General features: G+C 68.4%; 49 protein-coding genes (1 of these 49 running past the window's edge). 25 read left to right on the forward strand and 24 right to left on the reverse strand.

The window, feature by feature from the left end:
* Window positions 1–123 precede the first annotated feature (123 nt).
* Window positions 124–810 (reverse strand): TetR/AcrR family transcriptional regulator, encoded by a 687-nt coding sequence (locus tag ABZX37_RS16850; protein ID WP_354740371.1) that lies wholly within the window; start codon window positions 808–810, stop codon window positions 124–126.
* 71 nt (window positions 811–881) lie between these two features.
* Here ABZX37_RS16850 and ABZX37_RS16855 point away from each other — a divergent pair, with 71 nt between their 5' ends.
* Together ABZX37_RS16855 and ABZX37_RS16860 are read left to right on the forward strand one after the other, a co-directional pair.
* Complete coding sequence (locus tag ABZX37_RS16855) at window positions 882–1,637, forward strand: SDR family oxidoreductase (RefSeq protein ID WP_354740373.1); 756 nt, start codon at window positions 882–884, stop codon at window positions 1,635–1,637.
* Window positions 1,638–1,666: 29 nt separating this feature from the next.
* Window positions 1,667–1,996 carry a nuclear transport factor 2 family protein gene (locus tag ABZX37_RS16860; RefSeq protein ID WP_354740375.1) on the forward strand — a complete coding sequence of 110 codons (330 nt, stop codon included), beginning with the start codon at window positions 1,667–1,669 and terminating at the stop codon, window positions 1,994–1,996.
* A 46-nt stretch (window positions 1,997–2,042) separates the two neighbouring features.
* Here the strand turns inward: ABZX37_RS16860 and ABZX37_RS16865 are convergent, their stop codons facing one another.
* From ABZX37_RS16865 to ABZX37_RS16920, 12 genes are all read right to left on the reverse strand, one after another.
* Window positions 2,043–2,738: an ATP-binding cassette domain-containing protein gene (locus tag ABZX37_RS16865; protein WP_344286151.1), complete on the reverse strand. Its 696-nt coding sequence runs from the start codon at window positions 2,736–2,738 to the stop codon at window positions 2,043–2,045.
* Window positions 2,735–4,453 carry an ATP-binding cassette domain-containing protein gene (locus ABZX37_RS16870; RefSeq protein ID WP_354740377.1) on the reverse strand — a complete coding sequence of 573 codons (1,719 nt, stop codon included), beginning with the start codon at window positions 4,451–4,453 and terminating at the stop codon, window positions 2,735–2,737. Before ABZX37_RS16870 ends, ABZX37_RS16865 begins: the two co-directional genes overlap by 4 nt.
* Window positions 4,440–5,300, reverse strand: a complete 861-nt coding sequence (locus ABZX37_RS16875) for a branched-chain amino acid ABC transporter permease (RefSeq protein WP_354740379.1) — start codon at window positions 5,298–5,300, stop codon at window positions 4,440–4,442. Before ABZX37_RS16875 ends, ABZX37_RS16870 begins: the two co-directional genes overlap by 14 nt.
* A gap of 30 nt (window positions 5,301–5,330) precedes the next feature.
* A complete protein-coding gene (locus ABZX37_RS16880; RefSeq protein WP_354740381.1) occupies window positions 5,331–6,509 on the reverse strand; it encodes an ABC transporter substrate-binding protein in 1,179 nt (392 codons plus the stop codon).
* A gap of 91 nt (window positions 6,510–6,600) precedes the next feature.
* Entirely contained in the window at window positions 6,601–6,987 is a 387-nt protein-coding gene (locus tag ABZX37_RS16885) for a nuclear transport factor 2 family protein (protein ID WP_354740383.1), read from the reverse strand.
* A gap of 11 nt (window positions 6,988–6,998) precedes the next feature.
* Window positions 6,999–7,766 (reverse strand): MoaF C-terminal domain-containing protein, encoded by a 768-nt coding sequence (locus ABZX37_RS16890; protein WP_354740385.1) that lies wholly within the window; start codon window positions 7,764–7,766, stop codon window positions 6,999–7,001.
* A gap of 402 nt (window positions 7,767–8,168) precedes the next feature.
* Window positions 8,169–9,113 (reverse strand): helix-turn-helix domain-containing protein, encoded by a 945-nt coding sequence (locus ABZX37_RS16895; protein WP_344286156.1) that lies wholly within the window; start codon window positions 9,111–9,113, stop codon window positions 8,169–8,171.
* Window positions 9,114–9,216: 103 nt separating this feature from the next.
* The gene (gene hpaD / locus ABZX37_RS16900) at window positions 9,217–10,269 is read right to left on the reverse strand and encodes a 3,4-dihydroxyphenylacetate 2,3-dioxygenase (protein ID WP_354740387.1); all 1,053 of its coding nucleotides are present in this window, start codon (window positions 10,267–10,269) and stop codon (window positions 9,217–9,219) included.
* Window positions 10,266–11,774 (reverse strand): 5-carboxymethyl-2-hydroxymuconate semialdehyde dehydrogenase, encoded by a 1,509-nt coding sequence (hpaE, locus tag ABZX37_RS16905; RefSeq protein ID WP_354740389.1) that lies wholly within the window; start codon window positions 11,772–11,774, stop codon window positions 10,266–10,268. Before hpaE ends, hpaD begins: the two co-directional genes overlap by 4 nt.
* Before the next feature lie 2 nt (window positions 11,775–11,776).
* On the reverse strand, window positions 11,777–12,721 hold the full coding sequence (gene dapA / locus ABZX37_RS16910; RefSeq protein WP_354740391.1) for a 4-hydroxy-tetrahydrodipicolinate synthase: 945 nt from the start codon (window positions 12,719–12,721) through the stop codon (window positions 11,777–11,779).
* A 15-nt stretch (window positions 12,722–12,736) separates the two neighbouring features.
* The gene (locus ABZX37_RS16915; protein ID WP_354740393.1) at window positions 12,737–13,411 is read right to left on the reverse strand and encodes a GntR family transcriptional regulator; all 675 of its coding nucleotides are present in this window, start codon (window positions 13,409–13,411) and stop codon (window positions 12,737–12,739) included.
* Window positions 13,399–14,844 carry a fumarylacetoacetate hydrolase family protein gene (locus ABZX37_RS16920; protein ID WP_354740395.1) on the reverse strand — a complete coding sequence of 482 codons (1,446 nt, stop codon included), beginning with the start codon at window positions 14,842–14,844 and terminating at the stop codon, window positions 13,399–13,401. The genes ABZX37_RS16915 and ABZX37_RS16920 overlap by 13 nt, the downstream gene beginning before the upstream one ends.
* Before the next feature lie 830 nt (window positions 14,845–15,674).
* Here ABZX37_RS16920 and ABZX37_RS16925 point away from each other — a divergent pair.
* Complete coding sequence (locus tag ABZX37_RS16925; protein ID WP_354740397.1) at window positions 15,675–16,157, forward strand: hypothetical protein; 483 nt, start codon at window positions 15,675–15,677, stop codon at window positions 16,155–16,157.
* A gap of 231 nt (window positions 16,158–16,388) precedes the next feature.
* Here ABZX37_RS16925 and ABZX37_RS16930 read toward each other — a convergent pair whose 3' ends face one another.
* Both ABZX37_RS16930 and ABZX37_RS16935 read right to left on the reverse strand, forming a co-directional pair.
* Window positions 16,389–17,462 (reverse strand): P1 family peptidase, encoded by a 1,074-nt coding sequence (locus ABZX37_RS16930; protein WP_354740399.1) that lies wholly within the window; start codon window positions 17,460–17,462, stop codon window positions 16,389–16,391.
* Window positions 17,459–18,070 carry a TetR/AcrR family transcriptional regulator gene (locus ABZX37_RS16935; RefSeq protein WP_354740401.1) on the reverse strand — a complete coding sequence of 204 codons (612 nt, stop codon included), beginning with the start codon at window positions 18,068–18,070 and terminating at the stop codon, window positions 17,459–17,461. The genes ABZX37_RS16930 and ABZX37_RS16935 overlap by 4 nt, the downstream gene beginning before the upstream one ends.
* Window positions 18,071–18,233: 163 nt before the next feature.
* Here ABZX37_RS16935 and ABZX37_RS16940 point away from each other — a divergent pair, with 163 nt between their 5' ends.
* From ABZX37_RS16940 to ABZX37_RS16960, 5 genes are all read left to right on the forward strand, one after another.
* Window positions 18,234–19,628, forward strand: a complete 1,395-nt coding sequence (locus ABZX37_RS16940) for an APC family permease (RefSeq protein ID WP_354740403.1) — start codon at window positions 18,234–18,236, stop codon at window positions 19,626–19,628.
* 75 nt (window positions 19,629–19,703) lie between these two features.
* Window positions 19,704–20,657, forward strand: coding sequence for an MsnO8 family LLM class oxidoreductase (locus ABZX37_RS16945; RefSeq protein ID WP_354740405.1), 954 nt, complete (start codon window positions 19,704–19,706; stop codon window positions 20,655–20,657).
* 131 nt (window positions 20,658–20,788) lie between these two features.
* Window positions 20,789–21,718, forward strand: a complete 930-nt coding sequence (locus ABZX37_RS16950; protein ID WP_354740407.1) for an ABC transporter ATP-binding protein — start codon at window positions 20,789–20,791, stop codon at window positions 21,716–21,718.
* Window positions 21,715–23,067, forward strand: coding sequence for an ABC transporter permease (locus ABZX37_RS16955; RefSeq protein WP_354740409.1), 1,353 nt, complete (start codon window positions 21,715–21,717; stop codon window positions 23,065–23,067). Before ABZX37_RS16950 ends, ABZX37_RS16955 begins: the two co-directional genes overlap by 4 nt.
* A 4-nt stretch (window positions 23,068–23,071) precedes the next feature.
* Window positions 23,072–25,810 (forward strand): bifunctional YncE family protein/alkaline phosphatase family protein, encoded by a 2,739-nt coding sequence (locus ABZX37_RS16960; RefSeq protein ID WP_354740411.1) that lies wholly within the window; start codon window positions 23,072–23,074, stop codon window positions 25,808–25,810.
* Between the two features lie 492 nt (window positions 25,811–26,302).
* Here the strand turns inward: ABZX37_RS16960 and ABZX37_RS16965 are convergent, their stop codons facing one another.
* The gene (locus ABZX37_RS16965; RefSeq protein WP_354740413.1) at window positions 26,303–27,610 is read right to left on the reverse strand and encodes a lipase family protein; all 1,308 of its coding nucleotides are present in this window, start codon (window positions 27,608–27,610) and stop codon (window positions 26,303–26,305) included.
* Between the two features lie 119 nt (window positions 27,611–27,729).
* Window positions 27,730–28,704, reverse strand: coding sequence for a WYL domain-containing protein (locus tag ABZX37_RS16970; protein WP_354740415.1), 975 nt, complete (start codon window positions 28,702–28,704; stop codon window positions 27,730–27,732).
* 92 nt (window positions 28,705–28,796) lie between these two features.
* Here ABZX37_RS16970 and ABZX37_RS16975 point away from each other — a divergent pair, with 92 nt between their 5' ends.
* From ABZX37_RS16975 to ABZX37_RS16990, 4 genes are all read left to right on the forward strand, one after another.
* Window positions 28,797–29,198: a RidA family protein gene (locus ABZX37_RS16975; RefSeq protein ID WP_354740417.1), complete on the forward strand. Its 402-nt coding sequence runs from the start codon at window positions 28,797–28,799 to the stop codon at window positions 29,196–29,198.
* 50 nt (window positions 29,199–29,248) lie between these two features.
* Window positions 29,249–29,593: a PadR family transcriptional regulator gene (locus ABZX37_RS16980; protein WP_354740419.1), complete on the forward strand. Its 345-nt coding sequence runs from the start codon at window positions 29,249–29,251 to the stop codon at window positions 29,591–29,593.
* A gap of 79 nt (window positions 29,594–29,672) precedes the next feature.
* Window positions 29,673–30,644, forward strand: coding sequence for a hypothetical protein (locus ABZX37_RS16985; protein WP_354740421.1), 972 nt, complete (start codon window positions 29,673–29,675; stop codon window positions 30,642–30,644).
* A 13-nt stretch (window positions 30,645–30,657) separates the two neighbouring features.
* On the forward strand, window positions 30,658–32,385 hold the full coding sequence (locus ABZX37_RS16990) for a hypothetical protein (protein WP_354740423.1): 1,728 nt from the start codon (window positions 30,658–30,660) through the stop codon (window positions 32,383–32,385).
* A 201-nt stretch (window positions 32,386–32,586) separates the two neighbouring features.
* On the opposite strand, the gene ABZX37_RS16995 is transcribed toward ABZX37_RS16990, so the two are convergent.
* Complete coding sequence (locus ABZX37_RS16995; RefSeq protein WP_354740425.1) at window positions 32,587–33,066, reverse strand: carboxymuconolactone decarboxylase family protein; 480 nt, start codon at window positions 33,064–33,066, stop codon at window positions 32,587–32,589.
* Between the two features lie 266 nt (window positions 33,067–33,332).
* On the opposite strand from ABZX37_RS16995, the gene ABZX37_RS17000 reads away from it, so the two are divergent.
* Complete coding sequence (locus ABZX37_RS17000; RefSeq protein WP_354740427.1) at window positions 33,333–34,286, forward strand: EamA family transporter; 954 nt, start codon at window positions 33,333–33,335, stop codon at window positions 34,284–34,286.
* Here the strand turns inward: ABZX37_RS17000 and ABZX37_RS17005 are convergent.
* Together ABZX37_RS17005 and ABZX37_RS17010 are read right to left on the reverse strand one after the other, a co-directional pair.
* On the reverse strand, window positions 34,261–34,737 hold the full coding sequence (locus ABZX37_RS17005) for a (2Fe-2S)-binding protein (RefSeq protein ID WP_037817840.1): 477 nt from the start codon (window positions 34,735–34,737) through the stop codon (window positions 34,261–34,263). The two genes, ABZX37_RS17000 and ABZX37_RS17005, sit on opposite strands and share 26 nt — an antisense overlap.
* An 8-nt stretch (window positions 34,738–34,745) precedes the next feature.
* On the reverse strand, window positions 34,746–37,082 hold the full coding sequence (locus ABZX37_RS17010) for a molybdopterin cofactor-binding domain-containing protein (protein WP_354740430.1): 2,337 nt from the start codon (window positions 37,080–37,082) through the stop codon (window positions 34,746–34,748).
* A gap of 184 nt (window positions 37,083–37,266) precedes the next feature.
* Here ABZX37_RS17010 and ABZX37_RS17015 point away from each other — a divergent pair, with 184 nt between their 5' ends.
* Window positions 37,267–38,874 carry a helix-turn-helix domain-containing protein gene (locus tag ABZX37_RS17015; protein WP_354740640.1) on the forward strand — a complete coding sequence of 536 codons (1,608 nt, stop codon included), beginning with the start codon at window positions 37,267–37,269 and terminating at the stop codon, window positions 38,872–38,874.
* Window positions 38,875–38,925: 51 nt separating this feature from the next.
* On the opposite strand, the gene ABZX37_RS17020 is transcribed toward ABZX37_RS17015, so the two are convergent.
* The 3 genes from ABZX37_RS17020 to ABZX37_RS17030 form a co-directional block, all read right to left on the reverse strand.
* A complete protein-coding gene (locus ABZX37_RS17020) occupies window positions 38,926–39,885 on the reverse strand; it encodes an AraC family transcriptional regulator ligand-binding domain-containing protein (protein WP_354740432.1) in 960 nt (319 codons plus the stop codon).
* A gap of 45 nt (window positions 39,886–39,930) precedes the next feature.
* Window positions 39,931–40,818 (reverse strand): SDR family NAD(P)-dependent oxidoreductase, encoded by an 888-nt coding sequence (locus ABZX37_RS17025; RefSeq protein ID WP_354740434.1) that lies wholly within the window; start codon window positions 40,816–40,818, stop codon window positions 39,931–39,933.
* 75 nt (window positions 40,819–40,893) lie between these two features.
* On the reverse strand, window positions 40,894–42,300 hold the full coding sequence (locus ABZX37_RS17030) for a pyridoxal-dependent decarboxylase (RefSeq protein ID WP_354740436.1): 1,407 nt from the start codon (window positions 42,298–42,300) through the stop codon (window positions 40,894–40,896).
* Window positions 42,301–42,404: 104 nt separating this feature from the next.
* On the opposite strand from ABZX37_RS17030, the gene ABZX37_RS17035 reads away from it, so the two are divergent.
* From ABZX37_RS17035 to ABZX37_RS17085, 11 genes are all read left to right on the forward strand, one after another.
* A complete protein-coding gene (locus tag ABZX37_RS17035; RefSeq protein WP_354740438.1) occupies window positions 42,405–42,857 on the forward strand; it encodes an Lrp/AsnC family transcriptional regulator in 453 nt (150 codons plus the stop codon).
* Window positions 42,858–42,876: 19 nt separating this feature from the next.
* On the forward strand, window positions 42,877–43,704 hold the full coding sequence (locus ABZX37_RS17040) for a class I SAM-dependent methyltransferase (RefSeq protein ID WP_354740440.1): 828 nt from the start codon (window positions 42,877–42,879) through the stop codon (window positions 43,702–43,704).
* A gap of 284 nt (window positions 43,705–43,988) precedes the next feature.
* A complete protein-coding gene (locus ABZX37_RS17045) occupies window positions 43,989–45,422 on the forward strand; it encodes an FG-GAP-like repeat-containing protein (RefSeq protein ID WP_354740442.1) in 1,434 nt (477 codons plus the stop codon).
* A gap of 27 nt (window positions 45,423–45,449) precedes the next feature.
* Window positions 45,450–48,035 carry a lectin gene (locus ABZX37_RS17050; protein WP_354740444.1) on the forward strand — a complete coding sequence of 862 codons (2,586 nt, stop codon included), beginning with the start codon at window positions 45,450–45,452 and terminating at the stop codon, window positions 48,033–48,035.
* A 183-nt stretch (window positions 48,036–48,218) separates the two neighbouring features.
* Window positions 48,219–49,562, forward strand: a complete 1,344-nt coding sequence (locus ABZX37_RS17055; RefSeq protein ID WP_354740446.1) for a serine hydrolase domain-containing protein — start codon at window positions 48,219–48,221, stop codon at window positions 49,560–49,562.
* Between the two features lie 10 nt (window positions 49,563–49,572).
* Window positions 49,573–51,225: a peptide ABC transporter substrate-binding protein gene (locus ABZX37_RS17060; RefSeq protein WP_354740448.1), complete on the forward strand. Its 1,653-nt coding sequence runs from the start codon at window positions 49,573–49,575 to the stop codon at window positions 51,223–51,225.
* Between the two features lie 4 nt (window positions 51,226–51,229).
* Entirely contained in the window at window positions 51,230–52,195 is a 966-nt protein-coding gene (locus ABZX37_RS17065; protein ID WP_354740450.1) for an ABC transporter permease, read from the forward strand.
* Window positions 52,192–53,121, forward strand: coding sequence for an ABC transporter permease (locus ABZX37_RS17070; protein ID WP_354740452.1), 930 nt, complete (start codon window positions 52,192–52,194; stop codon window positions 53,119–53,121). Before ABZX37_RS17065 ends, ABZX37_RS17070 begins: the two co-directional genes overlap by 4 nt.
* The gene (locus ABZX37_RS17075) at window positions 53,118–54,083 is read left to right on the forward strand and encodes an ABC transporter ATP-binding protein (protein ID WP_354740454.1); all 966 of its coding nucleotides are present in this window, start codon (window positions 53,118–53,120) and stop codon (window positions 54,081–54,083) included. The genes ABZX37_RS17070 and ABZX37_RS17075 overlap by 4 nt, the downstream gene beginning before the upstream one ends.
* A complete protein-coding gene (locus tag ABZX37_RS17080) occupies window positions 54,080–55,063 on the forward strand; it encodes an ABC transporter ATP-binding protein (protein WP_354740456.1) in 984 nt (327 codons plus the stop codon). The genes ABZX37_RS17075 and ABZX37_RS17080 overlap by 4 nt, the downstream gene beginning before the upstream one ends.
* Window positions 55,064–55,095: 32 nt before the next feature.
* Window positions 55,096–56,652, forward strand: a complete 1,557-nt coding sequence (locus tag ABZX37_RS17085) for a D-aminoacylase (protein WP_354740458.1) — start codon at window positions 55,096–55,098, stop codon at window positions 56,650–56,652.
* Window positions 56,653–56,674: 22 nt separating this feature from the next.
* Here ABZX37_RS17085 and ABZX37_RS17090 read toward each other — a convergent pair whose 3' ends face one another.
* On the reverse strand, window positions 56,675–57,671 hold the 3' portion of the coding sequence (locus ABZX37_RS17090; RefSeq protein WP_354740460.1) for a helix-turn-helix domain-containing protein. The gene runs 572 nt beyond the window's last position; only the last 997 of its 1,569 coding nucleotides appear in the window; its start codon lies beyond the right edge, outside the window — the gene reads right to left on this strand; it ends in the stop codon at window positions 56,675–56,677.

Consider the following 57,671-nt stretch of genomic DNA (forward strand, 5'->3'; position numbering starts at 1 on the left):
CAGACAAAACAGACGTGACCTGCATCACAATGGGAAAGGTACGTGAGGGGCACCCTGAGGGAATCAGATTCCCTCAGGGTGCCCCTCACGGACTTCTGCATTACCCGCCCAGGGCTGGCCGGGTTAGCTTGATTCCGCCAGCGTCCGGAGCCATTTGGTCAGCAGCTGCGTTTCCGCGGCGCCCAGGATTTCCGGGTTCGCGGCGGCGTGCTCCAGCACGCGGTGGATCTCGGAGTGCCGATTGCCGGTCGCCGAGGTGCCGGTGATCGCGGCGATCGCGCCCTCCCGGACAGCCGCCGACAGCGGGCGGTCCTCCTCGGCGAGGATGATCTGGCGCAGCGTGACCCCGATATTCGCCACCAGGATGTGCGCGGCCGCCTGGTCCGGCGGGACCGTCAGGCGTCCCTGGTCGGCGGCGGCCTGGGTCAGGGCGCGGAGCATCGCGCTGGGCCGTTCTTGCGCCGCGGGGGCGTGGCCGGGGTGGACCTGGCCGTACATGAGCGTGTAGAAGCCGGGGTTCGCGATCCCGAAGGCGACGTGGGCGTCCCAGCCGTCGCGCAGGTCCTGGATCGGGTCGCCGGACGGCTCGTGAGCGCCTTTTTCCGCCAGGTACAGGTCGAAACCGCGCTCGACGACCGCGTCCAGCAGGCCCTGTTTGCTGCCGAAGAAGTGATACAGCGTCGGCATTTTCACCCCGGCCTGCGCGCAGATCGCGCGCAGCGAGATGTCCTCGCCCGGCGTCGCGGCGACCTGCTCGGCGGCGGCGTCCAGGAGCCGGGTCCGTGTATCCGCGTTCGCAATCTGTGTCACACCGCTATGGTAGCCACTGTTTCACTGATACATTGACGCATATCAGCGATAAAGAAACGGAGGAGCCACCCATGACCGGCCACACTCTCGAAGGCAAGAACGTCCTGGTCGCCGCCGGGGCGAAGAACCTGGGCGGGCTCATCAGCAGGCAGGCCGCGCAGGCCGGCGCGAACGTCGCGATCCACTACAACTCCGCGTCGACCCGTCCGCAGGCGGAGGAGACTCTCGCCGCGGTCGAGGCGGCCGGCGGCAAGGGCGTCGTCCTGACCGGCGACCTGACCGTCCCGGCGAACGTGGCGAAGCTGTTCGCGGACGCCGAGGCCGCGCTCGGGAAGATCGACGTCGCGGTGAACACGGTGGGCAAGGTGCTGCGCAAGCCGATCACCGAGACCACCGAGGACGAGTACGACTCGATGTTCGACATCAACTCGAAGGCGGCGTACTTCTTCATCAAGGAAGCGGGCAAGAACGTCGCCGACGGCGGCAAGGTCATCACGATCGTGACCAGCCTGCTCGCGGCGTTCACCGACGGGTACTCGACCTACGCGGGCGGCAAGAGCCCGGTGGAGCACTTCACCCGCGCCGCGGCCAAGGAGTTCGCCCCGCGCGGGATCTCGGTCACCGCAGTCGGGCCCGGCCCGATGGACACGCCGTTCTTCTACGGCCAGGAAACCCCGGAGCGGGTGGAATTCCACCAGTCGCAGGCGATGGGCGGGCAGCTGACCAAGATCGAGGACATCGCCCCGATCGTGTCGTTCCTCGCGACGTCCGGCTGGTGGATCACCGGGCAGACTGTCTTCGCCAACGGCGGTTACACCACCCGCTGAGTTTCACCCACGACAGCAAGGGAAACGCAATGTCCGAAGTGGAGATTCCGGAACCGGTGGCGTCGTTCGTCGACGCGGTGAACCGGCACGACGACGCCGCGTTCCTGGACGCGTTCACCGAAAAGGGCGTCGTGGACGACTGGGGCCGGTCGTTCACTGGACGCGCTGAGATCAAGGGCTGGAGCGACGTCGAGTTCATCGGCTCGCGCGGCGTCCTGACCCCGGAGGAGGTCACCGTCGCTGGCGACGTGGTCACCGTCGTCGGGGATTGGCGCAGCAACCACGCCAACGGCCGGTCGAAGTTCGTCTTCGACGTCGACGGCGACCGGCTCGCCAAGATGACCATCCGGGAAGGCTGACCGGCCGGGGCGTGGGCGTCCCACCGCGGAACGCCCACGCTCCGGGTCAGTTGGTGCCCAGGTACGCCTGGTGCAGCGTGTCCGGATTGTCCAGCAGGGGCTGCGATTCCCCGGCGTAGGTGACCTTGCCGGAGGAGACGACCAGGGCCTCTTGCGCGACTTTCAGCGCCAGGTGGGTGAACTGTTCCACCAGGAGGATCGCCGCGCCCGCGTTGGCGAATTCGGTCACCGCCGGGAGAAGCCTGGTGAAGACGGCGGGCGCCAAGCCCAGCGACATCTCGTCGATGAGCAGGAACTTGGGTTTCGCCGCGAAGGCCCGGCCCAGCACCACCATTTGCTGCTCGCCGCCGGACAGCAGCGCGGCGGGCGAGTTCTTGCGTTTCTCCAATTCCGGGAAGAGGGCCAGGACTTCGTCGACCCCGGCGGGGGTTTTGGCGGTCAGGCGCAGGTTTTCCAGCACGGTCAAGCTGGCGAAGACCGCCCGTCCTTGCTCGACGTGCGCCAGTCCGAGCCGCGCTCTGGACACCCGCGAGTGTTTGGTGACGTCCGTGTGTCCGACGTGGATAGTGCCGGACGCCGCGGGGATCACGCCGGACAGCGCTTCCAGCAGGCTGGTCTTGCCCGCGCCGTTGGGGCCGACCAGCGCGGTGATCTTGCCTGGTTCCAGCGTCAGTCCGACGTCGGCGATGACGGGGCCCGCACCGCGGGTGACGGTCAGGTTCTCGATGCGCAGCGTGCTCACAGCATCTCCGTTTCGCCCAGGTATGCCTTCAGAACCGCCGGATCCGCCAGCACTTCCGCCTGCGGGCCGCTCGCGAGCACCTCGCCGAAGTCGAGCACGGTCAGGGTGTCGCAGACCGACCGGACCAGGTCCAGGTCGTGTTCGATGATCAGCACCGAGACGCCGAACCTGGCCGGGACCTGACGCAGGCGTTCGCCGAACGCCACGTGTTCCTCGTGCGGGAGGCCTGCCGCCGGTTCGTCGAGGAGCAGCACTTGCGGCTTCGCCATGAGGTGTCCGACGACCTCGACCAACCGGCGCGCACCCACGTCGACCCGGTCCAGCGGCGTGGCCGCGGGCGGGCAACCGAAGAACTCCAGTGCGGCAGCGACTTCATCCGCGGGCGGGCGTCGGCGGGCCACGAAGCGGACGTATGCCTCGATGGTCAGTCCCGACGGGACCCGGTCCTGCTGGAACGTTCGGCGGAGACCGGAGCGGGCTCGCTGCGTCGGGTTGCCGGTGAGGGGACGGTCGGCGAGTTCGACGGTCCCTTGAGCCTGCGGCAGGAAGCCGCTGATGGCGTCGACCAAAGTGGACTTCCCGGCGCCGTTCGGGCCGATCACGCCCAGCACCCCGCCCTTCGGGACGGCTAAGTCCACTCCGGACAGTGCCTTGACCTGGCCGAAAGTCACGCTCAGTCCCCGGACAACCAGCACCGGTTCGCCAGGCGGCAGGCGCGGAGGTTCTTCGTCGAGGGCGGTGATTTGGACGCCAGCGCTGGCCCTGGAACGGCGACGCCACAGTTCGCGGATCGCGGTGCCCAGGTTGCCGCGTCCGGCCAGCGCCTGGATGCCCAGCAGGCCGAAGATCACGTAACCCCAGTCTTGCGGGACTCCCCAACGCTTCAACAGTTCCGGTACGGCGACCCACAGGACAGCGCCGAACACCGCCATGTCGATCAGGTGCGCGCCGGACATGATGGCGAGGACGTACAACGCCAGCGACTGCAGCGGAGCGAAGCTGGTCGGGAAAGCGAACCCGACCTGTGCGGTGAGCAGACCGCCGCTGATGCCGCCCAGCGTGGCGCTGACGGCGAAGGCCGAGAGCTTCGCGGTACGGACGCTGGCTCCTGCTGCGGCCGTGCCCCGTTCGGAGAACGCCACCGCGGCCCAGCTGCTGCCCCACGGACCGCGCCGGAGGAAGTGCACGACCAACGCGCAGATGATCAGGACGATGACACAGAGCAGGAAGTACGCGTTGTCGTCGGCGACCAAGGACGGCCGGTCCACCGAAACGCCGTCAGTGGTGCCGGGGAACTGGATTTCCACGAGGGTGACGTCGGCGGCCGCGGCCAGTCCGAGGGTCACCACCGCCAGGTTGATCCCGCGCAGACGGAGCGCGGGAAGTCCAATGAGGACACCGACGACGCCCGCCGCGAGACCGCCCAGCAGCAGCCAGAAGAGGAAGCCGCCAGGTGCGTTAGCGACGTTCAGCGCGGAGACGACCCACGCGCCGATCGCGCCGAAAGTCAGCTGGCACAACGAGATCATGCCAGCGCTGCCGGTCACGACGCCTAGGCCGAGCAGGGCGATGGCGGCTACTACGACGCTTACGCCGAGGTAGGCGAAGTAGCCGTTGAGGCCGACGGTCAGGCCGATTCCGACCAGCACCGCGACCACCGCGACGACCAGTGGGGTTCCGAAGCGGGACACTGCGCCCCGGTCAGCGAGCTGCATCCCACACCTCCTTGCGCTGAGACCACACGAGCAGGCCGACGATGGCCAGGAACGGGACGAAATTCCGCACTACCGAAAGTTGGTCGACCTGCGCGAGCGCGCCCTGCAGCATGCCGAGCACCAGGCCGCCGACGACGGCGAGGTCCAGCCGCCGGAACCCGCCGAGCAGGGCCGCCGCCGCGGCGGGCACGACCAGCATGGCCAGCGAGGTGGCGTCGTTCGATTGGGACGGGGCGACGATCACGATGATGACGGTGCTGATCAGGCCAGTGGCGCCCCACACCGCGGCACTGAGCCGTTTCGCCGGGATACCCAGCAGTTCAGCCGTCGTCGGGCGTTCCGACAAAGCGCGCAGTGAGATGCCGACGGGCGTCTTTGTCAGGATCAGCCGCGCGGCGAAGGCGATCACCACCGCCAGCGCGACCGTCACGACGGTCACCTGGCTGATCACCACGCCGCCGACGGTGAAGGCCGGACCGGCCAGCAACGCCTGGAACGGCTGCGGTTTGTTGCCGAACAGGATGAACGACAGCGAAATCAACAGCAGCAGCACCGCGACGGTCACCGCCGAACGGGTGCCGGTGCCTGCCTCGGCCAGCCAGGTCGAGACGACCCAGCCGATCAGCACGCTCAGCAACCCGCCCAGCAGCACGCCGAGCACCACTGCCAGCCATTCCGGCAGTCCACCGTGGACGGACAAGGCCACCCCGACGTAACTGCCGAACATGCCCGTGGCCGCCTGGGCGAAGTTGACGACGCGGACCAGCCTCGACATCAAGGTCAGGCACACCGCCAGCACCGCGTAAAGCCCGCCGGCGGCCAGCCCGGCCAGCGCTCCCTGCACCATTGCAGTCTCCTCTGTCCAGAGTGGATCGGGCTAGCGCCGCGGAATCCGCAGCCAGTCGGTACCGGAGATCTCCCACCGGTTCGTGCCCGTCGCGAGCTTGACCGGCCAGCCCGCGATGTTGTCGTGGTGCGTCTGCCCGGGACCGAACACGTACGGCGTGCCGACCATCGGATCGGTGATCGGCTTCATCTCGCGCAGCGCCTTCGTCACCGATTCCCGCGTGATGTCGCCCTGCATGCCGTTGAGCACCTGCAGGAAGTACTTCGCCGCGAGGTAGCCGCCCTGACTGAACGAGGTCAGCGGAATGTTGTTGCGCGTCATGAGGTCCCGCCACTCCTTGGTGCGCGGGCTCGACGGGTCGGTGAACGGGTAGAACTCGGCGGGGACGTAAACGCCCTTGCCCGCGTCCGAAACCGCCTTCGCGTACTGTTCACTGTAGACACTCGTGAGCAGCAGCCAGGTCACGTCTTTCCAGCCCTGTGCCTGCGCGGCTTTCAGTTGGCCGATCGAGTCCGGCTCGACGGGGTTGACCGTCACCGCTTTGCAGCCGGCCGCACGGGCCTTGACGATGTACGGCGTGTAGTCGGAACCGTTGTACGGCACGGTCGCGTCGACGTACTTCAGTTTTTTGCCGGTGATTTTCGACCATTCGTCGATGGCTGCGCGGTAGTATGGCAACGTGTTCCCGGCGATTTCCAGCAGCGCGCACATGTCCTGCAGGTGCAGCACCTCGGAGCCGTACAGCAGGGTCAGCGTCATGTCGTGGAACGGGCCGACGTTGGCGGGCCCGATGTTCGGGCTGGTGAAGCACGACGGGTCGACGCCGATGCCGGAGATGGAAAGGACTTTCTCCTGCTGGTAGTACTTGGCGTTGATCTGGCATTCGATGAGGCTGGACGAACCGACCAGCGCCACCGCCTGATCGCCGCCCACGATTTCGCGAGCCGCGGCCGCCGCCGCGGCGGGGTCGCCCTTGTCGTCGATGGCGTGGTATTCGATCTTGCGCCCGTGCACGCCGCCCGCCGCGTTCGCCGCGTCGAAGACGGCCTTGGCGGCCTGGGAGGATTCCGGGAAGGTGGCGGGCCCGCTCAGCGCGTTGACCGAGCCGACCACGATCGGTCCGTTCGGATCGGCGGTGCCCGCGCAGCCCGCCGCGACCAGCGTGACGAGCACGGCCGAGGCGAGCGCGGGCAGGAACTTTCTCATCATGGCTCGGCTTTCCGGTCCACAGTGACCAGAGGGGGAGGGGAGAAGGGGGCGGTGCCGGGGGAAGGACCGGCACCGCCGTTTCGCGGGGGACTCAGTCGGTCGCCGCGGCGACCGGGGCGGAATCGACGATCTGCTCGAAGCTCGCGACCTTGTCGCCGTCGAACTTCCACACGTGCGCGACCCGGGCGGTGAAAGCCTTGCCGGAATTGCGATTCGTGCCGGTGTACGTCCCGAGGCCGACAATCGAGTCACCGGCGTCCAGCAGGGCGGACAGCGCGAACTGATAGCCGTCCCAGTCGCGCGCGATCGCCTCGAAGACGTTGCGCTTCACCTCGTCGGGTCCGGTGTAGGTGCCCGCGTAGGGGAATCCGGCGGCCTCGGTCCAGGTGGTCTCGGGGCCGATCGGGGCGAGCATGCCGTCGAGGTCGCCGCGGTCGCTTGCCTCGTAGTGCGCGGTGATCACGTCCAAATTGGACACGGGGAAACTCCTTAGACAGGCTGGACGTCGGGGTAGCTGATCGAGCCGAGCGGGTAGATGTGCCCGCCCGCGCGGGAATGCTCGGACCGGCCGTCGCCGGTGATGCCGAGGAAGACGCCGGTGGTGCGCAGGTCGTAGCCGAGGTCGTGCAGCCACACGCTGGCCACCGCGATCCGGAACTCCCGGAAGCAGAACAGGTACAGGCCGTCGGCGAACTTCCAGACGGTCGACATGTCCACGTCGCCGTGCCCGCGCTGCACGCCCTCGACGCACTGCCAGCAGTAACGTTCGGAGGAGAGGTAGACGTGCTCGTACAGGTGGTTCGGGCTGTAGCGGTAGACGTTGCGCTTGCCGATGAGGTCGCGCGACGGCCCCGGCACGTCGCCGGTCGGCTCGCCGCCGTCGGTGGTGCCGGCGTGGAAGGTCTGCGAAACCCGCGGCGTGCCTTCGACGTCCTCGTCGCCGATCACCGACCGCACGGTCATCGCGCGGTGCGTGGCGGTCGAGTAGACGACGGTGAGGGACTCGCCCTCGACGCTCGTCAGCGGCAGATTCACGAAGAGGACGTCGGGACGCACGGCGACCGCGTCGTAGGGATCCTCGACGCCGTTGAGGGTGAGCCGCTCGCTGTCGAGGAACCGCAGCTCGAGCTTCGCGCCGTCATCGAGCGTGACGGTGAGCTCCCGCCCGGTGAGGTCCGCGTTGGGCAGCCGGTAGGTGTCGATCCCGGCGGCGAACTCGTCGTAGGTGCGCCATTCGTCAGGGGAAGGGTCGGACATGCCCATCATGCTCGCCGCGCCCCGGTCCGGGAGCGAATGTTCGTGCGCTGGCGGGCAACTGCCGGACGCTCGCGGTCAATACCAGGGGGTTCGGGGCGGATCGGGGGTGGAGACGACAAGCGGCGCCCCCGGGGACCGGGAGCGCCGTGCGTGGTTGGGGGCGGGATTGGCCGCGGGGCGCGAAGTTCGCTCGGCGACCACTCGAACGCAGCCCGTGAGACCCGCGAGAAATGTGCCGTGTCGACAGATCCCCATCGGCCCGCGCTTGCCGCGACGCGACGGGCCGTCAGCAACGGACCCGTAGGCCCCGGCGGCAAGTCGCTATCCGCGGCCAGATCCGATGGCTCCGCCACGGAAACGGCGGCCCAAGGTGTCCGGGAGCGCTGTGTGTGGTTGGCGGGTTCAGCCGCGGGCGCGCAACTCACTGGGCGACTGCGCGAACGCCGCCCGAAACACCCGCGAGAAATGCGCCGCGTCCACAAACCCCCACCGAGCCGCGATTGCCGCGACCGGACGCGCCGCCAGCAACGGATCCCGCAGATCCCGGCGGCAATGCTCCAACCGCCGCTGCCGGATCCACCCCGCCACCGTCGTCCCCTGCTCCTGGAACAACCCGTGCAGATGCCGAGTGGAGATGTAATGCTCCGCGGCGATCTGCGCGGGCCCGAGATCAGACCGCGACAGATTGGCGTCGATGTAACTCCGGATCCGCCGCATCAGGTCGTGGTGCGGGTCGGCGGCTGTGCGGTCCAGGTCGAGTTCGGTGGCCAGCATCGTGGTCAGCAGGTCGACCGCGTTGTGCGCCAGCCGTACGCCCACCGGGCTCGTCAGCACGTCCAGATTCCCGCCTAGCTGCGCCAGGAACGGCACCACCACGTTCCCGACCCCGGAGCGTCCGGACATCCGCACCGCGGTGAGCTGACCGACCAGATCCCGCGGCAGGTCGACCTGCTGTTGCGGGAACATCAGCACGAGCGTCCGGAAATTCTCTTCGAACACGAGCGAATACGGCCGGTTCGTGTCGTACAGCGCGACATCGCCGGGACGCAGCACCGCCTCGCGGCCGTCCTGGGTGAGGATTCCGGTGCCGGCCAGCATGACGCTCAGCTTGTAGCAGGGCCGGTCCGCGCGGGCGATCAATTCCGGCGTGCGCTCGACCGCGTGCGGCGACGCGGTGATCTCGGTGAGCGCGATCTCGCCCGCCTCGTGGGTGCGGAGCCTGCCGTGGAACCGGTCGCGGTGCTCGGTGCTCACCTGCAGCGGCACGAACGACCGCAGGACCGCGGACCGGAACTCCGTGAAGTCCTGCGCGACCGTGGTCGGCGTCTGCAAGATTGCCGTCATCATGTCACCTCTCCGTCGAAGTGCCGGTACCGCTGCTGACGGTCCGTGAAGGGCTCCTTGGGGGAATCAGATTCCCGCAAGGAGCCCTTCACGGACGGGACGCACCTTAGACCTGTTCGCCCAGTTTGAAACCCCGGGCGGTGTCGTCGGTGCGGGTGTAGGAGAACCCGTCCGCACCGATGGTCACGTCCATTTCCTTCGTGTCGGTCCGTTCCTCGACGGGCTGGAGCTTCCCGTCGAGGTCGAGCACCCGCGAGGCCTCGGTGTACCAGCTCGGCACCACCGGATTGCCCCACCAGTCACGACGCTGGTTGTCGTGCACGTCCCAGCTGATCACCGGGTTGTCCGGGTCGCCGGTGTAATAGTCGTGGGTGTAGATCTCGATCCGGTGCCCGTCCGGGTCACGCACGTACAAATAGAACGCGTTCGACACGCCGTGGCGGCCCGGGCCGCGCTCGATCTGGTCCGATTTCCGCACCGCGCCGAGGTGGTCGCAGATGTGCAGGATCTGGTGCCGCTCGTGCGTCGCGAACGCGATGTGGTGCAGGCGCGGGCCCGCGCCGCCGGTGAGCGCGACGTCGTGCACGGTCGGTTTGCGGAACATCCACGCCGCGTACACGGTGCCCTCGTCGTCCACGATGTCCTCCGACACCCGGAAGCCGAGGCCCTCGTAGTACTTCCGCGCGGCCGGGACGTCCGGCGTGTTCACGTTGAAGTGGTCCAGCCGCGACAGCGCGCCCGGGCCGTGCACGTCGTAGCGCTGGGTGAAGCGCTCGACGTGCTCGGCCTCGTAGAAGAACTCGATCGGGAAGCCGAGCGGGTCCAGTACGCGCACCGCTTCGCCGATGCCGCGCGTGGTGCCCTTCGGGACGCGGCGGACCTGGACGCCGAGTTCCCGGTAGTACGCCTCGGCGACGTCGAGTTCGGCTTCGCTGCGCACGCGGTACGCGAGCACGGACAGCGCGGGCTCCGCACCCTTGCGGATGATCAGCGAATGGTGCAGGTACTCCTCGAACGCGCGCAGGTAGACCGCTTCGTCGTCTTCGTAGGTCACCACGAGGCCGAGAATGTCCACATAGAACTCTCGCGACGCTTTCAGGTCGCTGACGATGAGTTCCGCGTAGGCGCAGCGGATGACGTCCGGCGGGGTCGTGGTCATGCCTTGTCCTTCCCGGCCCCGAAGCGCGCCGTGTGCACGTCGCCGAGCGTGATGTGCACGGCCTGCTGTTCGGTGTAGAAGTCGATCGAGCGGTAGCCGCCTTCGTGGCCGAGGCCGGACGCCTTGACCCCGCCGAACGGCGTGCGCAGGTCGCGCACGTTGTGCGAGTTCAGCCAGACCATGCCGGCGTCGATGCTCTGCGCGAAGTTGTGCGCGCGGGTGAGGTCGGCGGTCCAGACGTAGGCGGCCAGGCCGTACTTGACGTTGTTGGCCAGCTCGAGCGCTTCCTCGTCGGTGTCGAACGGCGTGATCGCCACGACCGGGCCGAAAATCTCCTCCTGGAAGATCCGCGCGTCCGGTTTCACGTCGGCGAAGACCGTCGGGGCGACGTAGTTCCCGGTTTCCAGACCCTCCGGACGGCCGCCGCCGGCGAGCAGTTTCCCTTCCGTCTTGCCGATTTCGACGTAGCTCATCACCTTGTCGAAGTGCTCCGGGTGCACCAGCGCGCCGACCTCGGTGGCCGGGTCGTGCGGGTCGCCGACCACGATGTTGCGGGCGCGCTCGGCGTACCGGGTGCAGAACTCCTCGTAAATCGGGCGCTCGACAAGGATCCGGCTGCCCGCCGTGCAGCGTTCGCCGTTGAGCGAGAAGACGCCGAACAGGGTGGAGTCCAGCGCCGCTTCGAAGTCCGCGTCGGCGAACACGACGGCCGGGGACTTGCCGCCCAGCTCCATCGACATGCCCTTGAGGCCGGGCGCGCAGTTGCGGAAGATCGTTTCGCCGGTGGTGGTTTCGCCGGTGAACGAGATCAGCCGGACGTCCGGGTGCTTGACCAGCGCGTCGCCCGCTTCCTCGCCGAGGCCGTTGACGAGGTTGAACACCCCGTCCGGCACGCCCGCCTCGCGGAAGATGTCCGCCCACAGGCTCGCCGACAGCGGCGTGAACTCGGCGGGCTTCAGCACCACGGTGCAGCCGGCCGCCAGCGCCGGCGCGAGCTTCCAGCTCTCCAGCATGAACGGCGTGTTCCACGGCGTGATCAGCCCGGCGACGCCGACCGGCTTGCGGTTGACGTAGTTGACCTGCTTGCCGGGCACCTTGTAGGTGTCGTCGGCCTGCGCGACGATCAGGTCGGCGAAGAACCGGAAGTTCTCCGCGGCGCGCTGCGCCTGGCCGAGCGCCTGCTTGATCGGGAGGCCGGTGTCGAAGGTCTCCAGCTCGGCCAGCTGCTTGTCGCGGCTCTCCACCAGATCGGCGATCTTGTTGAGGATCCGGGCGCGCTGGCGCGGCAGCATCTTCGGCCACGGACCGTGGTCGAAGGCTTCCTTCGCCGCCGCGACGGCGAGGTCGATGTCCTCGGCCTTGCCCGCCGAAGCCGTCATGTACGGCTTGTTCGTGACCGGGTCGAGCACCTCGAAGGTGTCGCCCGAGACGCTGTCGGCCGGCGCTCCGCCGATGTAGTGGCGGATGTGCTCCGGCAGGTTCTCCGGAACGTAGTGCGCGGTCATGGTCACTTTCCTTCCACGGTGAAGCCGTCGACGGGCGAGAGGTACTGCTCGCCCTGGCGCATCAGTTCGGTGATCCGGGCGATGCCCGGTTCGGTCGGGGTGATCAGCGGCGGGCGCACGAAGCCCGACTTGATCAGCCCGCGCTGCTCCAGGACCCACTTGCCCGGCGCCGGGTTGGTCTCGACGAACAGCAGGTCGACCAGCGGGTGCAGGCCGTAGTGGATCTCGCGGGCGCGGTCGAAGTCGCCCTCGGTCCACGCGCGGTACATCTCGGCGCTGGCGGCCGGGGCGATGTTGGCGGTGGCGCTCACGAAACCGGTGCCGCCGAGGGAAAGCAGCGGAAGGCACAGCAGCTCGATGCCCGACCAGACGAGCAATTCCTTGCCGCACAGGTGAAGCACGCGGGAGAAGTGCTCGAAGTCCTTGGTGGTCTCCTTGATCCCGACGAAGTTGTCGAAATCGCGGAACAGCCGCGCGACCGTCTCCGGGGCGAGGTCGACCGACGTCCGGCTCGGCACGTTGTAGGCGACGATCGGCAGGTCCGGGAATTCCTTCGCGACCGTGGCGTACCAGCTGTAGAGCGCTTCCTGGGTGGGCCGCGCGTAGTACGGGGTGATGATCAGCGCCGCGTCGATGCCCGCGTCGCGCGCCTCGGAGGTCAGCTCCAGCGTCTCGTCGAGCTTCGCCGAACCGGTGCCGGGCATGAACGGCACCTTGTCGTCCACCGCCTTGGCGACGGTGCGGATCGTCTCCGCGCGCTCGGCCACCGTCATCGCGCCGGGCTCGCCGGTCGAGCCGCCGATCGAGACGCCGTTCGAACCGGACGCGATCTGCCAGTTGACCAGGTTGGCCAGGCTCTCGTGGTCGACCGCGCCGTCGGCGGTGAACGGGGTCATCAGCGGCGCGATCGAGCCGGTGATGGCGTTCGGGGTACTGCGGAACCTCATGGGGTGGGGTCCTTCCTAGGGAGCTTCGGCGGGCGGGGCGGCCCGCCGGTCGAGGTAGGCGTCGAGGGTGGCGGTGCGGTGCCGGCGCGCGGCCAGCTCGAGTTCCAGCGGGTCGGCGTTCTGCTCGATCAGCACCAGCAGCTGTTCGTGTTCCTTGACCGATTCGTGCGCGCGGCCCGGGACGAAGCTGAACGTCGAATCGCGCAGCGAGGCCAGCCGGTGCCAGCCGCGGTGCACGAGGTCGAGCACGTGCGGGTTCGGGCACGGTTCGAAAAGGACTGAATGGAACTCTTGGTTCAGCTCGGTGAACCGGTGCGGCTCGAAGTTTTCCAGCGACAGCCGCAGCTGCTCGTTGACCGCGCGCGCCCGTTCGATGTCCTCGGCGGACAGTTTCGGCGCGGACAGCGAGGTGGCGAAACCTTCCACCAGGGCAAGGGTTTGCATGGTGTGCTCGTACGCGGTCTCGTCGACCATCACCACCTGCGCGCCGACGTTGCGCTCGAACGTGACCAGCCCTTCGGCTTCGAGCAGCCGGATCGCTTCGCGCACGGGGACGACGCTGACGTCCAGTTCCTTGGCGATCTGCCCCAGCACCAAGCGATAGCCGGGACCGAAGGTCCGGTCGGCGATCCGGTCCTTGATCCAGCGGTACGCGCGTTGGGACTTGCTCTCGCCTGCTACGGGCGCCACTGGGCGTACCTGGCCTTCCAGTGTTCGTTCATCGGGTAGAGGCCGTCGACGCTTTCGCCGTTCGCGACCTGCTCCGCGATGAACGTTTCCTGGCGTTCCTGCTCGATGGCCGCGTCCGCGATCTTTTCCACCAGGTGCGGCGGAATCACGAGCACGCCGTCGGAATCGCCCACGATGACGTCGCCCGGCTGAACTGTCGCGCCGCCGCAGGCGATGGTGATGTCGACGTCCCAGGGAACGTGACGGCGGCCGAGCACCGCCGGGTGCGGGCCGGAGTGATAGGTCGGGATGTCCAGCGCGGCCACCGCCGCCAGGTCGCGCACGCCGCCGTCGGTGACGATTCCCGCCGCGCCGCGGACCTGGGCACGGAGGGCGAGGATGTCGCCGATCGTGCCGGTTCCCTTTTCGCCGCGGGCTTCCATGACCAGGACGTCGCCGGGGTTGAGGCTGTCGATGGCGCGTTTCTGGGCGTTGAAGCCGCCGCCGTGGGACTTGAAGAGGTCCTCGCGGAACGGGACGTAGCGGAGCGTCCTCGCGCGGCCGATGAGTTTCGTGTCCGGACGGGTGGAGCCGAGGCCGTCGATGGAGACGTGGTTGTAGCCGTTCTTGCGCAGCTGGGCGGAAAGCGTTGCCGTGCCTACGCTGGTGAGCTTGGTCTTGAGTTCCTCGGTGAGCACGAATTCGGCCGGGAGTCCCGCGGATTCCCTGTCGCCGTAAGCCTGTTCGCGCTGGTTGTCGTCGATTTTGGGCTGCGCGCTGAACTCCGGGAGCGGCGTGGTGCCCTCCGTGACCGGCGTGACCAGCCGCCCGGTGGTCTTCGCGCCGTAGCTGACCTCCACTTCGACCGTGTCGCCCGGCTGCACGACGGACGATCCGGCCGGGGTTCCGGTGAGGATGACGTCGCCGGGTTCGAGGGTGCTCAGCTGGGAGAGATCGGCGACGAGGGTGCCGAAGTCGAAGATGAGGTCCTCGGTGGTGTCGTCCTGGACGAGCTCGCCGTTGACCCAGGTGCGGACGCGGAGTTTCGCGGGATCGACCTCCGCGGCCGGGATCGTCGCCGGGCCGAGCGGCGTGAAGCCGTCGCCGCCCTTGGAACGGAGGTTGGAACCGCCGTCGGCGTGCCGCAGATCGTATACGCCGAAGTCGTTGGCGGCGGTGACGCTCTCGACGTAGCTCCAGCCTTGGCCGGGGGAGACGTGGCGGGCCCGCTTGCCGATGACGAGCGCGATCTCGCCCTCGAAGGCGAGGAGTTCGGTGCCCGCCGGCCGCTCGATGGGGGTGCCGGAGGCGCTGATGGAGGTGCCGGGCTTGACGAAGTACGAGGGCTTCGCCGGGGTCCTTCCGCGCTGCTTGGCACGGGACGGATAGTTCAAATGAAGCGCGATGACCTTGCCCGGCCGCTCCGGCGGGGTGGTGCTCGATACGGGACTCATGGGGGTTGACCTGCCCGGATGTCGTCGGGAGAGGAAGATATCTCAAAAGATATACGATCCTGGCGGGTCGGGGCAAGAGGTGCGTCCGGCCGAAGCCAGGACTAAGGTGACCGATGATTCACGGCCCCTTTTGGGGAGGACCGGAAGCGCTGTCTGACCAAACAGTGCAGGCTGACTTACCACCAGCCGCCGAGTAGCACCCGGACTACGCGGTTCCGGTTACAGAGCGACGTGGGTCATGACAACCGCAGACAACTCGAGCAGCAACACCGGTGCCGGGACCGGTGTACGTCGTTGCGGAGTTGACTTGCTGTTGCTGGTGGTTCCCCTGTGCACCCTGACTGCCTTCGTCGCAGTGCTCGTCCTCGCGGCGTTCATCGTGCACAAGACCGGAGATACCAAGGGGCTCAGAGACCTGGCCGTCCTGATCCGCGCCTTCCGCCCGTCGCGGCGGATACTGCGTCGGTGCCGCCGCTCTTTGCCGGACGTCCACCGGCCGCCCACACCTCCGGATCAGCGGGGAACTGCTTGAGCGCGTACGGGCCTCGTGAGTGCCTAAGCCGGTTCGGGGCTCTAAATAAGCAGGAAGTCACTTCATGACAGACGCATCGACTCCAGAAAGCATGGGCGGAGCAGCCGGTCTTCCTCCGCGGCCGGATTCGCAGACCGGTGAGCCGTTCCCGCCGCACGGTCTGAGCTACTTCGGGGGAGAACAGCAACCGCCGGACGCTGACCCGACACGGGAGAATCTTCTCTCTTGGCGGCCGGAGCCGCCGCCTGGCAAGGGTCCTGTGCTGGCCTGGCACCGGGAGAGCCGAAGCGGGAAGATCATGGGCGCCGTCGTCGGTCTGGCATTGATGCTGGCGTTGGTGGCGGGTGTTTCCCTGGTTCGCGGCCTGGGGCTGAGCGCGTTCAAGTACTGGCAGCTCTGGGTCGTCATCGCGGTGTTCACGTTCCTGACGACCAGTCCGTTCACGTATTTGACCTACGCGGCGGGCGCTGACTGGCTCCTGGTGGAACGCTCGAGGTGGGGAATCAAGAAACGAGTCTGGCTTGACCTGTACCACCTGACCAAGATCGACGCGTCCTACGGCGGGACAACCTTCCACCTCTGGCTTTACGGCAAAGACGGCGGATTTTCCCGCAGCTCGCACGAGTTGCAACTGGATCGGCGAATCTGGGATCTCGTGTACAACGGCATCCTGCACTCGGTCGCGAACGGGGCCCAGGTCAGCAACCAAGCGATCGGTATCTTGCGACTGGGCGCAACGCCAGCTTTGAAGATGCGGGACGCGGAGCACCGTGACCTGTGACGGGTGGGTCAGGTATGGGCCTTGAGCGCCCATCCCGGTTAGAACCGCGCACTCACGAGGCCCTCGGCAGGCTTTCGCGGGTGCCGCGGGTCTCGCGCGTGCCGGGGAGGGGGTCGGCACACGCGAGACCCTTCTTGCGGCGGGGGCGGGGTCTGTGGGGTGGAAGTCCCGGCTCGCCCGGACGCGGCGCGTGGTCAGCCGAAGCGCCCAGGCGAGCCCGCCGCGCCTGCTCTAGGCCCCCTCCTGCCAGCGGGCCAACGGAAGCGCCGGAACCCGGTGCCCTCGATGTCCGACCATCTCGTCATTGGCCACCAGCGCGTTCAGCACCGCTTCCTCGACCGCCTGCACCACCGCCTCGAAGAACGGGTCGATCGCACCCCACGGAACGAACCGCATGCTCTCGTACGGCTCGTCGTCCGGCCGGGGGAAATGGCTGGTCAAAGCACCCGCGTTAGCCGTGCTGAAGGCCAGGAACAGGTCACCGGAGAAGTGCGAGCCGGTGGTCCCGGTCCGAGCCAGCCCGAGCGGCACCCGGCGGGCCAAAGCGGTGCACTGACCAGGCAACAGAGGCGCATCGGTCCCGATCACGACGATCACCGACCCAGCACCGGCGGGAGCGAGCCAGTTCGTGTCGGCCATCGGGTTGTCGTCAAGAAGCTCGGCACCTAGGTGAGATCCAGCGACCGTGAGTTCCGGGCGGCTCCCGAAGTTCGCCTGCACCAGGGCTCCAACGGTGTAGCTGTCCGAGCCATGCGAAACAACCCGCGACGAAGTCCCGGTCCCGCCTTTGAATCCGTAGCAGGTCATCCCGGTCCCGCCGCCCACCGAACCCTCGGCGATGGGGCCGGAGGCAGCCGCATCGATGGCGGCGACGGCGTGGTCGGTCCGGATAGTCGGGGCGTTGACGTCGTTGAGGTACCCGTCCCACGTCTCCGCCACCACCGGCAGCAGCCACTCCGCCGCGGCGTCCGGGCGTTCGCGCACCACCCAATCGATCGTGCCCCGGTGACACTGTCCGACGGAGTGGGTGCTGGTGATCAAGACCGGCAGGGTCAAGGACCCGGTCTCCGCGAGCCAAGCGCGGCCGGTCATTTCTCCGTTGCCGTTCAAGGAAAAGGTGCCCGCCGAACAAGGCACGTCGAACTGGGAGCGGCCGCGCGGCAGGATCGCGGTGACCCCGGTGCGCACCGACGAGCCTTCGATCAAGGTGGTGTATCCGACCTCGACGCCGGGGATGTCAGTGATCGCGTTGTGCGGGCCGGGCTTGCCGCCGAGGGCCAAGCCCAGGTCGCGGGCGCGGGTCATGCGGGGTCCTCCAGGGAGCATCGGGTCGAAACGCGGGCATACGAGAGCACCATCGCCTCGGCGACGGATCGGTCGAGCGGCGGGACGGCTTGGGTCAGGTGCAGGCCGTAACCGTCTTCGAGGGTGACGAGGTTGCGGGCGATGGTGACCGGGTCGTCGGTCAGGTCGAAAATCCCGGTCGCGGCACCGGCTTCCAGGATTCCGACGTATCCGCGGACCTGGCGTTCGTACAGCGCGATGTGCCGCGCGGCGTACGCCGGTTCGCGGCGGGCGATGGTGCCCAGTTCGTAGAGCAGCACGCACAGTTCGTCGTTCTTGCCGTTCGGCAGGCCGCTGCCGATCATCGCGCGCATCCGGGCGCGCGGGTCGGCCTCCCCGGCGACGGCGGCTTCGCGCGCGACGCAGAAGCGTTCGACGGCCTCCTGCTGCACGTCTTCGAGCAGGTCGCTCAGGGAGGGGTAGTAGTACAACAGGGAACCCGGCGACATGCCGGCGTGGTCCGCGACGTCGCGCAGCTTCAGGTTCAGCACGCCGCGTTCGACGACCGTGTGCCGCGCCGCGGCCACCAGTTCCGCCCGCCGCTCGGGGGCCTTGCTCGGTCTTGCCATGCCTTGATTCTTTGAACAAATCTCGAAAAATGCAACCCCTGAACGGATCGAGACCGCTGAAGTCTTGACGTGGCGGGCGTGAGGGCCTTAGCTGAACGCCCGGCTGGTTATTTGAGTTCCATTCAAACAACGTACCTGAGCAACGACTTGATGGAGGCCAGCGTTGTCCACCCCCGTCTTGCGCCGCGGGTTGCGCACCCTCGGCATGCTGCTGATCACGCTTTCCGCGATCAGCCCGGCGTCCTCGGTGTTCGTCATCGCACCGGGCGTCCTCACCGGCGCCGGATCGGGCGCCTTCTACGCCTTCCTCGCCGCCGCTGTCGTCGGCATCTTCATGGCCTTCGTGTACGCCGAACTCGGCTCGGCCTTCCCGAGCGCGGGCGGGGAGTACACGATCGCCGCGCGCACGCTGGGCAAACTGCCCGGATTCATGGTGCTGGGCATCATGATCGTGACGCAGGTGCTGATCGTCGCGGTGATCGCGCTCGGCGTCGGCCAGTACCTGAGCGTGGTGCTGCCCGGCGTGTCCCCGGCGGTCGTGGCGGCGGTGACGTGCGTGCTCGCGGCGATCGTCGCGGTGTTCGACATCAAGCTGAACGCCTGGGTCACCGGCATTTTCCTCGCGGTGGAGCTGCTGGCACTGGCCGTGGTCGCGGTGCTCGGGCTGGCCAAGCCGGCCCGTCCGTTCACCGACCTGATCGCGCATCCGGTCGCCCCGGGCGGCGGTCCGGCGACGATCAGCGCGGTGATGATCGCTACCGCCATCGCGATCTTCGCCTACAACGGCTACGGCTCGGCTGTCTACTTTGGAGAAGAGACCAAGGACGCCGGACGCGGGGTGGCGCGCGCTGTCCTCATGGGACTCGGGGTCACCGTGCTGGCCGAGCTGATCCCGGTCACCGCGGTGCTGATGGGCGCACCGGATCTCGGCACTTTGTTCAGCTCTCCCAACATGTTGTCGTACTTCGTGCAAGCTCGCGGCGGCAGCACGCTCGACACCGTGCTGAGCCTCGCGGTCGCGCTCGCCATCATCAACGCCGTCCTCGCGATCGTGCTGATCAGTTCCCGGCTGGTGTTCAGCAGCGGCCGCGACCGGGCGTGGCCGAAGGCGATGAACCGCGCGCTCTCGGCGGTGCACCCGAAGTTCGGCACCCCGTGGGTCGCGACGCTGGCGACCGGATTCATCGCCGCCGCACTGTGCTTTGTGGACCCGCAGGTCCTGACAGTCGTGACCAGCACGTCGATCGTCGTTGTGTATGCGGCGCTGTGCCTCGGCGCCCTCCTGGGCCGCCGCTCCGGAGCGACGGCGGGGGCCAAGTACCGGATGCCCGGGTTCCCGATCGCGCCGGTCGTGGCGTTGATCGCGCTGGCGTTCGTGCTGTACGTGAACGCGACCGACCCGGTGATCGGACGGCCGAGTCTCATCGTCACCGGCGCGATCGCGTTGCTGGCCTTGGGTTATTACCTCGTGGTGCTGCGTCGCCGGGGCGGCTGGCAGTTGAGCGACGCGGTGGAGGAAGAGGAGACCGCGCCCGCGCCGGTGCGGGAGACCTCGTAAGCCGCGGCCGGACCGTCCACTTGCGACGCGGGCGGTCCGGTTGTCGTCCCGCACCGGGTCCGGGATGATGCCCTGGTGCGGGTTTCAGTGCTGGACACGTCGCCGATCGTCGCGGGATCGACCGCGCGGGAGGCGTTGCGGCGCACGGTCGATCTCGCCGAACTGGCCGACGAGCTGGGATATCACCGCTACTGGCTGCCCGAACACCACAGCATGCGTGGTGTCGCGAGCGCCGCGCCTGCCGTGGCAGTCGCCCGCGTCGCGGACGCCACGAAACGGATCCGCGTCGGAGCGGGCGGCGTCCTGCTGCTCAACCATCCGCCGCTCGTCGTCGCCGAGCAGTTCGGCACGCTCGCCGCGTTCCATCCGGACCGGATCGACCTCGGGCTCGGCCGCGCGCTCGGCGGTCCGCGACGAGTGGCCGCCGCGCTGAACCCCGGCCCGGCGGACAGCTTTCCCGGCCGCATCAAGGAGTTGCTGGCCTACTTCTCCGACGCGGACCAGCCGCTGCGCGCAACTCCGGCGCAAGGGAACGTGCCGGGCATCTGGCTGCTCGGCTCGAGCACCGCCAGCGCACACCTCGCCGCCGAACTAGGCCTGCCGTACGCGTTCGCCTACCACCTTCGCCCCGCCGAAGCCGCCGCCGCGACCCGGATCTACCGCGAGCACTTCCGCCCCGGCCACACTGCTGAACCGTCCATTGTGGTCAGCGTCGCGGTGGTAGCCGCCGCGACCGAGGAACGGGCCGAATGGCTCGCCAGGTCCATTCGGGCTAAAGCGTTGAGCCGTTCGCGCGGCGAGCGGATCTTGTTGCCGCGCCCGGAAGACGCCGTCGTGGACCCGGCCGTCGGCCCCGGCCCGGTACTCGCCGGAGCCCCGGCGGCGCTGCGGAATTCGTTGCGCACAGTCATCGCCGAAACCGGCGCGGGCGAACTGATGATCACCACCCCGATCCACGACCACGCGGAGCGGAAACGGTCCTATGCGCTGGTCCGGGAGATCTCGGACACTTTGCCCGCGCGCGATTGATCCCGTTTTGCCCGATTGGCCGCCAGGAAACCGGCTGCGGCGCACGGGGTTTCCCCAACGTTCAACCTGGCACGGGTTCGCATGTCACTTGTCGTGCCTAAGTTCCTCACGGCTTCGGAAGGTGGGGATTCATGGAAACCAGCGACGCGGTGCGGGCCCGCGCGATCACCAAGTGTTTCGGCGACGTCATCGCGCTCGACGGTGTCGATCTCGACGTCGCTTACGGCGAGATCCACGGCCTCGTCGGCCCGAACGGCGCGGGCAAGACGACGCTGCTCGGCCTGCTGCTCGGACTCGCGGTCGCCGACGAGGGCGAACTCGAGATCCTCGGCCGCCCGGTCGGCCGCGCGCTCGCCACCCCGGACGGCATCTCCGGGTTCGTCGACGGCCCGGGGCTGTACCCCTCGCTCACCGCCCGGCAGAACCTCGCCGCGCTCGCCTCGCTGCGCGGACAGACCGTCGACATCGATGACCTTCTCGCGCAGGTCGGCCTCACCGACGTCGCCGACGACCGGGCGCGCGGGTTCTCGCTCGGCATGCGCCAGCGCCTCGGCCTCGCCGCCGCGCTGCTGACCAAGCCGCGCCTGCTGATCCTCGACGAGCCCGCCAACGGCCTCGACCCGGCGGGCAAGAAACACGTGCACAGCGTGCTCACCCGGCTCGCCGACGAGGGCGCCGCGGTGGTGCTGTCCAGCCATCGGATGGACGACCTCGAAGCGCTCTGTTCGGAGGTCACCATCCTGTCCGCCGGCTGCGTCGTTTTCACCGGCCCGATGGCGAAACTGTCCTCCGACGACCGCGAACTGGCTTACCGCCTGGTCACCTCGGATCAGAAGGCCGCGCGCGAGATCGCCGAGAACGTGCCCGGGTTGCGGATCGACGACACCCAGGCCCCGCGCGGACAGGCCGATGTCCTGGTGGTGAGCGGCCTGGTGCCCGCGCTGGACGACCTCGTCGCACGCGTCGTCGGCCAGGGCATCGGCGTACGGGAACTGGCTCCGGTCGTTTCGCCGCTGGAGGCGGCTTTCCTGGAGCTCACGGAGCAGGGGGACAAGCGATGACCGTCACCGAGGAACGGGCACCGGCGCCGGTCCGCCCGGTCGGACTGGGCCGCGGCTACCGGTTCGAGCTGGTGAAGTTGTTGTCGCAGTGGCGGATCCGGGTGCTGCTGCTCGCCTGCTGGATCGCGCCGGCGGTGTTCGTCGCCGCGGTCAGCCAGCAGAGCGACCTGCCCGTGGACACCCTGTTCGGCCGCCTGATGAACACCACCGGTTGGGCCGGGCCGCTCGTGCTGCTCGGTTTCGCGGGCAGTTACGCGCTTCCGCTGCTGACGTCGCTGGTCGCCGGGGACGTCTTCGCCGCCGAAGACCGGCTCGGCACCTGGCGGCACCTGCTGGTGGCGATGCGGTCGTACCGGCGGATCTTCGTGTCGAAGGCGCTCGCCAGTCTCACCGTGATCTTGTTGCTGGTCCTCGGATTGGCGGTGTCCAGCACGGTCGGCGGTCTCGTCGCGGTCGGCGGACAGCCGCTGATCGGCCTCGACGGGCACCTGCTGTCCTCGGGCGACGCGGCGGTGAAGGTCATTCTCGCCTGGATCTGCGTGCTCGCCCCGACCCTTGCCCTGGCGGGGATCGGCCTGCTCGGCTCTGTCGCATTAGGACGGTCGCCGATGGGCTTGCTGCTGCCCGCGGTGGTCGCGCTCGTGATGGCGGTGGCGCAGTTGCTGCCGCTGCCGGTCGTCGTGCGGCTCGCGCTGCCGACGTACGCGTTCATCTCGTGGAACGGCCTCTTCACCGACCCGGCCCAGCTCGGTCCGCTGCTGATCGGCGTCGGCGTGAGCCTGGTCTGGGCAGTGGTCGCGACTGCGCTGGCCTACCTGCTCTTCGTGCGTCGCGACTTCACTGATCTGACCTATGACGGCGCCGGTCGTCTCGTGCTGACCGCGGGCTTGCTGCCGCTCGCCGCGCTGGTCGGCGTCACGGCGGCAGTCGTCGCGGTCGCAACGCCTGCCTCGGGTTCGGGCATCGACCAGGCCAAGCTGCAGCAGTCGCTGTCCGCCGAATTCGCGCACCTCTACCGGCTCCAGGCCGCGCAGCTGCACCGTCCGGACGTCACGGAGGAGCAGGTAGCGGCCAGCACGGAATGCACCAAGGGCGGCGGTCTCGTCGAGGCCGAAGGCCCCGGCAACGACTGGCGGTGCGTCGTCTCCTGGCATCTCCCCGGCATCTCGGCGACCGGACAGGCGATCTACCAGCTCGATGTCACCTCGGACGGGCGGTATGTCGCCGACGGCGACGGACCGAAGGAAGTGAACGGCTACTTCCAGGTGCGGACCCCGGAAGGGGACCGGCCCAACCCGCTGTGGCAGTTCGACGGCAACGTCGAGCTGCTCTCCTCCACGAAGGGATGAGGACATGCAAGTAACGCGCCGTCGCAGGCGTGGCGGGAAGAAAGAACTCCGCAGATCCCGCAAGCTGCGCTTCGTCACGGCGGGCGCGACCACGGTCGCTCTCGTCGCCACGGGCTCGGGCATCGGCCTCGCCTCCACCAAGCAGTTCGGCACCGACCAGGTCGGCCAGGAAACCGCGAACGGCCTGACGATCTCCAGCGACCAGTACCTCAAGCCGATCGGCGAGCGGCTGGTCGTGCCCAATGGCAAGATCATGTCCTCGACGGTCAGCCCGGACGGCAGCCACCTCGCCGCGCTGACCACCGACGGCGGCATCGCGCTGACCATCGTCGACCTGAAGAGCTGGAAGGTGCAGCAGCTCGTCGGCAAGGACAAGAAGGCCGACCTGCAGCTGCCGGGCAACGACGTCGGCCAGGAAGGCCCGTCGTACTCGCCGGACGGCAAAACGCTGTGGCTGGGCCAGATCGACGGCTACCGCAAGTTCGACGTGAAGCCGGACGGCACCGTCGCCAACCCGACCTGGGTCGCGATCCCGGCCGACGGGGACAAGCATTCCCTTGCCGCGGGCGCGATCTTCTCGCCCGACGGGTCCACTGTGTACTCCGCGGTGAACGGCCAGAACCGGGTTGTCGCGATCGACGCCGCCAGCGGCCAGATCAAGCAGAGCTGGACCGTCGGCAACGCGCCGCGCGGGCTGGTGCGGATCGGCAACCGGGTCTACGTCGGCAACGAGGGTGGCCGCGCGGCGAAGCCGGGCGACACCACGATCAACTCGTACGGCACCGACATCGTCGCCGACCCGAAGACCGGGGCCGCCACCACCGGCACGGTCAGCGTGATCGACCTGGCGAACCCGGCCGCCCCGGTCAAGAGCATCGACGTCGGCCTGCACCCGACCGCGTTGCGCGCCAAGAACAACACCCTGTTCGTGGCGAACACCGGCGGCGACAGCGTTTCGGTGATCGACGCCCAGCGCGACGTCGTGGTGCAGACCATCGCGACGCAGCCGTGGCCGGAGGCGAACGTCGGCTACGAGCCGACCGACCTCGCGCTCACCGACGACGGCCACCTGCTGGTGACCCTCGGCCGGGCGAACGCGGTCGCGGTCTACCGCTACTGGTTCCCGCAGGCCCCCGCCGCCTTCATCGGGCTGCTGCCGACGGACTACTTCCCGTCCGGCATCTCCGCCTCGGGCAAGAACATCCTCGTCGCGAACACCCGCGGCATCGACGCCCGCCGCCCGACCACCGCGGCCGGGCACGCCACGCACGACACCACGTCGAGCCTGCAGCGGTTCACCCTGCCGACGGACTGGCAGACCTGGGCGCAGACGTATCAGGTGTTCAAGCAGAACGGCTGGACACCGGGTTCGGTGCAGAAGGCCAACGGCAACCGCAACGTCAAGCCCGTTCCGGTTCCGCAGCGCCTCGGCGACCCGTCCACGATCAAGCACGTTTTCTTGCTGGTCAAGGAAAATCGGACGTACGACCAGCTCTTCGGCGACATGCAGAAGGGCAACGGCAACCCGGCGCTCGCGCAGTTCGGCCAGGCCGTCACGCCGAACCAGCACGCGCTGGCCGACCAGTTCGGGTTGTACGACAACACCTACGACATCGGCACGAACTCGGCCGAGGGCCACAACTGGCTGATGCAGGCGGACAACCCGGAGTACACCGAGTCGTCGGCAGGCGAGTACAAGCGCAGCTACGACACCGAGGACGACGCGCTGGGCCACCAGCGCAGCGGCTTCCTGTGGAGCGGGGCGCAGGCGGCGGGCAAGTCCGTCCGCGACTTCGGCGAGTTCCACCAGTTCCTGACCAAGCCCGCGGGCGCGAGCTGGCAGAACCTGTACTGCGACTCGAAGAACATGGCCGCGACCGGCGAGCCGACCGCGTACCCGCTGGTCTCGTCGTCGCCGATCCCGTCGCTGAACAGCGTTTCGGTGCCGGGCTTCCCGAAGTTCGACACCGACGTGCCGGACCAGTACCGGTACGAGATCTGGAAGAACGACTTCGAGAAGAACGGCCCGGCCGACCTGAACATGTTCTGGCTGTCGAGCGACCACACCGGCGGGCCGCCGAGCCCGGCCGCGCAGGTCGCCGACAACGACCTGGCCGTCGGCAAGATCGTCGACAAGATCTCGCACAGCCAGTACTGGAAGGACTCCGCGATCTTCGTGGTCGAGGACGACTCCCAGGCCGGGCTGGACCACGTCGACGGACACCGGGCGCCGATCCAGATCATCAGCCCGTACGCCCAGCACGGCGCGACCGACAGCCGGTACTACTCGCAGATCACCATGATCCGCACCATCGAGCAGATCCTCGGGATCCACCCGATGAACCAGAAGGACAGCGCGGCCACCCCGATGGCGACCGCGTTCACGCAGAAGCCGGACACCACGCCGTTCACCGCGGTGCCGAACCAGACGTCGCTGACCGCGGGCCTGAAGACCCCGCCGTCGTGCGGCACGGACAACGTCCCGACGGCGTCGACCGCGGCGGCGTCGGCGGCGGTGCCCGCGGACAAGCAGCAGCTGGCGCAGCAGTGGCAGCAATGGCAGTCGCAGCAGAAGCTGACCGGCCCGAACGCCACGGCGGACTACGCCAACCCCGCGCAGATGGACCACTTCACGTGGTACCAGGTGCACGGGTGGAACCAGCCGTATCCGGGCGAGAGCAAGATTTTCGCGCCGGACCAGGTTCCCGGGGCGTTCATTCCGTCGGCCGAATCCGACGGCTGATTCGTTAGCTGGTAAGGGAAAGCCCCTGTCCGCCGGTGTGCGGGCAGGGGTTTTTCGCACGGGTTGGCGGACGCGCTTGCGGAATTCGCTGGCTGAGCCGGGCTCACGCCGAGGGCGAAAGTGCCTGGCCCTCGAAGTAGTCCGCCAACCGGACCGCGCGCACGGACCGCCAACCCGTTGGCCGCGCGGAATTGTCGCAGGGCTAGCACGCGGCCAGGTTGGTGACCGCTGCCGTCGAAACCCTGCGCGGATCACCCCTCGCAAGACCGAATCCGGTGGCTGCAGGGCGGTTGATGGTAAATACCACTTCGGTGCCAGTGCCCCAATTCGCTGCCGGGCTGACTGTCCGAACGGGACGGAAGCAGTGACGCGCCTGCCCAGGGAAAGGTCCCGAGGCAGGCCGGTCAGGGTGCGGGCGGGCCAGGCGGTTCGGCGACGACGGTGCCGCAGTCGCGGGGATCTCGTCGCCGAACCGTTGCCTGGATCAGCCGGTCAGGACCCGGTGTGCTGCTCCGGTGCCAGCGAGTTCCCCGGCGGGATCTGCCCGCAGCTGGACGGGGCGGTCTTGCCCGCGAACCGGTCGCCGAGCCAGGCGATCGCCGTCGGGGCCCACGCCGGGAGCGCGGTGGCGTGGCTCAGCGCGTCGTACTGCGTGTACTTGATCGAGGTGTTTCCGGTGTCGCAGTACTGATTCGCGAGCGCGCGGACATCGCCGGCCACCATCACGCCGTCGCCGGTGCCGATGCCCGGCTCGTTGCTGACGGTGCCTTCGAGTGCGCCGTTGTTGGCCTGCGCGATGAACCCGGGAATCGACGGCGTCGCGGCCGAGCCGATGTTCACCTTGTTGACCGCGTCGACGAACGGCGGCACCGAATCCGGGTCCGCGTACTCCGGCTTGACCAGCTTCTGCCAGGTCAGCCCGGGGTAGTGGCCGAGCGCCTCGGCGATCGACGCGTGCTCGAGGTCGGCGAGCACCTTCAACCCGTACTCGCTGGCGTACGGCTTGAGGTCGATGCCGTAGCCGCGCGAGACGCCGATCAGCGCCATCGGGATCACACCGGACCAGACCGGGCTTCCGCCGACGTACTTGAGGTTGTGCGCGGGGTCGACGAGCACCCCGCCCTCGGCGAAACCGACCAGGTTCTTCTCGACGTCCGGCGCGTAGCTCGCGGCGATCGCCGACGCCCAGCCGGTCGCGATCGCGCCGCCGGAGTAGCCGATGAGGCCGAACTTGGTGGATTCGTTCATTCCGGTGCCGGACGCGTGCGTCGCGGCGCGGATGGAGTCCAAAGTGGTCTGACCGTATTCGGGACCAGCGGCGAAATCGGCGGACGGGCCTTCGGTGTCCGGGATGACGACGCTGTACCCGAGCGCGAGCGCCGGTGCGATGAGCAGCGATTCGGCGTTCGGCAGCACGCCGCCGAGCCGGACGTCGCCCGCGATCGCCCGGGACGGTGCGTCCTCGGGGTTGAGCGAGTCGTACGCGGACTGGTACGAAACGACCTTTCCGTTGCCGCCCAGGGGATTGCGGACGACCGAGGTGACGTTCGCGGTGGGATTGCCCTGTGCGTCGGCGGTCCGGTAGAGCAGCTGGGTGGCCTGTACCGGCGTCGGGAAGCCGAAGACGTGATAGTTCAACGTCCGCGTCTTCAGCACGGTGCCCGGCGCGTACGACGAAAGCGGCGTGCTGCCGTCGTAACTGTAGAAGGAATCAGCCGAGGCGGCGGCGGGCAGCGCGACGGCGGACGTGATCGCGAGAGCGGCGGCGGCGATCAACGCGCGGACGGGTTTCCGGATCATGACTCCCCTTTGAACCATGAAGTTCGAACCATGATGTGGATCACGACTGGCGGGTAACTTACCAGTGGGTAGGTATCCGCACAACTACGGAATGTGCAGGCAGTGCCGTTGCCAGGGGGTCAGGCGGGCTCTGCGTAGGTGGCGGCGAGCTCGGCGGCGCGGTGGTGCAGCGCGGCACGCAGCGATTGCGGCGCAAGGACTTCCGCGTTCCGGGCGAGCTGCCACAGCGCCCATTCGGCGTGCCGGGAATCCTGGAAAGCCGCCTCCAGCCGAATCCACCCGTCCGAGCTGGGTTCCTCGGCGAGAATGGCGAGTGCGGTGCGGGCCAGTTCTTCCCGCTGCTTCGGGCGAATCCGGACTAGCGCGACGATCTGGTCGCCGCCGGTCCGGAATCGCGTGCTGCGGTCTTGCCAGGCCCGGCCGAGGTCTACTCGATCGGGCCGCTGCGCTGGTTCGTCGAGCTCCTCGGCGGCCAGCACACGCGACAGCCGATACGTCCGGTCCTCGCCTTCGCGGGTAGCCAGCAAATATCCCTGCTCCCGCACGGTGACCAGGCCAATCGGGTGCACTGTGCGCCACTTCGGGGCCTGGTTCACCGCCTGATAGCGGATCCGCACCTGATGCCCGGCGAACACCGCGCGACGGATCTCGGCGATTACGGCGTCCGGCACCTCCTCGGCGACCGCGCGGCGCGAGAGGAGGTCGATCTCCGGGTCGATCAGCAACCGTTCGGCCACGCCCGCGGCCGTGGTCCGATGGCTTTCCGGCAGCGCGTCGACCACTTTGAGCATGGCCGAAGCGAGCGCCGAACCGAGGCCGAACGCCTGCGCGCCACGGCGCGATCCGGCGACCAGCAGCGCGAGCGCTTCGTCGTGGTTCAGCCCGGTGAGTTCGGTCTGAAATCCGGGCAGCAGCGCGAATCCGCCGTTGCGCCCGCGTTCGGCGTAGACCGGGATCCCCGCCGCGGACAGCGCGTCGATGTCCCGCAGCACAGTGCGGGTGGAGACTTCCAGCTCGCGGGCGAGAGTGGCCGCGGACAGCCGGCCGCGCTGGCGCAGCAGCAGGACCAGCGAGACCAACCGGTCGGCGCGCATACCGGAAATTCTACCCAATACGCGACACAGGATGTCGTGTATTGCTTGCCAAGCTCCTCTGCGTACTGCTGAGAGTGTGAATGGAGCAAGTGGTGGAGCGAACGACTGTCAACCCGTGGGCGTGGTCGACGGCGATGGGATACAACCAGGGCGAACTGGTGTCCGGGCCGGTCCGGACCCTGTATTGCTCCGGGCAGACCGCGGTGAACGCCGACGGCGAACCGCAGCACGCCGGGGACATGGCGAAGCAGGTGGCGCTGAGTCTCGACAATCTGGAGGAGGTGCTCGCCGAATCGGGCATGTCGCTGGCGAACCTGGTCCGGCTCAACGTCTACACCACCGACGTCGACGAGCTTTTCCAGCACTACGGCGTCCTCGCCTCCCGGCTGGCCGCGGCCGGGGTCGCCCCGTCGACGACGATGCTCGGCGTGACCCGGCTGGCCATCCCGACCCTGCTGGTCGAACTGGAGGGAACGGCCGTCGCTGAGCAGTAGCCCGTTGTCTCGGCCACCCGCATATATCGCGACGTGATATATATGGACGCGTGACCGAACGAGGCATGTCGGAGCAGGTCTTCCTGATCCTCACCGCGCTCGCCGACGAGCCGAAGCACGGCTACGGCATCGTCCAGGCCGTCGAGAAGCTGTCGGAAAACCGGGTCCGCCTGCGAGTCGGCACGCTGTACGGCGTGCTGGACCGGCTGGTGGCCGACGGATGGGCGGAGCGGGACAAGGAGGAGATCCACCAGGGCCGGCTGCGGCGCTATTACCGGCTGACCGACCTCGGCGGCCGTGTTCTGGCCGAGCAAGCCCGGCGGCTGGCCGCGAATGCCGCCGCGGCGAATTCGGTGCTGCGGGCGAGAGGCTGGGCGCTCGGGGGCGGGGCATGACCGCTCCCGGGCTTCAGCGCTGTTCGGTGGCGCGAGTCTTGCCGCGCTCTTGCCGGTGCGTCGAGCGGTCGGCCGGATCATGACCGCTCCAGAACTCCAGTACCGCCGGATGGTGCGGCTTCTGCCTCGTTGGTATCGCGCCGACCGCGAGGAAGAATTGGTCGGCGCCCTGCTCGACGCGCGAGAGGCCGGTGGCGGTCGGCTCGCGGAAGGGCGCGAACTGCTCTCGATGCTGGGTCTGGGCCTGCGCGCCCGGCTGGCTGCTGGCTCAGCCCCGGCTCGCGTGGTCGCGTTCGGCGACACTGTCCGGCTGGTCGCGCTGCTCGGGCTCCTCTGGGGCGTGCTGAAGGGCGTCCTCTCCCTCGGTCACGATCTCTACGACGCACTCGGCTTTTCTCGGACAAGCCCCCTCTACGCGGCACCCGGATCCCCGGTCGAAGCCGCCATGTCGCTCTACGCCGCGCAGTCTGCCCAGCAAATCTGGCACGACGTCGCAGTGGCCGTCGCGGCCGTCGTGCCTCTCGCGTTCCTCTTCGCCGGGCGCCGCCGGGCCGCGCGCGGAGTCGCCGGCGTGGTGCTGATCGCCGGATTCGCCGCCTTCCTGTATCAGTATTCGTTCAGTTTCAGCCCCGATCTGCTGGGCTATTTCATCCCGCAATGGCTGCCGCTGCTGCTGATGATCGCCGGATTCCATATCGGCGCACCGCTGCCGTCCGCGCGGAAATGGTGGCTTGCCTTGTCCGGGGTTACGGCTTCGGCGCTCTACCTCGGCATCTTCGGCGGATCAGACCTGCGCGGTCTTTCCTGGTTTGTGTGGGTGGCAGTGCTCGTCATCCCAGCCTATTTCGCTTTCCGGCGACGCTCTCCCGCGTGGTCGTTCTCGCTCGCGGCGTGCTGCGCGCTCGTGCTGGCCCAGTCGCTTGTCCTTAAGGCCACCATGGCCGCGGCCGACTTCGAGGCGCTGGAACTGGTGCAGGTGTCACTGGTGAGCGCGGGCATCGTGGCGCTGATCGCGGCGGGAATCGTCGACTCCCGCCGAACGCTCTCGTAGCAAGGATTTTTCCATGGACACAATGCCAAGGGTGCTTCCGCGCGCCGTAAAACAGCCAATTTTCGCACGTAATTACTGGCGAAGAAATAGCTGGATAACCGTCGGCGCCATCCTGCTGATCGCCATTCTCGGCTATTTCACCCGCTGGATCTGCGACGACGCCCTCATCTTCACCAGAATCGTCGAACAGATCCTCGCCGGAAACGGGCCGGTCTACAATCTCGGCGAACGGGCCGAGGCGTCCACGAGCACGCTGTGGCAATGGCTGCTCGCGTTCGCCGGGTTCGTGTTCGGCCAGTCGGACACCTCGACGCTGTCCTGGATGCTTGGTTTGCTCCTCACCGCCGCCGGATTCGGCTTCGCGGTGAGCGCGACGAGTCGCTTGCACGGCGGGCACGTCGCGGCGATGGTGCCGTGCGGGATCCTCGCGCTGCTGGGCGTGCGGCCGGTGTGGCAGTACGCGACGTCCGGGCTGGAGACCGGGCTGAACACGTTCTGGATGGCGCTCTGCTGGTGGCTGCTCGTGCGGCTGCGCGACAACGAATCAGCCAAACACGTTGTCACAGCGGCGTTCGTGATGGGGTTGGGTCCGCTGGTCCGTCCCGAACAAACACTGGTCGCGGCAGTGTTCCTACTAGCACTGTGGTTGGTGGCAAAGCCGACCTGGCGCGTCACCCTCGCCGCGGTGGCCGCAGCCGGAGCGCTGCCGGTCGGGTACGAGATCTTCCGCATGGGCTTCTACGGCATCCTCGTGCCGATGCCCGCGCTCACCAAGAACGCGAGCGAATCCTTCTGGGCACGCGGATTCGCCTACGTCGGCGATTTCGCGAACCCGTACCTGCTGTGGCTGCCGCTGGTGCTCTGCACCGTCCTGCTCGCCGGGGTGCTGCGGAGGCACCGCAGCGATCGGGTCGTCACCCTCACCCCGGTGGTCGCCGGTGTGCTGTCGCTGGCGTACCTGCTGAAGGTCGGCGGCGACTACATGCACGCACGCATGGTGCTGCCGATCTTCTTCCTGCTGATGCTGCCGGTGCTGGTGCTCCCGGCGGCGAAGAAAACGCGCGTGCTCGGCGTAGTCCTGCTGGTGTGGGCGGTTCTCTGCGCCAGCATCGGACAGTTCGTCCCGCAAGACAGCAAGCTCATCGACGACGAACGCGGCTACTACCACGCGTGGACCGGCCAGGCCTATCCCACCGAATCGGCGGATTTCACGCCGAGGATGCGATATCTCAAGGACGCCCTCAGCCCGCGCACGCTGATCTACGAAGACCCGCACGAGCGGATCCTCACGGCACGCCTGCGCGAGGACGTCCCGTCGAAGAGCATGGTCATCGGGGTCTACCTGGGGACGGTCGGGGTCATCTCGCCGGTGGACGTCGGTGTCGTCGACTTCTGGGGCCTCGCCAACCCGATCGGCGCGCGCTTCGAATTCCCGACGGTGAAACCGGGACACTCGAAACCGCTGAGCAACGCGTGGCTGCTGGCGGATTACGCGGACCCGGACGCCCCGGTCCTCAGCCCCGGCAACTTCGCCCTGCGCGCGGACGTCACCGCGGACCAGGTCGCCGCCGCCCGGCACGCGCTGAGCTGCGGAGATCTGGCGGAGATCCAGCGGTCCACGCGCGAGCCGATGTCGCCGGGCCGGTTCTGGGCCAACCTTACCGGGGCCGTGCACCGGACCGGGGTGACCGTGCCGCCGGACCCGTTCGTCGCCGAGCGGAAGTTCTGCGGAAACCCGTGATCCGTCCGGCGGAACCTCCGGTTGCCGAGTCCGGGGGAGCGGCGCAGGCTGGGAAGGCGGAGCTGCCCGGCCTGCACCGGATTCACCGCCCCGGCCTCTTCCGCGCTGAAAGCACGCAGACCTGCCTGCGACCGGCAAGCGCACGGGTCACCGCCGAGCCCCACCGCTGCTCGGCGGCGTCCCGTGTTCCCCCGCCTCGGGTCAGCTGGCGTTCGCGAACTGGCCCGGCTGGTACAGCCCGGCCGGCGTGCGCACGATGACGTTCATCCGGTTCGCCGCGTTGATCAAACCGATCAGCATGACCAGCGCGGCGAGTTGATCGTCGTCGTAGTGTTCGCGCGCCTGCGCCCACGTCGCGTCGGAAACGTCGCCGGCGTCCGCGATCCGGGTGCCCTCCTCCGTCAGCGCGAGCGCGGCCCGCTCGGCGGGGGTGAACACGGTCGCCTCGCGCCAGACGGCCACCAGGTGGAGCCGTTCCGCGGTCTCGCCCGCCGCGGTGGCGTCCTTGGTGTGCATGTCGGTGCAGAAGCCGCAGCCGTTGATCTGGCTGGCCCGCAGCGAAACCAGCTCCTGCGTGGACGTCGGCAGCGACGAGTTGCGCAGCAGCATGCTCAGCCCGGCGAACCGCTTGCCGAGCGACTTGCCGAGGTCGTTGGTCATCATGTCGAAGCGTGCGTTCATCGGATCCTCCAGTGTGGTGAAGCGGATGCCCATGAGATGCCGGCCGGCCGCCGGATGTGACAACTCCGGATGTGACCCGCGTCGCATCCGGAAACCAGTGCACGCCGCGCCCGGCCGGCCAGCCACGCGATGTCCGTTGTCCGTGAGGGGAACCCTGAGGGAATCAGATTCCCTCAGGGTTCCCCTCACGGACTTTCCACGATGCGGCCGCGGCGCACCGGGAAAACCGGTGGCTCGGGCGCGGGGCCGGGACGCAGAATGCGGACGTGGCCGAGCAGGGCGGTACCGCGCGGGCGACCGGGCTGAGCCTGGTCTCCTGGGTGCTGTTCGCGAGCTCCGGCCCGCTCGCCAAAGCGGTGCTGGACGCGGGCTGGAGCCCGGCGGCGGTCACCGCGGTGCGGATCGGGCTCGCCGCGGTTCTGCTGACGCCCGCTGTCGCGCTGCTGCGGCCGCGAGCGTTGCGGTTCCGGCGGGCCGAACTGTGGTTGCCGCTCGGCTACGGAATCCTCGGCGTCGCGGGCGTGCAACTGTTCTTTTTCGTTGCGGTGTCGAGGATTCCGGTCGCGGTGGCGATGGTGCTGGTGAACCTGTCGCCGGTGCTGGTCGCACTGTGGGTGCGCGTCGTCCGGCGAACGCGGCTGCCGGTGGCGGTGTGGCTGGGAATCGCGCTGGCGATCGCCGGGCTGGTGCTGATCGCCGGTCTCGGTCCCGGTGCGCGGCTGGACTTCCTCGGCGTCGCGGCGGGATTGGCGTCGGCGGTCTGCTCCGCCGGATACTTCCTGCTCGGCGAACGCGGTGCGCGGCAGCACGATCCGCTTGGGATGACCGCCGCGGGTCTGACGATCGGGGCGGTGGCGGTGCTCGCCGTCAGTCCACTGTGGACCATGAAGGCCGCCGCGGGGCCGGTGACGATGGGCGACGCGATGATGCCGGTCTGGCTGGCGTTGCCGGTGCTGGCCGTTTTCGGCACCGTGCTGCCGTATCTGGCGGGGCTGCGTGCGCTCGGCGGGCTGCCGGTGGCGCTGGCCGGAGTGCTGGCGCTGGCCGAGCCGGTGGCCGCCGCGCTGCTCGCGTGGCTGTTGCTGGGCCAGGAACTGGTGCTGGCGCAGGTGATCGGGGTGGCGGTGCTGCTGAGCGGCGGGGGTCTCGTGAGTGTTCATCCCGGTTCTGACCGGGATGAACACTCACGACCCCTTACATCTTCGCGGCGCCGGCCTTGATGGCCTCGCGAATCCGCGAATACGTGCCGCAGCGGCAGACGTTGCGGATCTCGTCCAGGTCGGCGTCGTTGATCTCGCGGCCCTTCGCCTTGGCCTCCTTGACCTTCGCGACCGCCGCCATGATCTGGCCGGGCTGGCAGTAGCCGCACTGCGCGACGTCGTTCTCCAGCCAGGCCTCCTGCATCGGGTGCAGGTCGGCCTTCACCGTGTCCGGAAGGCCCTCGATCGTGGTGATCTCGTCGGTCGCCTTGATGTCGGCCACGCGCACCGAACACGGGTTGAACGCCTTGCCGTTGAAGTGCGACGTGCAGGCCTTGCACACGTTGATGCCGCAGCCGTACTTCGGCCCGCGGACGCCGAGGACGTCGCGCAGGACCCACAGCAGCCGGACATTGTCGTCGACGTCGACGGACACCGGCTTCCCGTTGAGGATGAAGGTGTGCTTGCTCATCGTGCTCCTCAGTAGGTGTGGCTCAGGCCGTCGGTCGGCGATTCGGGAACGGGCGGGACAAACGACTTGACCTCGAAGCCGATCGGGTCGTCGTGGTTGATCGGGAACCGCTTCGGGACCTTCCCGGTCGCGCGGGCGTACGCGCACGCGACTGCCGCGACGGAACAAGCCACGCCCGCCTCCCCGCCGCCGCCGGGCTGCTCGCCGTTGGACGGCATCGCGATCGCGGTGAAGTCGTGCGGGATGTTCCACTGCCGGGTGTAGAAGTAGTTGTCCCAGCTGGCTTCCAGGAAGTGCCCGTCCTTCAGGTGGACGCTGCTGGTCAGCGCGAGCGCCAGCCCGTCGGCGAAGCAGCCCATCATCTGCGCTTCGAGGCCGCGCGGGTTGATCACCAGACCGGCGTCGATGGCGATGACCGCCTTCGTCACGCGCGGGCCGCCGACGCCGTCGCGGATCTTGCGGTTCACCGTCTCCGGGCGGCAGTCGATTTCCACCAGGCAGGCGCTGGCGCCCTTGTACTCCTTGTGGATCGCGATGCCCTGCGCGGTGCCCGCGGGCATTTTCCGGCCCCAGCCGCCGACCTCGGCGACCTTGCGCAGCACGCCCTTCACCTTGTCGTTCTTGAGGTATTCCAGCCGGAAGTCCAGCGGGTCCTTGCCCATCGACTTGGCGAGGATGTCCACCATCAGCTCGTTCGCGCAGCCGACGTCGGGCGAGTAGACGTTGCGCATCGACCCGGTGTTGAACCGCTGGTCGGTTTCGGTGAGCGTCTGGTCGACGACGCCGAAGTTGTACGGCATTTCCTGGCTCAGCACGAAAACCGCCTCGGCCACGCCGAGGTTGCCCAGTCCGGTCGGCAGTTTCGTGGCGACCGAGGTGAGCATTTCGCCGAGCCCGTGCCGGAACGACGTCTCGACCGAGGTGTGCCGCTGCTCGAAGGTGAGCACCTGTCCGGCGAGCACGGTGGCGCGCATCCGCGACGTGGACATCGGGTGCAGCCGCCCCTGGCGCGGCTCGTCGGCGCGGTGCCACATCAGCCGCACCGGTTTGCCGAACGCCTTCGACGCCTGTGCCGCTTCGATGGCGTGGTTGCCGAACAGCTTGTGCCCGAAGGAACCGCCGCCGGTGATGACGTGGACCTTCACCTTGCCTTGGGGCAGCCCGATCGCCTGGGCGACCTCGCCCTGGGAGACGATCGGCGACTTCAGCCCGGCCCAGATCTCGGCGCTGCCGTCGCGCACGTCGGCGACCGCGCAGTACGGCTCCAGCGCGGCGCTCGAACGGAACATGAACTCGAAATCCGCCTCGACCGTCTTGGCCAGCACCGGAATCTTCGGCACCGCCAGCGGAAGCTCGGCCCGGCGCAGGTTGGCGAGCACCGATTCGTCGTTCTCGCCCTCGACACTGCCGGGGCCCCAGTCGACCTGCAGCGCGCGCACGCCGTCGATGCACTGGCCGAACGTCTCCGCGCGGACCGCGACCCCGGTCGGGATGATCGCGACGTCGGTGACGCCGGGCAGCTTCAGCACGTCGGCCTTGTTGCGGACGGCCTTCGGCGTGCCGTTGAGCGTCGGCGGACGGCAGATCATCGTCGGCAGCGCGCCGGGGACGTCCAGGTCCATCGCGAACTGCTTCTTGCCGGTCACGATGTCGCGGGCGTCGAGGCGGGTCTGCGGCTTGCCGAGCACCTTGAAGTCGCTGGAGCCCTTGAGCTTGCTCGGGTCCAGCTGCACCTGCTTGGTGGTGCTGGACGCGGCCTTCGTCGCCAGTTCGCCGTACGTCGCGGTCTTGCCGTTCGGCGCGGTGACGACGCCGCCCTTGACGATGAACCGCTCCGCGGTCCCGCCGAGCAGGATGACCGCCGCTTCGAGCAGCTGCTGTTTGGCGATCGCGGCGGCGACGCGGATCGGCGTGTAGGTCGAGACCGTGGTGTTCGACCCGCCGGTGAGCTGGTTGAACAGCAGTTCCGGACGCGCCGGGGCGAGCGCGACGTGCACCTTCTCGACCGGCAGGTCCAGTTCCTCGGCGATGATCATCGCGGTCGAGGTGGTGATGCCCTGGCCGACCTCGGCGCGCGGGATCTCGAACGAGGCGCTGCCGTCCTTGTTGATGGTGACGGTGATCAGCTGCGACGTCGGGAGCCCGGCGTCGGTGAGCGCGTCGTTGAGGTCGTACAGCTCGGGCGGCTGCGGGGCGGAAGGAACGGAGGCCGCCGCCGGGGTGGCGAGCCCGACGTCCGCGGCGACGACGAGGGTCCCGGCCGCGACGACGTAACCGAGGAATCCACGCCGGGAAACGCCCCCGCGCTCCTTCCCGGTGTCCGGCTCGGAGTGACTGAGAGTCACGCTGGTTCCCCTTTCGAGGTAAGGACCGCGTGCCGGAACGCAGCACGTGCACGCGGGTGGTGGTGGGGGACCACCTTGCCGGGTGAATCCGACCTTGAGTGTTCAAGTTCTGTACAGCGGCAGCGGAGAGCGATGGTTATCCTGCTGCGCGTCACCAACGAAGGTGGAGATCCGCGTGAGCTCGATGACGTCCGCGCGCAATGTCGCGCTGCGGGAACCGATCGCCCAGTCCTGGCGCCGTGCTTCGCTCGCCGGGGTGCGCCCCGAAACCGCGCTGCTCGGGCTGCGGTCCGCGGAGGTAGACCCGGCCAGCAAGCTGCTCGCGGCGGCCGCGCCGGTGCTGGAGGATCTCGACGAACGGCTCGCCGGCACCGCGATGTCCACTGTGCTCGTCGACCACGACGGCAGGCTCGTGCACCGGTGGAGCGCCGACCGCGCCGTCGAAGACTGTCTCGACCAGCTGGGCATCGGGGTCGGCACCTGCCTGCTGGAGGACGAGGTCGGGACCACCGGGCCGGGCACCGCGCTGGAAACCCGGTCGAGCATCGTGGTGCACGGGGAAGAGCACTACGCCGAGGCGCTGCGCGGGTTCAGCTGCTACGGGCACCCGATCTTCCACCCGGTCACGCGGCGGCTGGAGGGCGCGCTCGACATCACGCTGCTGGCCGCCGAGGCGAATCCGCTGCTCGCACCGCTGGTCGCGAAGGCCGTCGAGGAGATCGAACGGCAGCTGCTGGAGGGCAGCCGGGTGTCGGAGCGCTCGCTGCTGGCCGCGTTCCAGGCGACGTCGCGCCCGACCCGCCCCGTGGTCGCGATCGGCCCGGACCTGTTGCTGTGCAACCAAGCCGCGGCCGACCTGCTGGAAGGCGCGGACGTCGCGCTGCTGTGGAACCTCGTGGGCGACGCGAGCCGAACGTCCGAAATGGAGACCGAACTGCGCTCCGGCCAGCGCGCGCGAGTCCGGGCCGAACCGGTGGCAGGCGCACGCGGCGGAGTGCTGGTGGAGATCCGCCCGCTGAGTGCCGCCGAGGCCAGGCCGACGCGACGTCGCGCTGCTGTCGTGCCCGGACACGTCCACATCTCGGGCCCGCCCGGAACCGGCCGCACCACCGAGGCGCGGCTGCGGGTGCCCGAGGAACCGTGCACGACGCTGACCGGCTCGGAAGCAGTACTCGGCGGTTCGGCAGCCTGGGCCGAGCAGTTTTCCGCCGCGGTCGAGGCCGGTTCCGGCAGCATCTGCGTCGACGGCGCGGACCTGCTCCCCGCCGAACTGGTCGACCTGGTCGCCACCCACGCGGCCCGCGGTGTCGGCCCGCACCTCCTGCTGACGACCGGCCCGCGCGAGGGACTGGCCGGCCCGGAGCGGGCGCTGATCGCGTCGTGCGCGGAGCATGTCGAGCTGTTGCCGCTGGCGCACCGACCGGACTTTTCCGAGGTGGCGACGCGGATGCTGGCCGAACTCGGGGCCGCGCGGACGCACAACATCACGCCGGGCGCGCTGCGGATCCTCAGCTCGTACGACTGGCCGGGGAACCTGCCTGAACTGCGCGGCGTGCTGAGCCAGGCGATCCGCAAGAGGTCCGTCGGCGCGATCGGGCCGGGGGATCTGCCGCCTGCCCTGGTGGCGGATGCTTCGGGGCACGAGCTGGCGCCGATCGAGCGTGCTGAGCGGAACGCGATCGTGGCGGCGCTGCGGTCGGCTGGCGGGAACAAGGTGCGGGCGGCGAGCACGTTGGGGATTTCGCGGACGACGCTGTACGCGCGGATGCGGGCTTTGCGGGTGCCGGGGTAGTCGGCCTGGTTGTCGGCAGCGGCTTCGGGGCGCTGGTCGGCAGGTGTCGGGTCAGCGGTAGTCGGCCGGTGCTTGCCCGGTCCACCGGCGAAACGCGCGTCGGAATGCGCTGGCTTCGGAAAAACCCAGCCGTTGAGCCAGTTTCTCGATCGATTCGTCACTGCGGCTTAGGCTGGCGATCGCAACGTCCCGGCGAACGCCATCCCGGATCTCGCCGATCGACGTGCCCTCGCCCCGCAGCCGCCGACGCAGGTGCTGGGCGCTGATCCCGAGCCGGTCGGCAATGTCGTCCGGCGCGACAGTGCCCTGCTCGACGATGGCGCGGACCTGGTCCGCGAGAGCTGAACCGTAGTCGCGGGTGGCGAGCCAGGAGTCCGGCTGGTCCTCGAGAAACTCCGCCAGCTCAGCCTCGCTGCGGATTACCGGCGCGGGCAGGAGCTTGCCGTCGAAGGAGAGGACCAGCGCGTCGGCGTCGAACTGCGGATGGCGGCCGAAAACCAGCTCATAGTGCGGCGCGTGGTCCGGTTTCGGCCACGGCAGGCGGAGTTCTCGCAGGTCGATGCGTTGTCCGGTGAGCCAGCCGAGCAGCCGGTGCACGACGATGGCGACCAGTTCGGCCGCGACGTGCTCGGGGTCGTCGAGCTGGCGGACGTCGATCTCGACCTCCGCCAGCGGAGCCACCGCACGGACCGCGACGGCGGGCATGCCGGGCAGGACGTCGGCGGCTTCTTCCAGGCGGTGCAGGGCGGTCCGCAGGTCGGGCGCGGGGGCCACCGATCGGACTACCAGCCGGAATAGTCCGCGCGGGGCTCGCGGGCCGAGGGCGAAGAGTTCGTCGTCGGTCTGGAGCCACAGTTCGCGGGTGAGTCCGGAGACCTGCTGACGGGTGACGCCGGTGCGGTCCGGCGGGATGCCGAGACGGCGAAGCAGCGCGGGGACGTCGAGATTCCGGCGTTCGCCGATCCGCGCCAGTCGCTGGGCCAAGGCGTCCAGAACCGCCGGATCGTCCACGGTTCAAGGCTAGCTGGCGGTTAACGGGCGGCCTCGCGCGGTTTTCTACCCGATCGGGTGACGCGGCTCGGTCGGGATCCGCGCGCCGAGCAGCCGTTCAGTCTCCGTCCAGAGCCACGCGCCCAGCTCCGGATCGCGGCTCGTCGGCACCGGCTGTCGCACTTCGGCGTGGGCGGTCCGATGCGGACCGAGGTACTCGCCGCCGCGCAGTTCCGGCGACGCGACCGCGGCCACGACCGGCCGGGCCGCCTGGTCCTTCCCCCGCACGATCCCCCGGAACAGCGCACGGGCCACCCGCGCCCCGGGCCGCCCGGGCGTGAGTGCGTCGATCGCCCCGCCGGGATGGACGACGATCGACTGGGTCTCCGCGAGCCGCCGGTGCAGTTCGAAACCGAAGATCTCCACCGCGTGCTTGGACATCGCGTACGCGACCCGTGCCCGGTAATGCCTTTCGGACAGCCAATTCTCGCGATCGAACGGAATCTTGCGGGTGAGCATGCTCCCTAGGCTGACCACTCGCCGGACCGTCGGGAGCGCGCGCCGCAGCAGTTCCGCGTGCGCGAGGTGATTGATCCCGACGATCTCCTCCACTCCGAACGCGCCGATCCGCCGCGCCGGGCCGGGGCCGAACGCACCGGCGACGACACCGGCGTTCAGCACCAGCGCGTCCAGCCGCGGCAGCTCGCCGAGCCGGTCGCCGACCTGGGCGATCGACGTCCGGTCGGCGAGGTCCAGCCGGACGAACTCGTGCCGGTCCGGGTTCGGGAGGGCGGAAACCGTTGCGCGGCCCCGGGATTCCGATCGGCCGAGGACGAGCACGCGGGCTCCGAGCTCGGCGAGCTGGGCGGCGGTGAAGGAGCCGATTCCGGAGGTGGCACCGGTGATCGCGACGGTTCGGCCGTCGATGCGCTCGGGTTGCACTTCTTTCGACACGGTGGGGACGTTACGTTCGCCGCGGGGGCCCGCACCAGGACCGGGGTTAGCGGATTTCGGGACCGTTCCGCGCATTCAGCAGTTGGCGAGCGCGGCCAGCCGATCGGCGATGAGGTCGATGTCAGCGTCGGTGGTGCGGTAATTCGCGACGCACGCGCGGATCGCGGTTTGCCCGCGCAGACGTGCCGGACCCAGCAGCGCAGTGCCTTCGTCCACGAGCTGGGCGAGCAACGCCGGATATTCCTCGTCGCGGCGGCCGTCGACGCGCACGCACACGGCGGTCAGCGCTACCGGATTCAGCAGCGTCAATCCCGGTTCCGCGGCGATGCGTTCGGCGAGCCGCGCGGCGAGGCGGAGGCAGCGTTCGGCGGCGGCGCGGAAGGTGTCGACGCCGAAGGTCCGCAGCGCGGCCCATACCTTCAACGCCTTGAAACTGCGCGAAAGCTGCGGGCCGTAGTCCATGAAGTCGAGCATCAGGTCGTCCTCGGCGACGGTCAGATACGACGACGAGAACGCGAAGGCCGCTCGAAGTTTTGCGGCGTCTTTCACCACCAGCGCACCGGCTTCGAGCGGCGTGAACAGCATTTTGTGCGGATCCAACGCGATGGAATCCGCGCGGGACAGCGGGGCGAACGTCTCCCGCGCGGAGTCGGCGAGGACGAACAGCGCACCGTACGCACCGTCGACGTGCAGCCAAAGGTCTTCTCGCGCGCACAGATCGGCGATGGGCCCGATCGGATCGATCGAGCCGCTCGTAACCGTGCCGGCGGTGGCGACGACGCAGAACGGCTCGAGCCCGGCGGCGCGGTCGGCGGCGATGGCGTCGGCGAGGAGGTCGACGCGCAGGCGGAACTCGTCGTCAACCGGGAGGTGCCGGACGTGGTCCAGGCCGATGCCGAGCGTCGCGGCGGCCTTGTCGACGCAGCGGTGGGCCTCCTCGGAGGTGTACAGCACCAGCGGCGGCGCACCGGATTGCAGGCCGCGTTCGCGGAAATCCGGCCGGCGGTCCGCGAGGGCGGTGGTGATCGCGTCCCTGGTCGCGCCGGAACCGCCGTTGGTCAGGATGCCGCCGGAGTCGGGGCCGAGGTCGAAAAGACCGGCCAGCCATTCGACAACCGAGCGTTCCACCACGCTCGCTGCGGGGGAGAGCTGCCAGAAGTTGCAGTTTTGGTTGAGGACAGCGGCGATCGCGTCGGCGTAAGGGGCGATGCCGTTCGGCGGGCCCTGGACATACGCGAGGAACCGCGGGTGCGCGATGGCGGTCGAGTTGGGCACGATGCGGTCCCGGAGATCGGCGAAGAATCCTTCTACCCCAATGCCTTCTTCCGGGAACGGCTCGGCGAGGAGCTTCGTCAGGGTGTCCCGGTCGACGTCCGGGAGGATCGGCCGGGTCGGGAGGGATTCCTCATAACTGTCAACGAAACTGGCCAGCGCGGCGGCGGCTTGGGCGCGTTCCGCTGGGGAGAGGACGAGAGTGTTCACGGTGCTGCCTTCCGGTCGGATGCCGAAATCGACGGTAGTGCGGAAGGCGGGGCAGCCGATGCCGAAGATTGCGCAACTGGCGCTCCTGATTAGCATCGGATGCCATGGACAAGACTGATCACGCAATCGTCCGCCACCTCATGGCCGACGGCCGGCTACCGAACAACGAACTCGCCGACCGGGTCGGGCTGTCGCCGTCGCCGTGCCTGCGCCGGGTCCGCGCCCTCGAAGCAGCCGGCGTGATCACCGGTTACCACGCGTCGGTCGACCCGTCCGCGCTCGGTCGTGGCCTCGGGGTGCTGCTGCACGTGGAGATGGCGGATCAGCGGAGCGAGGTCATCGAGGCGTTCGAGGAGGCAGTGCTGCGACTGGACGAAGTGGTGTCGTGCCGCCGGATGTTCGGCACCCCGGACTATCTGATGCAGATCGCGGTTCCTGATATGGCGGCGTACGAACAGCTGTATATGACTGAGCTGACTCGGATGCCTGGTGTGGCACGGACGAGTTCGCAGTTCGCGATGAAGACGGTTAAAGCGACACCTGGTCATCACTGGTGACTCGCGTAGGATCTGACTTGTGACTACGGGGCGGGTAGATCTCACTGGCGTGCAGTCGACGATGCTCGTGACACTGTTTCTCCGCGCACTGGACGCGCGCGATCCGCAGCCCATTCTCGGCGACCGGCTCGCGGCCGAAGCGGTCGAGCGGATCGACTACAACTGGGCGAAGCTCGACAAGCCGTCCATCGTCCGCGGGCGCGCCGGGGTCGCGTTGCGGGCGCGGCAGTTCGACACCTGGGCGGCGGATTTCCTGCGCGAGCACCCGGAAGCGACGGTTCTGCAGATGGCGTGCGGGATGGACAGCCGCGCCTTTCGGCTCGATCCGCCTGGCGTGCGGTGGTTCGACGTCGACCTGCCGGATGTCATCGCGCTTCGCCGGAAGCTGTACTCGGACAGCGACAGCTACCGGATGATCGCCGCATCGGTGACCGACTCCGCGTGGCTGGAGGAGATTCCGGCCGATCGGCCGGCACTGATCCTCGCCGAGGGATTGCTGATGTATCTGCGGGAGGCGGAGGTATCCCAGTTGCTGCGCCGGCTGACCGGACATTTCCCGTCTGGCGCGCTGATCTTCGACGGGGTGTCCGTTTCGACCGCCCGAGCCACCCAGTTGCTGAAGAAAGTGCTGTCGCCGCGCTGGTATCCCTACCCGGCCTACTGGACAGCGATCCGGGACGAGTCCGATATCCCGCGCTGGAATCCGGATCTGCGGCCGCGCGGGTCCGAAGCGGTCCTGAAGGCCTACGACCAGGTCCCGGATCCCCGGGTGCGTCGCTGCTACCGGCTGGCGAGCCGATTCCGCTGGACCGGCGACTTCCTGCGGGTGTTTCGCGCCGAATTCTGAACGGCCTCCCGCGGTTTCCCTCGGCCGGGATTTTCTGACAAAGACATGTCTGGACCAGTCCGTTGACATGGTTGTCATCGCGGGCTGACCATGGTCTCGTCGCCGGAGCGCACGCCGGTTCCGGATTCGCCTCGCTCGCCTGAACGGGTTCCGTCCGCTTTGCCGTGCCGGAGGAAGCTGCCATGCCGCTTCGTCGATTTCTCGCTGTTTTCGTTCTCCTAGCCGCCGCTGCCGTACCGAGTCAATCCGCCGAAGCGGCACCGCTCGGTCAAGCGGTGCGGATCATGCCGCTCGGCGATTCGATCACCGCAGGTGCGGGCAGTGCCACTGTGTCGTCCTATCGCGCTCCACTGTGGACAATGCTTTCCTGGGAATCCCGTTACTCGCCGCGGTTTGTCGGCACGCAAACCAACGGGAGCTTGCCTGATCCAGCCAACGAGGGCCACAGCGGTTACACGATCGACCAGATCACCGCGGGCATCGACGGCTGGCTCGCGTTCGACCGGCCCGACGTCGTGCTGTTGCACCTCGGCATCAACGACCTCGACCGCGGTATCGACGTGGCCAACGCGCCAGCCCGGCTGCACAGTCTGCTCGACCGGATTTACGCCGATCGGCCGAACGTCGCCGTCCTTTTGCTGGGGTTGATCCCGACGTCGGCGGGGTTGGAAAGCCGGGTCGCGGCGTTCAATTCCGTCGTGCGCGGCTTCGAGGCCGACGAAACCCAGGCCGGGCACCGATTCCGCTACGTCGAGCCGCCTGCGCTCACCTCGGGGGAAATGGTCGACCACTTGCATCCGAACGATGCCGGGTACCGGCGAATGGCGGAAAGCTTCTCCGGCGCGCTTGGGCAGGCGTACACCGAAGGCTTGTTCAGCGGACATCCTCCGCTCGGCGCGGGAACTGAATCCGGCGGTACCGGAAAGGTTCGCTGGGCCGATTTCGACGGTGACGGCCGCGCGGACTACCTAACGGTCGCGCAGAACGGCGCGGTCAGCGTTTATCTGAACCGCGGCGGCGACGGGCACGGCGGCTGGCAGTCGCTCGGGCAAATCGCCACCGGGCTCACCACGGATCCGGCGCGGGTCCGGTTCGCCGATTTCGACGGTGACGGCCGCGCCGACTATCTCCTGCTCGAACCGAACGGCGCGGTGGTCGTCTACCTCAACCGCGGCGGGGACGGGCACGGCGGCTGGCAGCCGCTGGGCCAGGTCGCGACCGGCACCACCGCCGACCCGGGCCGCGTCTGGTTCGCGGACTTCGACGGCGACGGTCGCGCCGACTACCTGACCATCGGGCAGAACGGCGCGGTCACCGCCTATCTCAACCGCGGCGGCGACGGTCGCGGCGGCTGGCTCGGCCGAGGCCAGGTCGCCGGTGGCACGACCACCGACGTGCGCAGCGTGCGCTTCGCCGACCTCGACGGCGACGGCCGGGCTGACTACGTGACGATCGCGCCGGGCGGTGCGGTCAACGCGTTCTTCAATCGCGGCGGCGACGAGCAAGGCGGCTGGTATTCGCGAGGCCAGGTGGCCACCGGCGTCACCACGGATTCCAGCGCCGTCGCCTTCGCTGATTTCACCGGCGGCGGCAATGCCGATTATATTCTCGCCGATAAATCCACCAACGGTGCTTCCGTCTATTCCTGGGAAGGCGGCGACGGACACGGAAGTTGGATCGACCGCGGCCGGGTCGCCAGCGGTGTGCCGATCAGCTGATCAAACCCCGATTGAAAAGGACGCGCGATGAAAGTTCGAGCGAGAGTGAGCTGCGCGCTGGCGACGGCCGTGACCGTCGCCGGATTGTGCGCCGGGCCAGCGCAAGCGGCTGAACACCGAGCAGCGGCCGATCCGGCCAGCCTGGTCAACCCGTTCATCGGAACCACCAATCAAGCCAACGATTTCCCCGGTGCCGACGCCCCGTTCGGAATGGTCCAATGGAGTCCGGACACCAACTCCCGGCCACCCGGCGGCGGCTACGAGTACAACGATTCGACAATCACCGGCTTCAGCCTGACCCACATCGCTGGCCCCGGTTGTGGCGCGGCGGGCGACCTGCCGATCCTGCCGACCGTCGGTGGCGTGAACTCGTCCGCGAACGTGAACTTCCAGCACGGCAACGAATCCGCGTCCGCGGGGTATTACCGAGTCAAGCTTGACAACGGTGTCAATACCGAACTGACCGCCACCACGCGCAGCGGAATGGGCCGGTTCACCTTCCCGGCCGGAAACCAGTCGAACCTCGTGTTCAAAGTGGACGGAAGTCAGAACCGGCCCAGCAACGCGCAGTTCTCCGCCGTGTCGAACACGGAGGTGCGCGGTCAGGTCACCAGCGGCGCGTTCTGCGGCGCGGCCAACAGCTACACCGTCTACTTCGACCTGCTCTTCGACCGTCCCTTCGCGAGCAGCGGCAGCCGTTCAGTCACCTTCGACACCTCCGGAAACCAAGTGGTGCAGGCGAAAGTCGGCGTGAGCTACGTGTCGACCGCCAACGCGGCAGCGAACCGGGCGGCCGAGAATCCCGGCTGGGACTTCGACGGCACTCGCGCCGCCGCCGCGCGGGCGTGGAACGACCAGCTCGGCAAGATCAAGATCACCGGCGGGACGTCGGACCAGCAGACGATGTTCTACACCGCGCTGTATCACGCGCTGCTGCATCCCAACGTGATCAGCGACGTCAACCGCCAGTACCCGGGTTTCGACGGCAAACCGCACACAGTCGACGCGGGCCACGACGCGGTGTATGCCAACTACTCAGGCTGGGATATCTATCGTTCCCAGGCCCAGCTGGAAGCACTGCTGGCGCCGAAGGTCGCGTCCGATACCGCACAGTCCATGGTGGACGATTACCGGCAAACGGGGATCTTCCCCAAGTGGTCGGAAAACAACGGCGAGTCCTACGTGATGGTCGGCGACCCGGCCGCGGCCATCATCGCCGACTACTACGCCTTCGGCGCCCGCGACTTCGACACCGCCGACGCGCTCAAGGGACTAACAGCGCAAGCGTCCAATCCGAACAACGACCGCCCCGGCCTGAACTACCTCGACAGCCTCGGCTACCTCCCGCACGACGGAAACTTCGGCTGCTGCAACGCTTACGGTCCCGCAGCGACCACTTTGGAATACAACACCGCCGACTTCGCGCTGTCCGCCTTCGCCGACGCGCTCGGCGACACCGCCAACCAGCGCACGTACCGCAACCGCGCGCAGAGCTGGCGCAACCTGCTCAATCCGCAGTCCGGTTTCGTCCAGGCCCGCAACGCCGACGGGAACTGGCCGCTCGACTTCGACCCGACGAACGGCAAGAGCATGGTCGAGGGCACGTCGTTCATCTACACCGGCATGGTGCCGTTCGACCTGGCCGGACTGACCCGCGCCAAGGGCGGCCCGACCGTCATGAACCACTACCTGGACAACCTCCTGCGCACGTACGACGGCAACGACGGTCTCGCCTGGATGGGCAACGAGCCCAGCATCGAACTGCCCTGGGAGTACGACTACACCGGCGCGCCGTACCGGACGCAGGAGACGGTCCGATCGATCCAGGGCAAGATCTGGCGCACCACCCCGGACGGTCTTGGCGGCGGCAACGACGACCTCGGCACGATGAGCGCCTGGTATGTCTGGTCCGCGCTCGGCATGTTCCCCGAGACCCCGGGCACCGCCGACCTCGCTCTGGGCTCGCCGGTCTTCAGCCAGGCCGTCGTCACGCTGCCGTCCGGCAAGACCCTCACCGTCAACGGCAACGGCGCGGCGGACAACGCGCCGTACGTCCAGGACGCCTCGTGGAATGGCGCGGGCTGGAACAAGGCGTACGCACCGGATATCAGCAACGGCGGCACGCTCAGCTTCACCCTCGGCACCACAGCCAACAAGGCCTGGGCTGCGGATCCGTCCGCCGCACCGCCGTCCTACCCGGGAGACAGCCCGGCACCGGCGAGCCCGCGAGTCGGCCCGATCGTCGCCGGAGTGTCGTCCAGCCTGTGCATCGACAACGCGTTCTCGAAGGTCACCGACGGCAACCCGATCCAGATTTACGGCTGCGATTCGACCTACGCGCAGGACTGGGTCGTCGGCACCGACCACACGCTGCGCGTCCACGGCAAGTGTCTCGACGCCGACAATTCCGGCACCACGAACGGCACCCGCATCCAGCTATACACCTGCAACAACACCGGTGCCCAGCAGTGGGTCGAGGACAACGGGTCGCTGCGGAACCCGCACTCCGGGCTCTGCCTGGACGATCCGAACAGCAGCACCAAGGAGCTCACCCAGCTGCAGCTCTACACCTGCAACAACAGCCCCGCGCAGAAGTGGGCCCTGCCCCGCTGAACCCGTTGAGTGCCCGGGCTGCCGTCCTTCGACGGCGGTCCGGGCACTGCTTTGGCGACCGGCACAAGTCCCGGACCGAATCTCTGGGCTCTCGTCCAAGGCTGCCGCGATCCGGCCGGATCGATACTGGCGCCCATCGACCCGCCGTGGTCGGGACACCGAGGTCCCGGAGGTTTTCAGCACATGACGCCGCCCCTGCCCCAGGCCGCGGACGAGGCGCTTCGCCAGGCCTGCCGCACCGCGTTGCACGAACGGTCCTTCGCCGCCGGGCTCTCGATGGCGGTCACCGGCCGCGACGGGATCCTCTTCTCCGGCGCGTTCGGACACGCCGATCTGGCCGCCGCCCAGCCGGCGACCGAGGACACGCTGTTCCAGATCGGCTCGATCTCCAAAGGCATGACCGCCGCGCTGCTGCTTCGAGCGCGCGACGCTGGGCTGGTCGACCTGGACCGTCCGGTGACCGAGTACCTGCCGTGGTTCTCCGTCCGGTCCGCGCACGCGCCGATCACCGTGCGCCATCTGATGTCGCACACCGCCGGGATCATCGCGGGGACGGACGTCTCCGGCGACTCCGCCTTCGAGGTCTGGGCGCTGCGCGACTCCGAGGCCACGACGCCGCCGGGGACCTGGTTCCACTACTCGAACTCCGGGTACAAGGCGCTCGGGCTGGTGCTGGAAGCGGTCTGCCAACGGCCGTACCAGGAACTTCTCGGCGACTTCCTGGCCGAACTGGGGATGTCGGCTGCCATTCCAGCGATCACCCATGAGATCCGGGCCCGCAGCGCCGTGGGATACGAGCCGCGCTACGACGACCGCGTCCCGGCCCGCGAGGACGGCCTGGTCCCGGCGACCTGGATCGAGACCGCCACCGCGGACGGCAGCGTCGTCTCGACCGCACGGGACATGACCGCCTGGCTGCGGCTGTTGATGAGCGGCGGATCGATGGTGGACGACCTCTGTACTCCCGCGATCCGGATGGACGAGGAAGACTGTTCGTACGGCCTCGGCATGATGGTCGGCGAGTTCGACGGCCGCCCGCACGTCTGGCACACCGGCGGCATGATCGGCTACTACGCCGCGATCGCGTGCGATGTGGACGCTGGGATCGGGGCTGTCGTGCTGGCTAACGGCACCGGCCCGTGGCAGGAGACCGTCGTCCACCTGATCGCTGCGACGCGAGCCGCGCTTGCGGGCGCTTCGGTGCCGGAATTTGTTCTGCCGGAACGGAAACGTCTGGCGCTGCCGACTCCGGACGACCCGCCCGCACACTGGGCTGAGGTCGTCGGGCATTACCGCTGCCACAACCCCTGGCTGTCCAATTTGCACGTCTACGCCCACGACAACCGGCTGTGGGTGTCGATCACCGGCGGCCCGCCGGACGAACTGGTCCCGCTCCCGGACGGCTCTTTCCGCGTCGGCGAGGACGAACGGCTGCCCGAGCGGCTGAAGTTCGATGTCGTCCTCAATGGAGACGCGGTTCGCGCCGACTACTCAGGATGCCCGCTCTACCGCACCTTCACGCCCTAGGCGGCCCTTGATGAGAAACCGTTTCCGCCGCGCGGCAGCGGCGTTGCTGGCCGTGGTACTGGCCGCGGGTGGCGTAGCCGCGTGCGGCCAGGCCGAGAGCGAGACCGCCGACGGCGGCGTCTTCCGCTTCGGCGCCAACCAGCCGATCGACTCGCTGAACCCGTTCGTTTCCGTGGTCAGCATGGCTTTTTCGGTGTTCGAGCAAATCTACCCGACGTTGGTGCAGCTCGACCCGAACGACCACTACGTCCCCGAATTCGCCACCGGCTGGAGCACCTCCGAGGATGGCCAAACCTGGACTTTCCATACTCACCCCGGGGCCACCTGGTCCGACGGCGAGCCGTTGACCGCCGCTGATGTCGCGTGGACGCTCAGCACGATCGCGAAATTCCAGGACGGCCCGACAGCGGGTCTCGCCAACTACGTGGTCAACCTCGACAGCGCGACCGCACCGGACGCGAACACCGTGGTGCTGCACTACGCCAGCCCGGTCTCGAATGTCCTCAGCAGACTGATGAGCGTTCCGATCCTGCCCCGGCACATCTGGCAGAAGTACGCCGAGGGCAAGGGCGACGCGCTGACCACGTTCCCGAACACCGCGCCCATCGTGTCCGGCGGCCCGTTCGTCCTGGTCAAACACCAGCCGAAACAGGTCGCGCTGTTCAAGCGGAATCCCGCTTACTACGGTCCGAAACCGCAGATCGCCGGGTTCGGCATCCAGTTCTTCAGCACCGACGACGCGATGATCACCGCGTTGAAGAGCCATCAGCTCGATGCGGTGCAGAGCGTGCCGGCCACTTCAGTGGGCAATCTCGAATCGTCCGGGTTCGAGGTGCTTTCCTCGCCGGGCATGCGCTTCGACAGCATCACGGTCAACGCGAACCCGAAACAGCAAGCAGCACATCGGGAATTGACGAACCCGCTGGTGCGCGAAGCGCTCGACCACGCGGTCAACCGGGCCGAGATCGTGAAAACCTCGCTGCTCGGCCACGGCAAACCGGGCGGTGCGGTGATCGCGCCCGGAACAGCTGACTGGACAGACAACTCGATCAAGCCGCCGTCGTTCGACCTGGACCTGGCCAACCGGCTGCTCGACCAGGCCGGTTACCGGCGCGGACCGGACGGCGTCCGGATCGCGGGCGATCATCCGATGGACTACCCGATCATCCTGCCCGAGGACACCTACAGCGGCGCCGGGCTGCGCTCGTTCCAGATCATCCGCGGCGATTTCGAGCGGATCGGCATCCGGCTCGAACCGCGGCTGCTCGACAACGCCGCGGCCAACGAAGCGGCCATGGCGAACAAATCGCAGGACTTCGCGATGACCATGTGGGGGTGGAGCGGCGGCACCAGCGACCCGGACGACACGCTCAACTACCTCACCTGTGCCAGCCAGGGAATCCTCAACGACACCGGCTACTGCAGCAAGGAATGGGACGACCTGTACGGCGAGCAGGGCGAGGCGATGAACCCCGCGGACCGGCACGACGTCGTGAACCGGATGCAGCAGCTGGCGGCACGCGAGCGTCCGCTGCTCGTGCTCGACTACCCCGACGCGATCGAGGCGCACTCGCCGTCCTGGACCGGCCTGACGCCGGTGGGCGGGGCCTCGTTCTCGTCGGAGTCGAAGCTCCCGCTGCTGTCCGTGCGAAAGGCGGGCTGACCCGATGCGCAGTCTCGACTATCTGCTCCGGCGCGGCGTTTTCACTGTGGTGACGGTCTTTCTCACCGTCACCGCGAACTTCTTCCTCTTCCGGGTCCTGCCCGGCGACGCGGTGACCAACCTGTCCCGCGTGCCGCACGCGACCCCGGAACTGCAGCACGCGCTGATGGTCCGCTTCGGACTCGACAAGTCCAAATGGGACCAATACCTGATCTACCTCAAGAACCTGCTGCACGGCGACCTCGGCGTTTCGTTCACCTATCAGCAGCCGGTGACCCATCTGCTGGTCGAGGACCTCAAGAACACCGTGCTGCTGGCCGGCGTCGGAACGCTCGGCGCGATCGTGCTCGGCATCCTCTCCGGGGTGATCGCGGCGTGGCGGCGCGACTCCGCGCTGGACCACCTCAACACCGGGCTCGCGACGCTCGTGTACTCGTTCCCGTCGCAATGGCTCGGGTTGGTATTGCTGATCCTGTTCGCCGGGATACTTCCGGCCGGCGGGATGTCGGACCTGTTCCTGTTCGACAACCCGCCGTTCTGGCAGAACATCGGCGACGTGGCGAGTCATATGGTGCTTCCGACGGTCACGCTGATCCTCACCGCGTACGGCGGTTACACGCTGGTGGTGCGGTCCTCGATGCTGGAAACCCTCGGCGAGGACTACGTGCTCACCGCGCGCGCCAAAGGTCTTTCGGACCGGCGGGTGGTCTGGCAGCACGCGGTGCGGAACGCGATGCTGCCGATGGTCACCATGGTCGCGCTCGATCTCGGCTACGTCGTCGGCGGCGCGGTGCTGATCGAGGTGATCTTCAGCTGGCCGGGCATCGGGATGGCCACCTACACCGCGCTCAGCCAGCGCGATTACCCGATGGTGCAAGGCGGGTTCCTGCTCCTGACGGTGTCGGTGATCCTGCTGAACTTCCTCGCCGACCTGGTCTACTTCCGCCTTGATCGGAGAGTCAGCGCATGACCACTGCCGCCCCGGCCGAATTGCGCCGCACCGGTATCTTTCGAAAAGTACTGCGGGAGCACAAAACCGCGGTCGCTGGTCTCGTTATTCTCGGTCTTTTCGCAGTCCTGGCTGTTGTTTCGCCTTACCTCGCGCCATACAGCATCACCGAACGGTCCTGTGCGGTTTTCGAACCGCCGTCCGCGCACCATTGGCTGGGTTGCGACGACGGCGGCGTGGACATGCTGTCGCTGCTGATGCGCGGCGGGCAGACGTCGCTCGTCGTCGGATTCGCCGCGACGCTCGTCGCGATGCTGCTCGGCGGCACGGTCGGAATCCTGTCCGGGTATTTCGGCGGCTGGGTCGACGCGGTGCTGATGCGGATCACCGACGTGCTGCTGGTGCTGCCGGATCTGGTGCTGGCCATGGTGATCGCCGCGGTGTGGGGGCCGAGCCTGTTCCACGTGATCCTGGTGATCGGCCTGCTGGAATGGACGACGACCGCGCGGATCGTGCGCGCGGAGGTGATGTCGCTGCGCGAACGGGCTTACGTCAAACGGGCACGCGGGCTCGGCGCGAGCAATACGCGGGTGATCGTGCGGCATATCCTGCCGCAAGCGGGACCGCTGCTGATCGCCAACACCGTGCTGACCGTTTCGGTCGCGATTTACTTGGAGACAGCGTTGGCATTTCTCGGTTTGGAAGACCCGAGCGTCACGACGTGGGGAACGATCCTGGAACACGCTTTCGCCCGCACCGCGATCAGTTCCGGGGCCTGGTGGGCCATCGTTCCGGACGGATTTGTGATCGCCGCGGTGAGCATCGGCTGCTTCCTGCTGGGCCGGGCGATCGAGGACGCGTTGAACCCGCGCCTCAAGGTTTCCCATCTGTCCGGCCGCCGGTGGCGAGTGCGGGTCCTGGCCGGAAGAGGAGCGGACGCTCGATGAATGTGTTGGAGTGCAACGATTTGCACGTGTGGTTCGACCTGCCGGGCGGCGGTCAGGTGCATCCGGTGAACGGGGTGAGCTTCTCGCTGGCCCCGAGCGAACGGTACGGGCTGGTCGGCGAATCCGGCTGCGGGAAATCGACGACGATCCTGGCGTTGCTGGGCTTGCTGCCGCCGACCGCGACCGTGGCGGGCAGCGTTTCCATTGCCGGTACTGAAATCCTGGCTGGCGGCGAGGAATCGATGCGCGGGCATCGGTGGCGGGACATCGCGATGGTGTTCCAGGGCGCGATGAACGCGCTCAACCCGGTGAAGACGGTCGGCTGGCAGATCGCGGAACCTATGCGCGCCCACGGCATCGCCCGCCGGGCGAAAGCGCGTGAGCGAGCGCGGGAACTGCTGGAGCTGGTCGGTATTCCCGCTGCGGCGGCGGATCGGTACCCGCACGAGTTCTCCGGCGGCATGCGGCAACGGCTGTCGATCGCGATGGCGCTGGCCTGCGAGCCGAAGGTGCTGCTCGCCGACGAACCGACCACCGCGCTCGACGTGATGGTGCAGGCGCAGATCCTGGAACTGCTGACCCGGCTGACCGACGAACTCGGCATGGCGCTGGTCCTGGTCACCCACGACCTGCCGTTGGTGTCTCAATTCTGTCACCGGGCCGCGGTGATGTACGCCGGGAAGATGGTCGAAGAGGGCCCGGCGGATCAGCTGAGCTGGGAGTCGCAGCACCCCTACACCCGACTGTTGTTTTCCGCGACGCCGGATCTCTACGGCGACGAACCGGTCGTCTCGATTCCGGGCGCTCCGCCGCGCCTTGACACCGAGATCGTCGGCTGCCCGTTCCGCCCGCGCTGCGATGTCCCGATGGACCGCTGCGCTGCCGAGTCGCCGCTGCTGACCACGGCCGGTCCAGGTCATCGGGCAGCGTGTTTCCGTACCGAGAGCGTGGTGACGGCATGACCGAGGCGCTGCTGGAGGTCGACGACCTCTCGATCCACTACCCGATGCGCCGCGGCGTCGCAGGCGCGCTGGCCCGGCGTCCGCGCAGCGTCGTGCACGCCGTGGACGGCATCAGCTTCCGGCTCGGACGCGGTGAGATGGTCGCCGTCGTCGGCGAGTCCGGCTGCGGGAAATCCACGACGGCGGCGGCGATCTGCGGCCTGATTCCCCCGACCGGCGGTACTGTCCGCTTGGAAGGCAACGCGATCACCGGGCTGTCGGAACGCCGCTTGCGACCGATCCGGCGACGGGTCCAGATGATCTACCAGGACCCGTACGAATCGCTCGACCCGCTCTGCCGGGTGCGGGACATCCTCGCCGAGCCAATGCTGATCCACAGCGTCGGCGGGTCCAAAGAGGAACGGGCCGCGCTTGCCTCGGACGCACTGGAACGCAGCGGCCTCTCGCCAGCGGAGGCGTTCCTGGACCGTTACCCGCACGAACTGTCCGGCGGCCAGCGGCAACGCGTCGCCATCGCCGCCGCACTCGTGCTCGACCCGGACGTCCTGCTCGCCGACGAACCAGTGTCCATGTTGGACGTTTCGGTGCGCGCCGGTGTGCTGTCCCTTTTGGACACGTTGCGGAAGGACCAGGACACCGCGATCCTGATGATCACCCACGACCTGTCTACGGCCGCGCATTTCGCCGACCGGATCGTGGTGATGTACCTGGGCAGGATCGTCGAACAGGGACCGGCGCGGGAAGTCGTGCACAATCCGCGGCACCCTTACACGAAGGCGTTGCTGTCGGCGGTCCCGCGACGGGACCGGGACCAGCAGGCGAAACCGCAGCTGCTGACCGGCGAGACCCCGAACCCCGTCGACATCCCGCCCGGTTGCCGGTTCCGCTCGCGTTGCCCGGTCGGCACCGAGGACTGCGAACGCACCGACCCGCCGCTGGTCGCGATCGGCGGCCATGAAACCGCATGTCTGTACGTCTGATTCTCCCTCGCGCGCCCAAGGAAAGGAACACGATGTCCGCCGATCTCGTCCTCCGAGGTGGCTCAGTACTCGACGGCACCGGAACCGCCGCCCGCCGCGCGGACGTGGCGATCACCGGGGACCGGATCGAAGCGATCGGCGACGTCCGGGACCCCGACGCCCCGGTCCTGGACGCCGAAGGGTGCGTGGTGGCGCCGGGATTCATCAACGTGCTCAGCCACGCGTACGAAACCCTCCAGCTGGATCCGCGCGGACTGTCCGACATCTGTCAGGGCATCACCACCGAGATCTTCGGCGAAGGCCGCTCGATGGGCCCGGTCACCGGCCGGATGACCGACCTCGTCGCCGCCGAGCCGCCGCTGTTCGGCATGCGCACCAGTTGGCCCCGGCTCGACGACTTCCTGACCGACCTGAGCGGGGCCGGGCTGAACATCGGCAGCTTCGTCGGCGCGGAGAACCTCCGAATGCCCTTCGCGGGCAACGAAGACCGCCCGCTCACCGACGACGAACTGGCCGCCGCCTGTGCGTTGCTGGACGAGGAACTGGCGGCGGGCGCACTCGGGGTGGGTTCGGCGTTGATCTACGCGCCGGGTAGCTACGCGTCCACCGAGGAGCTGATCGCGTACGCACGAGTGCTGGCGAAGCACGACGCGCTGTACATCTCGCACATCCGAGGGGAGTCGGATCGGCTGGTCGATTCAGTTGACGAGCTGATCCGGATCGCTCGGGAATCGTCCGCGCGGGCAGAGATATATCACCTGAAGGCATCCGGACAGCAGAACTGGCCGCTGCTGTCCACCGTGCTTGAACGGGTACAGCAGGCGCGCGCGGACGGTCTCGGTATCACCGCGGACATCTACCCGTACGACGCTGGTTCGACGTTCCTCTCCGCCTTCATCCCGCCGCGCTTCCACGAAGGCGGCGGGCTGGCCGCACGCCTAGCCGACCCGTCGAGCCGCGCGGAAATGAAAGCCGCCATCCTCGCGCCACGGCAGGACTGGGAGAACCTGTACCTCGGATCCGGCGGTGCGAAAGGGATCCTGTTGTTAAGCGGTGCGGTGCAGGGCCAAACCCTCGCCGAAGCGAGCCGTGGCGGAGACCCGCTCGACACCTTGCTGGACCTCGTCGCCGCGGAACCGAACCTGATGGTCGCCGAGTTCACCGCCTCGGAGGCGGACTTGCGGTGCGCGCTGAAACAGCCGTGGGTTTCAGTGTGCACAGACTCCGAGGCGATCGCGGCGGAGGCGCCGTTCACGGATACGTCCATCCATCCCCGGACGTACGGCGCCTTCGCCCGAGTGCTCGGCCCGTGGGTGCGGGAAGGCGTGCTGCCGCTGGAAGAAGCGGTGCGGCGGATGACCAGCCTGCCCGCCGCGAACCTGCGCCTGACCGACCGCGGCGTGCTGCGGCCCGGTGCATTCGCTGATGTGACGGTGTTCGACCCGGCGGCGGTGCGGGACAACGCGACCTACCTGGACCCGCACCGGTATGCGGACGGGATGCGGCATGTGCTGGTGAACGGCCAGCCCGCGCTGCGGGACGGGAAGCCGACCGGGGTACTGGCCGGGCGAGCGGTGCGGCGGGGGTAGTGAGTGGCATTGCCACTCACTACTACCACCCCAGCTGATCACCCAACCGCAACCGCAACCACAGCACCAGCCGCTCGTCCGGATCGGCCAGATCGAACCCGAAGATCTCCTCCGCCCGAGACAGCCGATACCGGATCGTGTTGGGATGCACCGACAACCGAGCCGACGCGGCCGCGATGTCGCCGTTCGTGTCGAGATAAGCCAGGATCGTCGGCGCGTACGTCGTCCCGTGCTCGACATCGTGCGCCCGCACTGCCGGGCCCAACCGCCGGGGCAACGCGGCGTCCCCGGCCAGGATCTGCGCCAGCACCGACAGCGTCGCCCCGGCCCAGACCTCCTCGATCGCCGCCACCTGGCACGGCTCCGGTGCGGTCCGTCGCTCCGCCAGCGTCCGGAGGACGAGATCCGCGTCGGTCCGCGACGAGGCGATCGACCGGAGCCCGGGGACCGTCGAGCCGAGCCCGGCTTGCACCGGCATCCGCAGCGCGCCGTGTGCTCGCCGGGCGATGTCGGCGACCAGATCGCGATGCGCATTCGGCAGCAGCGCGTAGACGGTCCCGTCGATCAGCGCGCAGCCGTGCTTTCCGTAGTGCGCCTCGCAGTGCAGGCTCACCAGATCGGCCAGCCGCGTCGCCGCGTGAGCAGCCAGTACGTCTTCAGGATCGGTGACGGTGAACGCGGCGACCGCGACCGGGGCGTCCGGGTCCAAGCCGAGTTGCGGGGCGACGGCGGTGACGCTGCTCGGGTCGGCCAGCAGGCGTTGCAGCAGGTCAGCGCGCCGACGGCGGACGACGTCGACCGCGGTGCGCGCGGCCAGCAGGTGCAGCGCGGCGATCTCGGCGGCGTTGAACAGCGCCTGCTCGGCCGTCTCGTCGAGGCTGTCGTCGGCGTCGACCACCCAGATCGAGCCGAGCATCTCGCTGCCCGCCCGCACCGCGACGCCGAGCCGCGGCAGCCCGCCGGGGAGCGAGGGAAAGCGGCAGGTCTGCCGCACCCGAGCGAGTTCGCGGTACTGGTCG

The organism is Amycolatopsis sp. NPDC004079, assembly GCF_040610415.1.
In the GTDB taxonomy this organism is placed as follows: Bacteria; Actinomycetota; Actinomycetes; order Mycobacteriales; family Pseudonocardiaceae; genus Amycolatopsis; species Amycolatopsis halotolerans.

Excerpts from the sequence above, each read along its gene's own strand:
- ABZX37_RS16965 (WP_354740413.1), bottom strand. The coding sequence starts at position 27,610 with ATGATCCGGAAACCCGTCCGCGCGTTGATCGCCGCCGCCGCTCTCGCG.
- ABZX37_RS16880 (WP_354740381.1), bottom strand. The coding sequence starts at position 6,509 with ATGATGAGAAAGTTCCTGCCCGCGCTCGCCTCGGCCGTGCTCGTCACG.
- ABZX37_RS17015 (WP_354740640.1), top strand. The coding sequence starts at position 37,267 with ATGACGTCCGCGCGCAATGTCGCGCTGCGGGAACCGATCGCCCAGTCC.
- ABZX37_RS16855 (WP_354740373.1), top strand. The coding sequence starts at position 882 with ATGACCGGCCACACTCTCGAAGGCAAGAACGTCCTGGTCGCCGCCGGG.
- ABZX37_RS16960 (WP_354740411.1), top strand. The coding sequence starts at position 23,072 with ATGCAAGTAACGCGCCGTCGCAGGCGTGGCGGGAAGAAAGAACTCCGC.
- dapA (WP_354740391.1), bottom strand. The coding sequence starts at position 12,721 with ATGAGGTTCCGCAGTACCCCGAACGCCATCACCGGCTCGATCGCGCCG.
- ABZX37_RS16955 (WP_354740409.1), top strand. The coding sequence starts at position 21,715 with ATGACCGTCACCGAGGAACGGGCACCGGCGCCGGTCCGCCCGGTCGGA.
- ABZX37_RS17085 (WP_354740458.1), top strand. The coding sequence starts at position 55,096 with ATGTCCGCCGATCTCGTCCTCCGAGGTGGCTCAGTACTCGACGGCACC.
- ABZX37_RS16895 (WP_344286156.1), bottom strand. The coding sequence starts at position 9,113 with ATGATGACGGCAATCTTGCAGACGCCGACCACGGTCGCGCAGGACTTC.
- hpaD (WP_354740387.1), bottom strand. The coding sequence starts at position 10,269 with ATGACCACGACCCCGCCGGACGTCATCCGCTGCGCCTACGCGGAACTC.
- ABZX37_RS17055 (WP_354740446.1), top strand. The coding sequence starts at position 48,219 with ATGACGCCGCCCCTGCCCCAGGCCGCGGACGAGGCGCTTCGCCAGGCC.
- ABZX37_RS16925 (WP_354740397.1), top strand. The coding sequence starts at position 15,675 with ATGGGCGCCGTCGTCGGTCTGGCATTGATGCTGGCGTTGGTGGCGGGT.
- ABZX37_RS16935 (WP_354740401.1), bottom strand. The coding sequence starts at position 18,070 with ATGGCAAGACCGAGCAAGGCCCCCGAGCGGCGGGCGGAACTGGTGGCC.
- ABZX37_RS16950 (WP_354740407.1), top strand. The coding sequence starts at position 20,789 with ATGGAAACCAGCGACGCGGTGCGGGCCCGCGCGATCACCAAGTGTTTC.
- ABZX37_RS16875 (WP_354740379.1), bottom strand. The coding sequence starts at position 5,300 with ATGGTGCAGGGAGCGCTGGCCGGGCTGGCCGCCGGCGGGCTTTACGCG.
- ABZX37_RS17035 (WP_354740438.1), top strand. The coding sequence starts at position 42,405 with ATGGACAAGACTGATCACGCAATCGTCCGCCACCTCATGGCCGACGGC.
- ABZX37_RS16860 (WP_354740375.1), top strand. The coding sequence starts at position 1,667 with ATGTCCGAAGTGGAGATTCCGGAACCGGTGGCGTCGTTCGTCGACGCG.
- ABZX37_RS16970 (WP_354740415.1), bottom strand. The coding sequence starts at position 28,704 with ATGCGCGCCGACCGGTTGGTCTCGCTGGTCCTGCTGCTGCGCCAGCGC.
- hpaE (WP_354740389.1), bottom strand. The coding sequence starts at position 11,774 with ATGACCGCGCACTACGTTCCGGAGAACCTGCCGGAGCACATCCGCCAC.
- ABZX37_RS17050 (WP_354740444.1), top strand. The coding sequence starts at position 45,450 with ATGAAAGTTCGAGCGAGAGTGAGCTGCGCGCTGGCGACGGCCGTGACC.
- ABZX37_RS16890 (WP_354740385.1), bottom strand. The coding sequence starts at position 7,766 with ATGTCCGACCCTTCCCCTGACGAATGGCGCACCTACGACGAGTTCGCC.
- ABZX37_RS16870 (WP_354740377.1), bottom strand. The coding sequence starts at position 4,453 with ATGCAGCTCGCTGACCGGGGCGCAGTGTCCCGCTTCGGAACCCCACTG.
- ABZX37_RS16985 (WP_354740421.1), top strand. The coding sequence starts at position 29,673 with ATGACCGCTCCAGAACTCCAGTACCGCCGGATGGTGCGGCTTCTGCCT.
- ABZX37_RS17070 (WP_354740452.1), top strand. The coding sequence starts at position 52,192 with ATGACCACTGCCGCCCCGGCCGAATTGCGCCGCACCGGTATCTTTCGA.
- ABZX37_RS17045 (WP_354740442.1), top strand. The coding sequence starts at position 43,989 with ATGCCGCTCGGCGATTCGATCACCGCAGGTGCGGGCAGTGCCACTGTG.
- ABZX37_RS17005 (WP_037817840.1), bottom strand. The coding sequence starts at position 34,737 with ATGAGCAAGCACACCTTCATCCTCAACGGGAAGCCGGTGTCCGTCGAC.
- ABZX37_RS17065 (WP_354740450.1), top strand. The coding sequence starts at position 51,230 with ATGCGCAGTCTCGACTATCTGCTCCGGCGCGGCGTTTTCACTGTGGTG.
- ABZX37_RS16930 (WP_354740399.1), bottom strand. The coding sequence starts at position 17,462 with ATGACCCGCGCCCGCGACCTGGGCTTGGCCCTCGGCGGCAAGCCCGGC.
- ABZX37_RS16995 (WP_354740425.1), bottom strand. The coding sequence starts at position 33,066 with ATGAACGCACGCTTCGACATGATGACCAACGACCTCGGCAAGTCGCTC.
- ABZX37_RS17060 (WP_354740448.1), top strand. The coding sequence starts at position 49,573 with ATGAGAAACCGTTTCCGCCGCGCGGCAGCGGCGTTGCTGGCCGTGGTA.
- ABZX37_RS17075 (WP_354740454.1), top strand. The coding sequence starts at position 53,118 with ATGAATGTGTTGGAGTGCAACGATTTGCACGTGTGGTTCGACCTGCCG.
- ABZX37_RS17080 (WP_354740456.1), top strand. The coding sequence starts at position 54,080 with ATGACCGAGGCGCTGCTGGAGGTCGACGACCTCTCGATCCACTACCCG.
- ABZX37_RS16990 (WP_354740423.1), top strand. The coding sequence starts at position 30,658 with ATGGACACAATGCCAAGGGTGCTTCCGCGCGCCGTAAAACAGCCAATT.
- ABZX37_RS16920 (WP_354740395.1), bottom strand. The coding sequence starts at position 14,844 with ATGAGTCCCGTATCGAGCACCACCCCGCCGGAGCGGCCGGGCAAGGTC.